This is a genomic window from Azoarcus sp. CIB (assembly GCF_001190925.1).
Taxonomy (GTDB): Bacteria; Pseudomonadota; Gammaproteobacteria; order Burkholderiales; family Rhodocyclaceae; genus Aromatoleum.
Window position 1 is genome coordinate 3,246,608 of the sequence record NZ_CP011072.1, and the last position, 56,538, is coordinate 3,303,145.

General features: G+C 66.2%; 54 protein-coding genes (2 of these 54 only partly in view). 32 read left to right on the forward strand and 22 right to left on the reverse strand.

From position 1 onward, the window contains the following. The 3 genes from AzCIB_RS14360 to AzCIB_RS14370 all read left to right on the forward strand — a co-directional run. A protein-coding gene (locus tag AzCIB_RS14360; protein WP_050416522.1) for a SpoVR family protein crosses the window boundary here: on the forward strand, positions 1-681 show its end. It extends 858 nt beyond the left edge of the window; 681 of the gene's 1,539 nt are visible here — the last part of the coding sequence; the start codon falls outside the window, past its left edge; the stop codon is at positions 679-681. Between the two features lie 221 nt (positions 682-902). Continuing rightward, a complete protein-coding gene (locus tag AzCIB_RS14365) occupies positions 903-2,408 on the forward strand; it encodes a bifunctional ADP-dependent NAD(P)H-hydrate dehydratase/NAD(P)H-hydrate epimerase (protein ID WP_050416523.1) in 1,506 nt (501 codons plus the stop codon). Positions 2,409-2,517: 109 nt separating this feature from the next. Further along, a complete protein-coding gene (locus AzCIB_RS14370) occupies positions 2,518-3,765 on the forward strand; it encodes a cyclic di-GMP phosphodiesterase (RefSeq protein ID WP_050416524.1) in 1,248 nt (415 codons plus the stop codon). Positions 3,766-3,797: 32 nt separating this feature from the next. On the opposite strand, the gene AzCIB_RS14375 is transcribed toward AzCIB_RS14370, so the two are convergent. After that, positions 3,798-4,694, reverse strand: a complete 897-nt coding sequence (locus AzCIB_RS14375) for a DMT family transporter (protein WP_050416525.1) — start codon at positions 4,692-4,694, stop codon at positions 3,798-3,800. Positions 4,695-4,795: 101 nt separating this feature from the next. Here AzCIB_RS14375 and nadC point away from each other — a divergent pair, with 101 nt between their 5' ends. After that, positions 4,796-5,644 (forward strand): carboxylating nicotinate-nucleotide diphosphorylase, encoded by an 849-nt coding sequence (gene nadC, locus AzCIB_RS14380; protein WP_050416526.1) that lies wholly within the window; start codon positions 4,796-4,798, stop codon positions 5,642-5,644. A gap of 39 nt (positions 5,645-5,683) precedes the next feature. Here nadC and thrC read toward each other — a convergent pair whose 3' ends face one another. From thrC to AzCIB_RS14395, 3 genes are all read right to left on the reverse strand, one after another. Then, positions 5,684-7,129, reverse strand: coding sequence for a threonine synthase (thrC, locus tag AzCIB_RS14385; protein ID WP_050416527.1), 1,446 nt, complete (start codon positions 7,127-7,129; stop codon positions 5,684-5,686). Between the two features lie 136 nt (positions 7,130-7,265). Beyond that, entirely contained in the window at positions 7,266-8,576 is a 1,311-nt protein-coding gene (locus AzCIB_RS14390) for a homoserine dehydrogenase (RefSeq protein ID WP_050416528.1), read from the reverse strand. Between the two features lie 45 nt (positions 8,577-8,621). Continuing rightward, positions 8,622-9,920 carry a pyridoxal phosphate-dependent aminotransferase gene (locus tag AzCIB_RS14395; protein ID WP_050416529.1) on the reverse strand — a complete coding sequence of 433 codons (1,299 nt, stop codon included), beginning with the start codon at positions 9,918-9,920 and terminating at the stop codon, positions 8,622-8,624. A gap of 165 nt (positions 9,921-10,085) precedes the next feature. Between AzCIB_RS14395 and AzCIB_RS14400 the strand changes: the two genes are divergently transcribed. From AzCIB_RS14400 to AzCIB_RS14425, 6 genes are all read left to right on the forward strand, one after another. Continuing rightward, positions 10,086-10,463, forward strand: a complete 378-nt coding sequence (locus AzCIB_RS14400) for an Mth938-like domain-containing protein (RefSeq protein WP_050416530.1) — start codon at positions 10,086-10,088, stop codon at positions 10,461-10,463. A gap of 113 nt (positions 10,464-10,576) precedes the next feature. Continuing rightward, on the forward strand, positions 10,577-11,041 hold the full coding sequence (locus AzCIB_RS14405; RefSeq protein ID WP_050416531.1) for a peroxiredoxin: 465 nt from the start codon (positions 10,577-10,579) through the stop codon (positions 11,039-11,041). Between the two features lie 40 nt (positions 11,042-11,081). Further along, a complete protein-coding gene (locus AzCIB_RS14410; RefSeq protein ID WP_050416532.1) occupies positions 11,082-12,488 on the forward strand; it encodes a PhoH family protein in 1,407 nt (468 codons plus the stop codon). Positions 12,489-12,619: 131 nt separating this feature from the next. After that, on the forward strand, positions 12,620-14,518 hold the full coding sequence (locus AzCIB_RS14415; RefSeq protein WP_050416533.1) for a DUF294 nucleotidyltransferase-like domain-containing protein: 1,899 nt from the start codon (positions 12,620-12,622) through the stop codon (positions 14,516-14,518). Then, positions 14,515-15,159 carry a 3'-5' exonuclease gene (locus AzCIB_RS14420; RefSeq protein WP_050416534.1) on the forward strand — a complete coding sequence of 215 codons (645 nt, stop codon included), beginning with the start codon at positions 14,515-14,517 and terminating at the stop codon, positions 15,157-15,159. The genes AzCIB_RS14415 and AzCIB_RS14420 overlap by 4 nt, the downstream gene beginning before the upstream one ends. Then, positions 15,156-15,731 carry a C40 family peptidase gene (locus AzCIB_RS14425; protein ID WP_232299229.1) on the forward strand — a complete coding sequence of 192 codons (576 nt, stop codon included), beginning with the start codon at positions 15,156-15,158 and terminating at the stop codon, positions 15,729-15,731. Before AzCIB_RS14420 ends, AzCIB_RS14425 begins: the two co-directional genes overlap by 4 nt. A gap of 171 nt (positions 15,732-15,902) precedes the next feature. Here AzCIB_RS14425 and AzCIB_RS14430 read toward each other — a convergent pair whose 3' ends face one another. The 5 genes from AzCIB_RS14430 to AzCIB_RS14450 all read right to left on the reverse strand — a co-directional run bounded on the left by AzCIB_RS14430 (position 15,903) and on the right by AzCIB_RS14450 (position 20,952). Next, positions 15,903-16,796 carry an electron transfer flavoprotein subunit alpha/FixB family protein gene (locus AzCIB_RS14430; RefSeq protein WP_050416536.1) on the reverse strand — a complete coding sequence of 298 codons (894 nt, stop codon included), beginning with the start codon at positions 16,794-16,796 and terminating at the stop codon, positions 15,903-15,905. A 2-nt stretch (positions 16,797-16,798) separates the two neighbouring features. Continuing rightward, positions 16,799-17,560 carry an electron transfer flavoprotein subunit beta/FixA family protein gene (locus AzCIB_RS14435; protein ID WP_050416002.1) on the reverse strand — a complete coding sequence of 254 codons (762 nt, stop codon included), beginning with the start codon at positions 17,558-17,560 and terminating at the stop codon, positions 16,799-16,801. Between the two features lie 72 nt (positions 17,561-17,632). Beyond that, positions 17,633-18,901 (reverse strand): MFS transporter, encoded by a 1,269-nt coding sequence (locus tag AzCIB_RS14440; protein WP_050416537.1) that lies wholly within the window; start codon positions 18,899-18,901, stop codon positions 17,633-17,635. 65 nt (positions 18,902-18,966) lie between these two features. Beyond that, the gene (locus AzCIB_RS14445; RefSeq protein WP_050416538.1) at positions 18,967-20,121 is read right to left on the reverse strand and encodes an acyl-CoA dehydrogenase family protein; all 1,155 of its coding nucleotides are present in this window, start codon (positions 20,119-20,121) and stop codon (positions 18,967-18,969) included. A gap of 15 nt (positions 20,122-20,136) precedes the next feature. Then, the gene (locus AzCIB_RS14450) at positions 20,137-20,952 is read right to left on the reverse strand and encodes an IclR family transcriptional regulator (protein WP_050416539.1); all 816 of its coding nucleotides are present in this window, start codon (positions 20,950-20,952) and stop codon (positions 20,137-20,139) included. Positions 20,953-21,222: 270 nt separating this feature from the next. On the opposite strand from AzCIB_RS14450, the gene AzCIB_RS14455 reads away from it, so the two are divergent. The 5 genes from AzCIB_RS14455 (at position 21,223) to AzCIB_RS14475 (ending at position 27,349) form a co-directional block, all read left to right on the forward strand. Next, positions 21,223-21,993, forward strand: a complete 771-nt coding sequence (locus tag AzCIB_RS14455) for an enoyl-CoA hydratase (protein WP_050416540.1) — start codon at positions 21,223-21,225, stop codon at positions 21,991-21,993. Beyond that, complete coding sequence (locus AzCIB_RS14460; protein WP_050416541.1) at positions 21,994-23,514, forward strand: 3-hydroxyacyl-CoA dehydrogenase; 1,521 nt, start codon at positions 21,994-21,996, stop codon at positions 23,512-23,514. It begins immediately after the preceding gene. Positions 23,515-23,543: 29 nt separating this feature from the next. Then, positions 23,544-24,746: a 3-oxoadipyl-CoA thiolase gene (locus AzCIB_RS14465; protein WP_050416542.1), complete on the forward strand. Its 1,203-nt coding sequence runs from the start codon at positions 23,544-23,546 to the stop codon at positions 24,744-24,746. A 14-nt stretch (positions 24,747-24,760) separates the two neighbouring features. Then, the gene (locus tag AzCIB_RS14470; protein WP_050416543.1) at positions 24,761-25,984 is read left to right on the forward strand and encodes a CaiB/BaiF CoA transferase family protein; all 1,224 of its coding nucleotides are present in this window, start codon (positions 24,761-24,763) and stop codon (positions 25,982-25,984) included. A gap of 111 nt (positions 25,985-26,095) precedes the next feature. Continuing rightward, on the forward strand, positions 26,096-27,349 hold the full coding sequence (locus AzCIB_RS14475; RefSeq protein ID WP_083447029.1) for an MFS transporter: 1,254 nt from the start codon (positions 26,096-26,098) through the stop codon (positions 27,347-27,349). Positions 27,350-27,456: 107 nt separating this feature from the next. On the opposite strand, the gene AzCIB_RS14480 is transcribed toward AzCIB_RS14475, so the two are convergent. Beyond that, on the reverse strand, positions 27,457-30,054 hold the full coding sequence (locus AzCIB_RS14480) for a bifunctional aconitate hydratase 2/2-methylisocitrate dehydratase (protein WP_050416545.1): 2,598 nt from the start codon (positions 30,052-30,054) through the stop codon (positions 27,457-27,459). A gap of 327 nt (positions 30,055-30,381) precedes the next feature. Between AzCIB_RS14480 and acnA the strand changes: the two genes are divergently transcribed. The 4 genes from acnA (at position 30,382) to AzCIB_RS14500 (ending at position 35,746) form a co-directional block, all read left to right on the forward strand. Then, a complete protein-coding gene (gene acnA / locus AzCIB_RS14485; protein WP_050416546.1) occupies positions 30,382-33,099 on the forward strand; it encodes an aconitate hydratase AcnA in 2,718 nt (905 codons plus the stop codon). A gap of 17 nt (positions 33,100-33,116) precedes the next feature. Then, the gene (locus tag AzCIB_RS14490; RefSeq protein ID WP_050416547.1) at positions 33,117-33,506 is read left to right on the forward strand and encodes a YchJ family protein; all 390 of its coding nucleotides are present in this window, start codon (positions 33,117-33,119) and stop codon (positions 33,504-33,506) included. A 108-nt stretch (positions 33,507-33,614) separates the two neighbouring features. Then, entirely contained in the window at positions 33,615-33,998 is a 384-nt protein-coding gene (locus AzCIB_RS14495) for a DUF6394 family protein (RefSeq protein ID WP_050416548.1), read from the forward strand. A 14-nt stretch (positions 33,999-34,012) separates the two neighbouring features. Continuing rightward, positions 34,013-35,746 (forward strand): NAD-binding protein, encoded by a 1,734-nt coding sequence (locus AzCIB_RS14500; RefSeq protein ID WP_050416549.1) that lies wholly within the window; start codon positions 34,013-34,015, stop codon positions 35,744-35,746. 30 nt (positions 35,747-35,776) lie between these two features. On the opposite strand, the gene AzCIB_RS14505 is transcribed toward AzCIB_RS14500, so the two are convergent. Then, positions 35,777-35,995, reverse strand: a complete 219-nt coding sequence (locus AzCIB_RS14505) for an RNA-binding S4 domain-containing protein (RefSeq protein WP_050416550.1) — start codon at positions 35,993-35,995, stop codon at positions 35,777-35,779. Positions 35,996-36,102: 107 nt separating this feature from the next. Here AzCIB_RS14505 and AzCIB_RS14510 point away from each other — a divergent pair, with 107 nt between their 5' ends. Further along, on the forward strand, positions 36,103-36,966 hold the full coding sequence (locus tag AzCIB_RS14510; protein ID WP_050416551.1) for an ATP adenylyltransferase family protein: 864 nt from the start codon (positions 36,103-36,105) through the stop codon (positions 36,964-36,966). Here AzCIB_RS14510 and AzCIB_RS14515 read toward each other — a convergent pair whose 3' ends face one another. The 5 genes from AzCIB_RS14515 to AzCIB_RS14535 are packed head-to-tail and all read right to left on the reverse strand — an operon-like array spanning position 36,967 to position 40,149. Then, a complete protein-coding gene (locus AzCIB_RS14515) occupies positions 36,967-37,329 on the reverse strand; it encodes a YkgJ family cysteine cluster protein (RefSeq protein WP_050416552.1) in 363 nt (120 codons plus the stop codon). 9 nt (positions 37,330-37,338) lie between these two features. Continuing rightward, the gene (locus AzCIB_RS14520; protein ID WP_050418381.1) at positions 37,339-37,668 is read right to left on the reverse strand and encodes a YkgJ family cysteine cluster protein; all 330 of its coding nucleotides are present in this window, start codon (positions 37,666-37,668) and stop codon (positions 37,339-37,341) included. 28 nt (positions 37,669-37,696) lie between these two features. Beyond that, positions 37,697-38,422, reverse strand: coding sequence for a UPF0149 family protein (locus AzCIB_RS14525; protein ID WP_050416553.1), 726 nt, complete (start codon positions 38,420-38,422; stop codon positions 37,697-37,699). Positions 38,423-38,443: 21 nt separating this feature from the next. Continuing rightward, entirely contained in the window at positions 38,444-39,148 is a 705-nt protein-coding gene (trmB, locus tag AzCIB_RS14530) for a tRNA (guanine(46)-N(7))-methyltransferase TrmB (protein WP_050416554.1), read from the reverse strand. A gap of 14 nt (positions 39,149-39,162) precedes the next feature. Continuing rightward, positions 39,163-40,149 (reverse strand): tRNA dihydrouridine synthase, encoded by a 987-nt coding sequence (locus tag AzCIB_RS14535; protein ID WP_050416555.1) that lies wholly within the window; start codon positions 40,147-40,149, stop codon positions 39,163-39,165. Positions 40,150-40,359: 210 nt separating this feature from the next. Here AzCIB_RS14535 and rpmE point away from each other — a divergent pair, with 210 nt between their 5' ends. Together rpmE and AzCIB_RS14545 are read left to right on the forward strand one after the other, a co-directional pair. Further along, the gene (rpmE, locus tag AzCIB_RS14540; RefSeq protein ID WP_050416556.1) at positions 40,360-40,578 is read left to right on the forward strand and encodes a 50S ribosomal protein L31; all 219 of its coding nucleotides are present in this window, start codon (positions 40,360-40,362) and stop codon (positions 40,576-40,578) included. A gap of 143 nt (positions 40,579-40,721) precedes the next feature. Further along, positions 40,722-42,359, forward strand: coding sequence for an ArnT family glycosyltransferase (locus AzCIB_RS14545; protein WP_050416557.1), 1,638 nt, complete (start codon positions 40,722-40,724; stop codon positions 42,357-42,359). A 60-nt stretch (positions 42,360-42,419) separates the two neighbouring features. Here the strand turns inward: AzCIB_RS14545 and orn are convergent, their stop codons facing one another. After that, positions 42,420-42,971, reverse strand: coding sequence for an oligoribonuclease (gene orn, locus AzCIB_RS14550; RefSeq protein WP_050416558.1), 552 nt, complete (start codon positions 42,969-42,971; stop codon positions 42,420-42,422). A 74-nt stretch (positions 42,972-43,045) separates the two neighbouring features. Here orn and AzCIB_RS14555 point away from each other — a divergent pair, with 74 nt between their 5' ends. Next, positions 43,046-44,302, forward strand: a complete 1,257-nt coding sequence (locus AzCIB_RS14555; RefSeq protein WP_050416559.1) for a M48 family metallopeptidase — start codon at positions 43,046-43,048, stop codon at positions 44,300-44,302. A 13-nt stretch (positions 44,303-44,315) separates the two neighbouring features. Further along, entirely contained in the window at positions 44,316-45,248 is a 933-nt protein-coding gene (gene rsgA / locus AzCIB_RS14560) for a ribosome small subunit-dependent GTPase A (protein WP_232299230.1), read from the forward strand. Between the two features lie 73 nt (positions 45,249-45,321). On the opposite strand, the gene AzCIB_RS14565 is transcribed toward rsgA, so the two are convergent. Further along, positions 45,322-46,503 (reverse strand): acetyl-CoA C-acyltransferase family protein, encoded by a 1,182-nt coding sequence (locus AzCIB_RS14565; protein WP_050416560.1) that lies wholly within the window; start codon positions 46,501-46,503, stop codon positions 45,322-45,324. Positions 46,504-46,522: 19 nt separating this feature from the next. Continuing rightward, positions 46,523-47,449, reverse strand: a complete 927-nt coding sequence (locus AzCIB_RS14570) for a CobD/CbiB family protein (protein WP_050416561.1) — start codon at positions 47,447-47,449, stop codon at positions 46,523-46,525. A gap of 257 nt (positions 47,450-47,706) precedes the next feature. Between AzCIB_RS14570 and AzCIB_RS14575 the strand changes: the two genes are divergently transcribed. The 8 genes from AzCIB_RS14575 (at position 47,707) to AzCIB_RS14610 (ending at position 52,667) form a co-directional block, all read left to right on the forward strand. After that, positions 47,707-48,492 carry a DODA-type extradiol aromatic ring-opening family dioxygenase gene (locus tag AzCIB_RS14575; RefSeq protein ID WP_050416562.1) on the forward strand — a complete coding sequence of 262 codons (786 nt, stop codon included), beginning with the start codon at positions 47,707-47,709 and terminating at the stop codon, positions 48,490-48,492. A gap of 122 nt (positions 48,493-48,614) precedes the next feature. Then, positions 48,615-48,815 (forward strand): hypothetical protein, encoded by a 201-nt coding sequence (locus AzCIB_RS14580; RefSeq protein WP_050416563.1) that lies wholly within the window; start codon positions 48,615-48,617, stop codon positions 48,813-48,815. Between the two features lie 105 nt (positions 48,816-48,920). After that, the gene (locus tag AzCIB_RS14585) at positions 48,921-49,496 is read left to right on the forward strand and encodes a Tll0287-like domain-containing protein (RefSeq protein WP_050416564.1); all 576 of its coding nucleotides are present in this window, start codon (positions 48,921-48,923) and stop codon (positions 49,494-49,496) included. Positions 49,497-49,552: 56 nt separating this feature from the next. Then, on the forward strand, positions 49,553-50,002 hold the full coding sequence (dtd, locus tag AzCIB_RS14590; protein WP_050416565.1) for a D-aminoacyl-tRNA deacylase: 450 nt from the start codon (positions 49,553-49,555) through the stop codon (positions 50,000-50,002). A gap of 94 nt (positions 50,003-50,096) precedes the next feature. Next, entirely contained in the window at positions 50,097-50,411 is a 315-nt protein-coding gene (locus AzCIB_RS14595) for an MliC family protein (RefSeq protein WP_050416566.1), read from the forward strand. A 54-nt stretch (positions 50,412-50,465) separates the two neighbouring features. Next, positions 50,466-51,119 carry a leucine efflux protein LeuE gene (gene leuE, locus AzCIB_RS14600; protein ID WP_050416567.1) on the forward strand — a complete coding sequence of 218 codons (654 nt, stop codon included), beginning with the start codon at positions 50,466-50,468 and terminating at the stop codon, positions 51,117-51,119. 146 nt (positions 51,120-51,265) lie between these two features. Beyond that, positions 51,266-52,339, forward strand: a complete 1,074-nt coding sequence (locus AzCIB_RS14605) for an HD domain-containing phosphohydrolase (RefSeq protein ID WP_050416568.1) — start codon at positions 51,266-51,268, stop codon at positions 52,337-52,339. Next, positions 52,329-52,667, forward strand: a complete 339-nt coding sequence (locus tag AzCIB_RS14610) for an Hpt domain-containing protein (protein WP_050416569.1) — start codon at positions 52,329-52,331, stop codon at positions 52,665-52,667. The genes AzCIB_RS14605 and AzCIB_RS14610 overlap by 11 nt, the downstream gene beginning before the upstream one ends. 7 nt (positions 52,668-52,674) lie before the next feature. Here AzCIB_RS14610 and AzCIB_RS14615 read toward each other — a convergent pair whose 3' ends face one another. The 3 genes from AzCIB_RS14615 to AzCIB_RS14625 form a co-directional block, all read right to left on the reverse strand. Beyond that, complete coding sequence (locus tag AzCIB_RS14615) at positions 52,675-54,894, reverse strand: response regulator (protein WP_050416570.1); 2,220 nt, start codon at positions 54,892-54,894, stop codon at positions 52,675-52,677. A gap of 139 nt (positions 54,895-55,033) precedes the next feature. Further along, entirely contained in the window at positions 55,034-56,449 is a 1,416-nt protein-coding gene (locus AzCIB_RS14620) for an NYN domain-containing protein (protein ID WP_050416571.1), read from the reverse strand. Between the two features lie 84 nt (positions 56,450-56,533). Then, positions 56,534-56,538 carry the final stretch of a hypothetical protein gene (locus AzCIB_RS14625; protein WP_050416572.1) on the reverse strand. The gene runs 235 nt beyond the window's last position, so the window shows 5 of its 240 coding nt (coding positions 236-240); the start codon falls outside the window, past its right edge; the stop codon is at positions 56,534-56,536.

The window sequence follows — 56,538 nt, forward strand, 5'->3', positions numbered from 1 at the left end:
TGGCACTACACCCTGATCAACAAGCTGTACGACGAGGGCCTGCTTGCGGACAGCTTCATGCTCGAATTCCTGCAGTCGCACACCAACGTGGTGTACCAGCCCTCCTATAACGATCGCTGGTACAGCGGGATCAACCCGTACGCGCTGGGTTTCGCGATGTGGCAGGACATCAAGCGCATCTGCGAGGATCCGACCGAGGAAGACCGGGCGTGGTTTCCCGATATCGCGGGCAGCGACTGGCGCGAGACCTTCGACTTCGCGATGAAGAACTTCAAGGACGAAAGTTTCGTCGCGCAATACCTGTCGCCGAAGATCATGCGCGACTTCCGCATGTTCGCGATCCTCGACGACGAACACGCGGCGAAGCTCAAGGTCTCGGCGATCCACGACGAGACGGGCTATCGGCGCGTGCGCGAGATCCTGTCCGACCAGTACAACCTCGGCAGTCGCGAGCCGAACATCCAGGTCTGGAACGTGGATCTGCGCGGCGACCGCTCGCTGACGCTGCGTCACCAGCAGTACCGCCAGCGGCCGCTGGGCGGCAGCATCGACGAGGTAATGAAGCACATGGCGCGGTTGTGGGGCTTCACGGTGCGGCTCGAGACCCAGCACGAGGACGGGAGCGTCGAGCTGGTGCAGGAGACGCGCCTCGAAAAGCGCCGCGGGCAGGCCGAGAACTAGGCGGCTGCCCCTAAGCCCCCGCGCGCGCAACCAACCGCTGAACGCCGGCACGTCGGATGGACACGCCGGCGTTCCTGTTTCGGGGCATCGGAAGACGCGCACCGCGCAGTCATGCGGGTGCCTCGCATGACACACTTTTGTCCGGCACCATCGATCGCACATTGACGTCATAAATCGGACAGGGGCTAGAATCGGGCATTTCCCTTCCCGCCGGAGGCTCCATGTTCCTGCCGCCCAAACCGATCTACCCGGTAGACGGCATCCGTACGATCGAAGCATTGGTCGCCCCACATGCGCAGCCCAGCCTGATGGAGCGTGCTGGCCGCGTCGCCGCGGAGGAAGCCGTGCGCCTCACGCAGGATCGCGCGGGACATGTCCTGATCGCCTGCGGCCCTGGAAACAACGGCGGGGACGGCTTCGTGATGGCGCGCCGCCTGCTACAGGCCGGACGCAACGTTACGGTCGCCTTTGCAGACGACGCGACGAAGCTGCCGCGTGACGCCGCGGCCGCCTTTGCGGCATGGCGAGCGGCAGGCGGCGAGACCGTCTCGGACTTTCCGGCGGCGCCGGCAAACGGGTGGGCGCTGGTGGTCGACGCCTTGTTCGGCATCGGATTGCGCCGCCCTGTAACCGGGCGACATGCGCAGTGGATCGAGGCGCTCAACGCACAACACGCGCCACGACTGGCGATCGACATCCCGAGCGGACTCGACGCCGATACCGGGCGGGTGCTGGGTACGGTCTTCCATGCGACCACGACGCTGACTTTCCTGGCACTCAAGCCCGGGCTTCTCACGCTCGACGGACCGGACATCGCCGGCGTCGTCAACGTGCACCGACTCGACATCGACCCGCCGAATTACCTGCTGCCCAAGGGCCTGCAGATCCAGCCGGGCATCCTCAAGCCCTTCCTCAAGCAGCGCCTGCAGAACACCCACAAGGGGTGCTACGGTGACGTCGGCATCATAGGCGGAGCGAGAGGCATGACCGGGGCGGCCCTGCTTGCGGGACGCGCGGCGTTGAAACTGGGCTGCGGGCGGGTACTCACCGGCCTGGTCGACGTCGCGGCGCCGGCGGTCGACTTCACGCAGCCCGAGTTGATGTTGCAGCGCCCGGACGACGTCATCGAACACGCGACCGTCCTCGCGCTGGGCCCGGGGCTGGGCGACGGCGAGGCCGCCACCGGGCTGCTCGAACGGGCGATCCGGCGGCCGCGCCCCATCGTGCTCGACGCCGACGCCCTGAACATCGTCGCCGCCTCGGAAAACCTGCGATCGCTCGTCGCCGCGCGCGAGGCGCCTACGGTGATGACGCCGCACCCCGGCGAAGCAGGACGCTTGCTGCGCTCGAACACGGCCGGCGTCCAGAGCGATCGCGTCGCAAGCGCCCTGGAACTTGCGCGCACCTTCAATGCGGTGGTGGTCCTCAAAGGCAGCGGGAGCGTGATCGCGACACCGGACGGCCGCTGGCTGATCAACAGCACGGGCCATCCCGGCATGGCAAGCGCGGGCATGGGCGACGTGCTCACCGGACTGATCGCGAGCCTGATCGGACAAGGGTGGCCGGCCGAATCCGGCCTCATCGCGGCGGTGCATCTGCACGGCGCGGCGGCCGACCGGCTCGCGCGCGAAGGCATCGGTCCGGTGGGTCTGACGGCGAGCGAAGTCGCAGAGGCTTCGCGCGGCATCTTCAACGCCTGGACGATCCAGGCAACCAAGGGGCACTGAATGCCGCAGACGGCGCGGGCGGTGATTTTCCACGAAAGACGCAGGTTCTTCGCCCATCATCGTCCGGCGGGACTGTTAGAATCGACGGGTCCGATTTTGTAACAGACCAATGCCGCAGATCAGCGTCGACCGCCTCAGGCCGGGCGTATTCATTTCACTGGCCTCGCTAGGCTGGATGGACCATCCTTTTCTGCTGAACCGCTTCTGCCTCTCGAACGAGAAGCAGATCCAGGCGCTGCGCGAAATGGGCATCACCGAGGTCGAATGGGACCCGGCGCGCAGCACGGCGGAACCTCTCCCGCTGCGCACAGCGGATGCTCAGGCGCCGGAGCCGGACTTCGGCACGGCAGCCCTCGCGGGCATGCAGGACGAGAAACGGGTGCGCATCGAACGGGTGCGCGAGCAGCGTGAAGGCCTCGCACGGCGCGAGCGTCTGTTCGAGCAGCAGGCAATTGCCGCGGGCGATGTGTTCCGGTCGCTGGTGAGCCGACCGCAAGACGCGCAGCGGCAGGCCAATGCGCTGGTCGGCAGCTTGGTGGAGAACCTGCTCGGCAACGACAGCATGGTGATCCATCTGGTGAATCAGAAGAGCCGCGAAGGTGGCCTGGCGTTCCACGCGCTCAACGTCATGGCGCTATCGCTGATGTTGGGCAAGGCGCTGGGACTCTCCGAGGAGGAGATGCGCCACCTCGGCCTGGGCGCCCTGCTCCACGACATTGGCAAGCAGGAGATTCCGCCGCGCATCCTGCGCAACACGAAACGCACGGGTCCGGAGGAGGATTTCTACCGCGCCCACGTGGGCTATGGGATCAAGGCGCTCAGCGGCATGCGCGACTTGCCCGTGCCGGTGCGCAACGTCATCGCCTGCCACCACGAATTTTTTGACGGCAACGGCTTTCCCAACCGGCTGGCGGGTGAAAAGATCCCCCGCCTCGCCCGCATCGCAGCCATCGCGAACCGCTACGACAACCTGTGCAACCCCTTCGACCTGCGCGAGGCCAAGGCGCCGGCCGAGGCGCTGCGCCAGATCTTCCGCACCGAGAGCAAGCACTACGACGAGCAGTTCGTGCAGCTGTTCATCAGGACGCTGGGGGTCTATCCGCCGGGCACCTTCGTAGCGCTGTCGAACGGCGGTGTCGGCATGGTCGTCGAGACCAATCCGGCGAACCTCCTCCATCCGCTCGTGATGCTGCACGACCCGGACATTCCGCGTTCCGAAGCCATGCTCGTGGACCTGCGCGACGCTGACCTGAAGGTGGAAGCGGCGCTGAGCCCGGCGACCCTGCCGATCGAGACCGTCGAATACCTCGCGCCGCGCGGGCGGCTCGACTACTTTGTGGACGGGAGCAAGAACTGAGCGTCGTCCGCGGCTGACGGCGCGAAGTGCGTTCAGCCCCTGCCCTGCACGACGCCCGGGCGGCCGGGCAGGCGGATCGCTCCGGTCGCGAGCCCCGTCCCCGCGAGGATCACCGCGCATCCCGCAAGCATGTTCAAGGTGATCGCCTCGTCGAGCAGCATTGCCCCCCACAGCATGCCGAAGACCGGAATCAGGAAGGTGACGGCGATCGCACGCGCAGGGCCGATACGTGCGATAAGGCGGAAGTACATGACATAGGCAACGCCGGTGCAAGCGAACGCGAGCAGAAGAACGGCGATCCAGGCCTCTTGCGCCGGCATCGCTTGCGGCCAAAACCAGACGGCGAAGGGAGCGAGCACCAGCGCGGCGTAGAGCTGGCTGCCGGTCGCAATCGCCATGGGATCCACGCCCGACAGGTAGCGTTTGGTGAAATTCGCCGCGATGCCGTAGTTCAGCGTCGCCGCAAGGCAGGCGGCCACCGCCCAGCCCGATCCCCCGGCACGGAACGAAGCCTTGCCCCACACCAGGATCAGGACGCCCAGCACGCCAACGAGCAGGCCGACGGTCGCAGGGCCGGACAACCGGTCCTTGAGCCAGACCCACGCGACCACAGCGGCAAACAGCGGCGACGTGGCATTCACGATGGATGCGAAACCCGCCGTGACGGACAGCGCGGCCCAGGCGTACAGTACGAAGGGCAAGGCGGAGTTGGTCACGCCGACGAAGAGCAGCGGTCCGGCCTTGCGCCACAGCGGGGCGAGTTCTCCGCGCCATGCGAGCACGGGCAGCAGCAACAGGGCTGCGAGACCGACCCGAAGCTCGATCAGCGCCGCGGGGCCGAACTGAGGCGCCGCAACCCGCATGAAGAGAAACGATCCGCCCCACAGGGCGGCAAGGATCAGCAGTTCGGATGCGTCACGCGGTTTCATTTCCGCTCCCGAAAACGTCGGCCCGCCGTCGAGGCACGATTGCCCCGGCCTGCGGCGGAACCGCTAGAATTTCTGTTTCATCATACCGAGCCGTGCCCGCCATGAACCTGTCACAACAACTGCGCATCGAAATTCAGCGCAATGTCGCCGCATCGCTCGCCGAAGACGTCGGCACCGGCGACCTGACGGCGCGCCTGATCGCCGCCGGAACCGACGCCCGCGGCCGGGTGATCACGCGCGAAGAGGCCGTCGTGTGCGGCACTGCCTGGTTCGATGCCGCCTTCGCGGCGCTGAGCTCCGCCGCCACGATCATCTGGCACGTGCGCGACGGCGACCGCGTCGAGGCAGGCCAGGTGCTGTGCGACGTCGTCGCCAACGCACGGGTGCTGCTCACGGCCGAACGCACCGCACTCAACTTCCTGCAACTGCTGTCCGGCACCGCCACTGTCACGCGCGGCTTCGTCGACGCGGTCGCGGGCACCGGCGCGAAGATCGTCGACACGCGCAAGACGCTGCCCGGATTGCGCCTGGCGCAGAAGTACGCGGTCGCCGTGGGCGGCGGGACCAACCACCGCGTCGGCCTCTACGACGGCATCCTGATCAAGGAAAACCACATCATCGCGGCGGGAAGCGTCGCCCGCGTGATGGAGGAAGCGAAGAAGATCGCTCCCTCCAACGTGTTCATCGAAATCGAGGTCGAAAACCTCGATCAGCTCGAGGAAGCGCTGGCCGCCGGCGCGAAGATGATCCTCCTCGACAACATGGACCTCGCGACGATGCGCGAGGCGGTGCGCATCACCGCCGGCCGCGCCGAACTCGAAGCCTCGGGCGGCGTGAACCTGGAGAAGGTGCGCGCCATCGCCGAAACCGGGGTCGACCGAATCTCCATCGGCAGCCTCACCAAGGACGTCCGCGCCCTCGACCTGTCGCTGCGCCACATCGAGGAGTAAGCGGCCCCGGCGCGGGGCCGGGAACCGGTTCCGCGCGCTTCAGGCCTCGAGGTGCTCGACGATGAAACGCTTGACCGCGTCGACGTCGGGCGCCATCACCTCGACCCGCTGCGGCAGCGCCTCGATGCCTTCGAGTTCCGCGGGGCGTTCGGGCTCGCGGCCGAGGGCCTCGCGGATCGTGTCGGCGAACTTGACCGGCAGCGCGGTCTCGAGCACCAGCAGGGGCACGCCGGCAGGCACGGAGTCGGCACAGTCCCAGGCCACCTTGACCCCGTCCGCGGTGTGCGTATCGACCACTGTTCCGTATGTCTCGAACACCTGCTTGATGGTCGCGAGCCGGTCGGCATGGGTGCTGCGGCCGGAGACGAAGGCGTAATTCCTGGAATCGGCAAACTCGCCGCTGGCAGCAAGATCGAACGTCCCGCCGGCGTCGACGGACTTCCACAGCTCGGCGACGCGCTGCGGGTTGCGGCCGACGAGGTCGAAGACGAAGCGCTCGAAGTTCGACGCCTTGGAGATGTCCATCGACGGACTCGACGTGACCTGGGTTTCCGCGGCCTTGCGCGGACGGTACACGCCGGTATGGAAGAACTCGTCGAGAACGTCGTTCTCGTTCGTCGCCAGGATCAGGCGCGAGACCGGCAGGCCCATCTGGCGTGCGATGTGGCCGGCGCAGATGTTGCCGAAATTGCCCGACGGCACGCAGAAGGCGACCTGCTCGTCGTTCGACTTCGTCGCGGCGAAATAGCCCTTGAAGTAATACACGATCTGGGCCGCGACACGCGCCCAGTTGATCGAATTGACCGCGCCGATCTTGTACTTCGCCTTGAATGCGGCGTCGTTCGAGACGGCCTTCACGATGTCCTGGGCGTCGTCGAACATGCCGGTGACGGCGATGTTGTAGATGTTGGCGTCCTGCAGCGAATACATCTGCGCGCGCTGGAAGGGGCTCATCTTGCCGTGCGGGGACAGCATGAACACGGTCACGCCGTGCTTGCCGCGCATCGCATATTCGGCGGCCGAGCCGGTGTCGCCGGAGGTCGCGCCGAGGATGTTGATCGTCTCGCCGCGCTTGTCGAGCACGTACTCGAACAGGTTGCCGAGGAGCTGCATCGCCATGTCCTTGAACGCCAGCGTCGGGCCGTTCGACAGCTCGAGCAGGCCGAAACGGCCCGCTTCCAGCCAGCGCACGGGCGTGATGTCGGCCGCGTTGTCGCCGGGGCGGACGAAACGATAGACGTCGGCGGTATAGGTCTTGTCGCAGATCGCCTTGAGGTCGGCCGCGGGGATGTCGGTGATGTACTTCGACAGGATCGCGAAGGCGAGATCCGCGTAGGACATCCCGCGCCATGCGTCGAGTTCGGCACGCGTCACCTGCGGGTAGGTCTCGGGCAGGTACAGGCCACCATCGGGCGCGAGACCGCCAAGCAGGATGTCGCAAAACTCGGGACGGGCGGCGTGGCCGCGGGTGGACAGGTACTTCACGGGCAGATCCTTAAATGGGTGTGTTCGTCAGAGGACGAAAGGCACGGCGACGCGGAAGTTTCCGCATGCGGCCGTGCCTGCCGTCGCGCCCGCGCCCGCGCCCCGGAAGATCGACGCGCGGGTCCGCACGGGGCGATTACTGCAGGTTTTCCATGCGCAGGCGCGTGATCCTGCCCTGCACGACGGGAAGCGCCTCGATCTTTGCGATTGCGGCGTTGGCGTTCTTCTCGACCGTTTCATGCGTCAGCATGATGATGTCGGTCTGGAACGAGCCCTCGGGGGCTTCCTTCTGGATCATCGCCTCGATCGAGATGCCGCTGTCGGCAAGGATGCGGGTGATGTCGGCGAGCACGCCCGGCTTGTCCTCGACGCGCATGCGCAGGTAGTAGGAAGTGATGACTTCCTCGATCGGCAGCACCTTCAGGTCGCGCACCTGGTCCGGCTGGAACGCGAGGTGCGGCACGCGGTGCTCTGGGTCGGCGGTGTGCAGGCGGGTGACGTCGACGAGGTCGGCGATCACGGCGCTGGCCGTCGGCTCGGCGCCGGCGCCCTTGCCGTAGTACAGGGTCGCACCCACCGCATCGCCGTGCACGACGACGGCGTTCATCGCACCCTCGACGTTGGCGATCAGGCGCTTGGCGGGGATCAGGGTCGGATGCACGCGCAGTTCGATGCCTTCCGGGCGCATGCGCGAGATGCCCAGCAGCTTGATGCGGTAGCCGAGTTGTTCAGCATAGGTGATATCGACGCTGTCGAGCGCGGTGATGCCCTCGACGTGGGCGGCGGAGAACTGCATGGGCACGCCGAACGCGATCGCGCTCATGATCGTGGCCTTGTGCGCCGCGTCGATGCCCTCGATGTCGAAGGTCGGGTCGGCTTCGGCGTAACCGAGCGCCTGCGCTTCCTTGAGGACGTCGGCGAACGGCAGGCCCTTGTCGCGCATCTCCGACAGGATGAAGTTGGTCGTGCCGTTGATGATGCCGGCGAGCCACTGGATGCGGTTGGCCGAGAGGCCTTCGCGCAGGGCCTTGATGATGGGGATGCCGCCGGCGACCGCCGCCTCGAAGGCGACCATCACGCCCTTCTTCTGCGCGGCGGCGAAAATCTCGTTGCCGTGCACGGCAAGCAGCGCCTTGTTCGCGGTGACGACGTGCTTGCCGTTCTCGATCGCCTTGAGCACCAGCTCCTTCGCGATGCCGTAGCCGCCGATCAGCTCGACGACGATGTCGATCTCGGGATCGGTAACGACGGAAAAGGCGTCGTCGGTGAGGCGCGGGCCGGGGCCGGCGACTTTGCGCGCGAGTTCGAGGTTTTTGTCGGCCACTGCAGTAATGCGGATCGGGCGACCGGCGCGACGGGTAATTTCCTCCTCGTTGCGTTTCAGAACGGTGAAGGTACCGCCACCGACGGTACCGATGCCCAGCAGGCCAACATTGATCGCTTTCATAAGAACTCGTTGAGTTTTGTCTTCAGATGGGTGAAACGGAGTGCTTCAGGTGCCGTGACGCTTGCGATAGCTTTCGAGGAAGCGTGCGACGCGTCCGATCGCGTCGCGCAGGTCGTCTTCGTGCGGCAGGAACACAAGACGGAAGTGATCCGGGTGCGGCCAGTTGAAACCGGTGCCCTGCACCAGCAGCACGCGCTCCTGCTCGAGCAGCTCGGCGATGAAGGCCTGGTCGTCCTCGATGGGATACATCCTGGGATCGAGCTTCGGGAACATGTACAACGTCGCCTTCGGCTTGACGCAGCTGACGCCTGGGATGGCAGAGATCAGCTCGTAGGCGAGGTCGCGCTGGCGGCGCATGCGCCCGCCCTCGGCGACGAGATCGTCGATGCTCTGGTAGCCGCCCAGCGCCGTCTGGATCGCGAACTGCCCCGGCACGTTCGCACACAGGCGCATCGAGGCGAGCATGTTGAGCCCCTCGATGTAGTCCTGGGCGTGGCGCTTGTCGCCGCACACGACCATCCACCCGGCGCGGTAGCCGCAGGATCGGTAGTTCTTCGACAGGCCGTTGAAGATGATGGTCAGCACGTCCTCGGACAGTGCGGCCATCGACGTGTGGGTGACGCCGTCGTACAGAACCTTGTCGTAGACCTCGTCGGCGTACAGGATCAGGCCGAATTCGCGCGCCAGATCGATGATGCCGCGCAGGATCTCGTCCGGATACAGCGCGCCGGTCGGATTGTTCGGGTTGATGACGACGATGGCGCGTGTGTTCGGCGTGATGCGGGCGCGCATGTCGTCGAGGTCGGGCAGCCAGCCGTTGGCCTCGTCGCACAGGTAATGAACCGGACGGCCGCCGGACAGGCTCACGGCCGCGGTCCACAGCGGGTAGTCCGGCGCGGGGACGAGCACCTCGTCGCCGACGTTGAGCAGCGCGTTCATCGCCATCACGATCAGCTCGGACACGCCGTTGCCGATGTAAATGTCCTCGATCGTCACACCCTTGATCTGCTTCTGTTGGGTGTAGTGCATCACCGCCTTGCGCGCCGCGAAGATGCCTTTGGAATCCGAGTAGCCCGCCGAGTTCGGCAGGTTGCGGATCATGTCCATCTGGATTTCTTCAGGGGCGTCGAAGCCGAACGCGGCGAGGTTGCCGATGTTCAGCTTGATGATCTTGTGCCCCTCGTCTTCCATTTGCTTGGCGCGCGTGAGGACCGGACCGCGGATGTCGTAGCAGACGTTGGCGAGCTTGGCAGACTTGCGGACCTGCGGGAGCCGCGGGGCTTCGGGCTGCCCCTTCGTTTGTTCGGGCGGGACAGCAACCCGCAGTTTCGGCTCGACGCTCATCGCACTCCGTCCTTTCTTTCGCATGTTCCACTCCGCGCCGGACTCCCGGCGCGCCGTCGGCCCCGTGCCGCACGGGCATGCAGCTGCCGGTGGGCCGGAAAACCAAAAGAATGTATCTTATCCAAGCCTGTATCCCCCGGCAATTTTGCCGACCGAGCGAATCCCATGAAACTGAACCTCCAACAGAAAGCCGACCTCAACGTCGTAACCGGCTACGGCACAGACCACCTGATGATCAACAAGGCGCGGCACGACGGCAGCACGCTGGTCACTGCCGACCGCATCGTCGCCAATTGGGCGCCGGGCGGCCTCGCGGGCCTGAGCGCCGACGATTTCGCCGTGGTATGCGAGCTGAGGCCCGAAGTGGTTCTCATCGGCACCGGGAGCCGCCAGCGCTTCCCTACGCCGCAGGTGCTGCGCCCGCTGATCGAGGCACGCATCGGCTTCGAGATCATGGACTTGCCGGCGGCCTGCCGCACCTACAACATTCTCGTCGCCGAGGGGCGCTCCGTCGTGGCCGCCCTGCTCTTCGACTCGGACTGAGGACAGGGGCGCTCCCGGAATACCACCGGCAGCGCCATCCGGATCACGCAGCCGTTGTCATTCCCCCGGCTCCTCCGCTACGCTGATTGCGACAACCGACAACGGAGAGCCCCATGAATACGACAAACACGGCGTCCGCGGCCGACTTCACGCTCCCCGCGACCGGCGGCGCGAGCGTCACCCTCTCGGCACTGCGCGGGCGCAAGCTCGTCCTGTACTTCTATCCGAAGGACAACACCCCCGGCTGCACGAACGAGACCGCCGACTTCCGCGACCACCACGCGGAATTTCAGGCCGCCGGCTGCGACGTCTTCGGCATTTCGCGCGACAGCCTGAAGTCGCACGAGAACTTCAAGGCCAAGCTCGACCTGCCCTTCGAGCTGATCTCCGACGCCCAAGAGGCGGCGTGCAACGCCTTCGGCGTCATCAAGATGAAAAACATGTATGGAAAGCAATCGCGCGGGATCGAGCGCAGCACTTTCGTCATCGACTCCGAAGGTGTCGTCCGGCGCGAGTGGCGCGGCGTGAAGGTGGCCGGCCACGCGCAGGAAGTGCTGGATTTAGTGAAGAGCCTGTAATACTCCCGTTCAACCCGACGACCCGAGCTTCAACCACGCCATGACCAAACGCGCGCCAAGCAGCCGGAACACCAAGCTCTTCGTCCTCGACACCAACGTGCTGATGCACGACCCGACCAGCCTGTTCCGCTTCGAGGAGCACGACGTGTTCGTGCCGATCATGACGCTGGAAGAGCTGGACAACAACAAGAAGGGCATGTCCGAAGTTGCCCGCAACGCGCGGCAGGCGAGCCGCATGATGGACGAGATCGTGAGCTCGTGCCCGGCCGACATCGCCGACGGCATCGAACTCAAGGCCCCGTCGCGGGAACTCGCGACGGGCAAGCTCTTCCTGCAGACCGAAGCGATCAACATGGCCCTGCCGGCGGCCCTGCCGACCGCGAAGGGCGACAACCAGATCCTCGCGGTGGTGATGCATTTGGCCGAACGCTTCCCCAAGCGGCCGGTAATCCTCGTCTCCAAGGACATCAACATGCGCATCAAGGCCCGCGCGCTGGGCCTCGACGCGCAGGACTACTTCAACGACAAGGTGCTGGAGGATACGGACCTCCTCTACACCGGCTGGCGCGAACTGCCAGTCGATTTCTGGGACACCCACGGCAAGGGAATGGAGTCCTGGAAGGAGGACGGAAGGGCCTATTACCGCATCAAGGGTCCGCTCGTGACCAGCATGCTGGTCAATGAGTTCGTGTTCCAGGACGGCGAATCACCGCTGCAGGCGTGGGTGAAGGAACGGGACGGGCGCAGCGCCCTGATCGAGACGCTGATCGACTACGCCCACAACAAGAACAACGTGTGGGGCATCACGGCGCGCAACCGCGAACAGAACTTCGCGCTCAACCTGCTGATGAATCCGGAGATCGACTTCGTCACCCTGCTGGGCCAGGCGGGTACCGGCAAGACGCTGCTGACGCTCGCCGCGGCCCTGACGCAGGTGCTCGAAGCCAAGCGCTACTCGGAGATCATCATGACCCGGGTGACCGTGCCGGTCGGCGAGGATATCGGCTTCCTTCCGGGCACCGAGGAGGAGAAAATGGCGCCGTGGATGGGCGCGCTCGAGGACAACCTCGACGTGCTCAACGGCACGGCGGGCGAAGGCGGCGACTGGGGCCGCGCGGCCACACGCGACCTGATCCGCTCGCGCATCAAGATCAAAAGCCTGAACTTTATGCGCGGGCGCACCTTCATCAACAAGTTCCTGATCATCGACGAGGCGCAGAACCTGACGCCGAAGCAGATGAAGACGCTGATCACGCGCGCCGGCCCCGGCACCAAGGTGGTATGTCTCGGCAACATCGCGCAGATCGACACGCCCTACCTCACCGAAGGCAGCTCGGGCCTGACCTTCGTCGTCGACCGCTTCAAGGACTGGCCGCACTCCGGTCACATCACGCTGCAACGCGGCGAGCGCTCGCGCCTGGCCGATCACGCAGCGGAAGTGCTCTGACGCCCGCCGGGCGGTGGCCCCCGCACCGCCCCGGCGATACCCCTGACCAGAGCCGGGAATTTGTCCTGGATCATCCCGGCTTGCCGGGATGCAGCCTATAATGCGCAGGTTTTTTGCCTGCGAAAGCCCCCATGCCCGCTGCCGCCCCGGAAATGCTGGTTGGAGCCAGTTCGGACTTCCTCACGCGCTTCTCGCCGTTCAACCGGATGGAGCCGGAGGCGCTCGAATTCCTCGCCGAACGCGCGACCCTGGCGTTCCACGCGCGCGGCAGCGAAATCCTGACGCCGGAGATGGGGCAGCCGACGCACTTCCACATCGTGCAGCGCGGCAAGGTACAAGCCCGCCAGCTCGGCCCGGCGAGCGTCACCGACTACGCCGCGATGACGCTCGGACCGGGCGAATGCTTCCCGATCGGCGCGATCTCGGCGCAACGTCCCTCCACCAACGCCTACGTCGCGGTGAAGGACAGCTTCGTATTCCAGCTGCCGGCGGAAGACTTCCTCAAGCTCATGCAGATGAGCCCCGTCTTCCACGTCTTCTGCACGCAGTACATCGCCAGCCTGCTCAACCAGTCGCGCCAGCAGCTGCAGAGCACCTTCGCGCAGCGAGCGGCCGAGCAGCAGACGATGACGACGCCGCTCGGCCAACTGGTGAAGAAGGCGCCGATCTTCGTCACGCCGGACAGCTCGATCCGCGCCGCGCTCGAGAAGATGTCCGAGATGCGCATCGGCTGCATGGTGATCACCGACGCCGAGCAGAAACCGCTCGGGATCCTCACGCAAAGCGACCTGCTGCCCCGCGTCGTGCTGCCGGGCCTCGACCTGCAGCGTCCGATCGGCGACGTGATGACCGCAACGCCACACGTCATGTCGGCTTCCGACTCGGCCTACGACGCCGCCCTCGAAATGGCGACGCACGGCGTGCGCCACCTGCTGGTGGTCGACTCCGATGGCCGGCTGAAGGGCGTGGTTTCCGAGCGCGACCTGTTCACGCTGCAGCGCATCGGTTTGCGCCAGATCCGCTCCAGCATCGAAGGTGCGGACGACCTCGAAGCCCTGCAGCGCGCCAGCCGCGACATCCGTCAGCTCGCGCTCAACCTCATCGCCCAAGGCATCGGCGCGGAGCAGCTGACGCAGTTCATCTCGGCGCTCAACGATGCCCTGACCTGCCGCATCATCGACCTCGCGCGCGCAAGGCACGACCTTTACGGCATCGATTACGCATGGCTGGCCTTTGGCTCGGAAGGCCGCCACGAGCAGACGCTGTCGTCCGACCAGGATAACGGCATCATCTATGCCTGCCCCGACGGCGCGGACCAGGCCGCGCTGAAGAACCGCCTGCTGGCCTGCGCCAAAGAGGTGAACGAGAACCTCGCCGCCTGCGGCTTCCCGCTGTGCAAGGGCAACATCATGGCGAGCAATCCCGAGCTGTGCCTCACGCTCGAGGAATGGAAGGGGCGCTTCGGCGACTGGATCCGCGAACCCGACCCGCAGGCCCTGCTCAACGCGACGATCTTCTTCGACTACCGCGTACTATGCGGCAACGAACGCCTGGGCGACCAGCTGCGCGCGTGGCTCAACCGCACGGCGAAGGCCTACTCCAACTTCCTGCGCCTGATGGCGTCGAACGCGCTGCAGGTCGCGCCGCCGCTCGGGCGCATCCGCGATTTCGTCGTCGAGGACGACGGCACGATAGACCTGAAGAAGTCGGGGGCACGCCTGTTCGTCGACGTCGCACGCATCCTCGCGCTGCGCGCCGACGTCGCATCGAGCAGCACCGTGCAGCGGCTGCGCCAGGCGGGCAACCGGATGGGCATGCCAGCCGAGGAGATCGCCGCGCTGATCGACGGCTTCCACTTCATCCAGCTGCTGCGCCTGCGCGCGCAGCACCTCGACACCGAACACGACGCGCCGGGCGACAACTGCATCGACCCGGACACGCTCAACGAACTCGACCGGCGCATCCTCAAGGAAGCGTTCCGGCAGGCCCGCAAGCTGCAGCTGCGGCTGAAGCTCGACTACCAGCTATGAACTGGCTCACCCGCCTGCTCGGCACCCGCACGGACACGGCCTCGCTCGACGCCGCGCTGCGCGACGCCATCGCAAGCTGGGAGGCGCTTCCGGCGCCCGAACTGGGCAGCGCGCATTTCGAGACGCGCTACGTCGTCATCAACACCGAGGCCACCGGACTCGACCTCGACAAGGACCGCCTGCTCGCGGTCGCGGCGATTGCGATCGACCGCGAGCACCTGTCGCCGCACGACAGCTATTACGCCCCACTGGAGCCCGATGCGGCGACGGCGCTGACGAATCTGCTCACGTTTGCCGGGAAAGGCCCGGTCGTGGTCTTCAACGCGTCGTTCAACCGCAGCCTGCTCGAACGCGCGCTCGACGAACACCTCGGTCTCACGCCCGACTGGACCTGGCTGGACCTGCACTGGCTCCTGCCTGCCCTCTACGACGAACACATCGACGGACCGGCCCGCCTTGCCGACTGGATGAAAGCCTTCGGCATCGAGACGTTCCAGCGCCACCACGCGCTGGGCGACGCCTGGGCGATCGCACAGCTGATGCTGGCCGCGCAGGCGCGCGCACGCGCGCTCGGTCTGAACACCCCACGCAGCCTGGCGGACCTGGAACACAGCCGCCGACAGTTGAGGCGCCACGGATGAATAGAATTTCCCCCGCACGACCCATGCATCACCGCCTGACGACCCGTATCGTTGCACTGCTCGCCACGACAACCCTGTTGATCGCCCCGCCGGCGGGCGCCGTGGACACGCCCACTCCAGCGGACCAGGCCGCCGAGGCGACGTCGTCCTTCGACCGCTACGGCACCGCGGCGCAGGATCTCATCAACCAGGGCATGGAGTATCTCGGGATCCGCTACCGCTTCGGCGGCAACTCGCCCGAGACCGGTCTCGACTGCAGCGGGCTCGTCCAGAACGTCTTCCGCAACGCCCTCGGTCTCAACCTGCCGCGCGCCGCGCGCGACATGGCCCGCGTCGGCGAAAAGGTCGGCGTGCAGGATCTCAAGCCGGGCGATCTCGTGTTCTTCAACACGATGCGCAAGGCCTTCTCGCATGTCGGCATCTACGTTGGCGACGGCCGCTTCCTGCACGCCCCGTCCAGTGGCGGCGAGGTGCGCATCGACGAGATGAGCCAGAGCTACTGGGCGAAGCGCTTCAATGGCGCGCGCCGCATGGTTCCGGAAGGCGACCTGGGCCTGCCGCAGGCAAACTGACGGCCACAAGGCGGTCCGTTGGAAGCTGCAGTCGCTTCGACCGCGGGGTCGCCGACCGACGTTGCCGGAGACCATGGATTGCAGCGGTGCTCGTCCTTGTGGGAGGAGGCCGCCGCATGACGATCACAATCCGATAATCGCGATCTTTAAGGGGAGTTCGCCCCCTTCTACTCAGATTTGCGCGGCCAGCTCCGGCACAACTTCGAACAGATCGCCCACCAGGCCGTAGTCCGCCACCTGGAAGATCGGCGCTTCCGGATCCTTGTTGATCGCGACGATCACCTTGGAATCCTTCATGCCCGCGAGGTGCTGGATCGCGCCCGAGATGCCGACCGCGATGTAGAGCTGCGGCGCGACGATCTTGCCGGTCTGCCCGACCTGGTAGTCGTTGGGCACGTAGCCCGCGTCGACCGCGGCGCGCGAAGCACCCAGCGCGGCGCCGAGGGCGTCGGCGAGCGGCTCGAGCAGCTTGTGGTAGTTCTCGCTGTTACCGAGGCCGCGACCACCCGAAACGATGATCTTCGCCGCACCGAGTTCGGGACGTGCGCTCTTGGTCAGTTCGCGGCCCTTGACGGTCGTCAGACCCAGATCGGCACCGGCAGCGACGGCTTCCACGGCAGCGGAGCCACCCTGGCCGGCGGCTTCGAAGGCGGTCGTACGCACGGTCATCACCTTCACGGCGTCGGCCGACTTCACGGTGGCCATCGCGTTGCCGGCATAGATCGGGCGCACGAAGGTGTCGGCCGACTCGATGCCGGTGACGTCGGAAATCTGCGCCACATCGAGCAACGCGGCGACGCGCGGGGCGACGTTCTTGCCGTTGGCGGTGCTGGGGGCGAGGATGTGGGTGTAGCCTGCAGCATTGGCGACAACCATAACGCGCACCTTGGCGACGCCCGCGACCTTTGCCGCCTGCTCGGCCGCCGCGCCGCAGTTGGCGCCGGCGATCAGCACGTGGACCTCAGTTGCCAACTGAGTACCGAGCTTGGCCGCGGCCGAAACGGTGTTGAGGGTCGCGGCCTTCAGGCTCGCGTTGTCGTGTTCTGCAATAACCAGGATCGCCATGTTCAGATCACCTTCGCTTCGTTCTTGAGCTTGTCGACGAGTTGCGCGACGTCCGCAACGCGCACGCCGGCGCTGCGCTTGGGCGGCTCGGCCACTTTCAGCGTCGCCAGGCGCGGCGCGACATCGACACCGAGATCGGCCGGCTTGACGATGTCCAGCGGCTTCTTCTTCGCCTTCATGATGTTCGGCAGCGTCGCGTAACGCGGCTCATTGAGGCGCAGGTCGGTGGTGATGACCGCCGGCAGCTTGATCTCGAGGGTTTCGAGACCGCCGTCGATCTCGCGCGTCACGGTGGCAGCACCGTCGCCGAGCGCGACCTTCGACGCGAAGGTGGCCTGCGGCCAGCCCATCAGCGCGGCCAGCATCTGGCCGGTCTGGTTCGAGTCGTCGTCGATCGCCTGCTTGCCGCAGATCACGACCGTCGGCTGTTCCTTGTCGCACAGTGCCTTCAGCAGCTTCGCCACGGCGAGCGGCTGCAGCTCGGTGTCGCTCAGTTCACCACACTCGACGAGGATGCCGCGGTCGGCGCCGATCGCCATCGCCGCGCGGATCGTTTCCTGGCAGGCCGCGACACCGCAGCTCACCGCCACGACCTCGGTCGCGATGCCGGCTTCCTTCAGCCGCACGGCTTCCTCGACGGCGATTTCGTCGAAGGGGTTCATGGACATCTTCACGTTCGCAATATCAACGCCCGTGCCGTCAGCCTTCACTCGCACCTTGACGTTGTAATCGACTACGCGTTTGACGGGTACCAGAATCTTCATTGCATCGTCCTTGTCATGAAAAGCCCCTTGGCGGCGCGGCGGCCGGCAAGGGGCTGAACACCGACCCTCAGATCACTTCTGCGGGTCGTAGAGTTTTTCCTTGATGAACAGCGCCGGCACGAGGCCACACAGGAAATACGCACCGCCCATCACCAGAAAGCCCAGACCGATGGAGCCCTCGGTCGCAAGGTAGCCGATGACCGCCGGGGCGAAGGCCGCGCCGATGCGGCCGACGTTGTAGGCGCCGCCAACCGCCGAACCGCGGATCCTGGTCTCGAAGCTCTCGGTCATGTACGTCGCATTGACGCCATAGGGAATGCCATAGATGAAACCGAACGCGATCATCAGATAGACGATGTTTTCGGGCGAATTGAAGAACACGATCACCGGCAGGAACACCGCGGCGCCGAAGCCGCCAAACGCATACACGACACGCCTGCCGAACTTGTCTGCCATCCAGCCGGCGACGATCTTGCCGAGAATCATCGCAACATACGTGCCGACCATATACGCGGTCATCGACTTAAAGTTCATGCCGAGCTCTTTTTCGAGATACGTCGGCATCCAGTTATTCACGCCGTAGTAGCCGAACTGCAGGAAGCCTGCCGTCAGCGACCACAGAATGAACATGCGCCGATGTGACGGATTGCCGAAGATGAGCTTCAGCGCGCTTTCCTTCGGTTCGGACGCGGCAGTAATTCCGGCAGCCTTGTCGGCGGCACGCTTGTCCCGCGCGGCCAGCCAAGCGGGCGGCTCGGGGACGATGCGCTGCATGATCACGGCCATGACGACCGGGACGATCGCGATATAGAACAGCCAGCGCCAGCCATACGTCGGCAGGATCCACCCGGCGAGCAAGGTCGCGACCACATAGCCGACGGACCAGCCTGCCTGCAGCGTGCCGAGCACGGTCGTGCGATGCTTGGTCGGCACGTATTCGGCCATCAGCGTGTTGCAGACGACGTATTCCGCGCCGAGGCCGAGCGCCGCGATGAAGCGGAAAATCGCGAATTCCTCGAAGCTGTTCGTCGTACCCAGCGCCGCGGTGCCGACCGAAAAGACGATGATCGTCCACACGACGGTGCGTACGCGACCGAAACGGTCGGCGGCCCAGCCACCGAAGATGCCGCCGATCGCCATGCCGGCGAGCGTGATGCTGCCCAGCATGCCGGCTTCGACGTTCGTCAGGCCGAATTCCTTCTTGAGGCTGGACAGGCTGTACGACAGGAACATCAGGTCGGCCCCGTCGACCATCAGTCCGAGGAACGCGAAGATGAATACCGCGATCCAGGTCTTTTCTTTTGCCGGGGCAGCAATCTGCCCGTTGGCCGTCATTTCCATGACTCCTCCTCTAATATTGCTGAGCGCGTAACGGGGCGCTCCGGACCGAAAATCAATCCTGGGACTCAGTTCGCGGCGTCGCGGATCATGTTGCGGGCGATCACGAGCTGCTGGATCTGCGTCGTGCCTTCGTAGATGCGGAACAGGCGCACGTCGCGGTAGAAGCGCTCGATGGCGTATTCGGAGACGTATCCGGCACCCCCATGGATCTGGACAGCGCGATCGGCGACGCGGCCGCACATCTCGGAAGCGAACAACTTGCAGCACGAGGCTTCGGTGGAGATTTTTTCCCCCTTGTCGCGGCGGCGGGCGGCGTCGAGGATCATCGAGCGCGCGGCGTAGATTTCGGCCTTGCTGTCGGCGAGCATCGCCTGGATCAGCTGGAATTCGGCGATGGGCTTGCCGAACTGGCGGCGTTCCATCGCATAGCACAGCGCGTCGTCGAGCATGCGCTCGGCTGCCCCGACACAGATCGCGGAGATATGCAGCCGCCCCTTGTCGAGCACCTTCATCGCAGTCTTGAAGCCGACGCCTTCCTTACCGCCAATGATGTTTGCGACCGGCACGCGGCAGTCCTCGAAGATCACGTCGCTGGTGTGCGCGCCCTTCTGGCCCATCTTCTTGTCGGTCTTGCCCAGCGACAGCCCGGGGGTTCCCTTGTCGACGAGGAACGCGGTCACGCCACCCGCGCCCTTGTCTTCCGGGTTGGTTCGGGCCATGACGGTGTAGACGCCGGCTTCGGGCGCATTGGTGATGAAACGCTTCGTGCCGTTGAGGACGTAGTGGTCGCCCTCGCGTCGGGCAGTCGTGAGGAGCGATGCCGCGTCCGAGCCGGAGCCGGGTTCGGTCAGCGCGAACGAGGCGATCAGCTCGCCCGACGCCAGCTTCGGCAGGTAATACGCCTTCTGCTCCGGGGTGCCGTCGACGATCAGCCCTTGGGAGCCGATGCCGTTGTTCGTGCCGATCAGAGAGCGGAACGCGGGCGAGGTCCTTGCGATCTCGAACGCGACCAGCACTTCCTCTTCCATCGTCAGGCCGAGCCCGCCGTATTCCTCGGGGATGCACAGGCCGAACAGGCCGAGCTCGCGCATTTCGGCGACGATTTCGGCGGGGATCTCGTCGGTTTCCGCGACGAGCGACTCGGCGGGGACGAGCCGCTCGCGCACGAAACGCGAGAGGGTGTCGAGAAGGGCGTTAAGGGTTTCCTGGTCGCGAATCATCCTGTTTCCTAGTACTTATAGTCGGCCCATCGAACCGCCGACGCGTTTCACAAGGCTCACCAGCCGCGGTCCGATGTCTTCCACGAGCTTTTCAGGGGTGAGCATGAAGGCGGGGCCGCCGCAGTTGAACGCCATGAGGCCGCTGTTCGGACTCATGAACGGGACACCGACGGCGTAGATGTCCTTGTCCCAATCGCCCAAGGAAATGCAGAAGCCCCGTTCCGCGTAGTCGCGGAATCCCTGCTCGATGCCGGCCTTGATGCGTGGCCATTGCGCCTCATCGCGCAGGCGAATCTGATCCATCAGGAAATTGCGCTCCGCCTCGGGGGCGCCGGCGAGATACGCGCGCCCCATCGACGTCGTAGCGAGCGACAGGCGTGCGCCGATTCCACGTTGCAGGCTGATGGGGGCGCTGCTGCGCACGGTCTCCACATAGACCATGCTCAGGCGGTCGCGAATGCCCACCGAGACGGAGACGCGCGAGTACTCCGCGAGTTCTTCCATCAAGGGTCGGGCGATCTGGCGGATGTCGAGGTTCGACAGCTTGGCGTAGCCGAGCGACAGCACGCCGGCGCCGAGGCTGTACTTGCCGAGCGTGTCGATGAAATCGAGGTAGCCGAGCTTCACGAGGGTGCCGGCGAGGCGCGAAACGGTGGGTTTCGGGATGCCCGTGCGCCGCGCCAGTTCGGTGATGCCGAGATAACGCTCGCCGGGGCCGAAACAACGCAGCACTTCGAGACCGCGCGCCAGGGCCGTGACGAACTGCCGGTCCTTGCCTTGCTCCTCGTCGTCGAAACGTTCGATGTCGTTGCTCTCGTGACTGTGCGCCACCCCGGTCTCCTTTTTCTCGGGCCTTTGCGGGCCCGATTGCGCGAACTTTTTCAATGTTGTCATTGCGGTTTTCCCCCAGTCAACTTTTTCGATCCGCTGATTCGCTGTGCGGACCATTCACGGCATATTTCGGCCTGGGCGCCTTTTGTGGGAATTATTCCCCATATTCCCAAGCAGTTAGAGTACGGTTTACAACGCCATTTCGATTCAGTACTGTTACGTCGATGTTCCATTTTACACACCATTGATTCGCTGTGCGGACCAAAAGCCATGAACGAAGTCCTTCTCGCGGGACCGTCGGACGGCGTCGCCGTTCTGACCATTAATCGCCCCGAAGCCCGAAACGCGCTGAACCAGAGGGTGCGACAGCAACTCGCCGAGCACTTCGCGGCCCTCGGACGCGACCCGGAAACGCGTTGCATCGTGCTGACCGGCGGCAGTAGTTTCTTCGCAGCGGGCGCCGACCTGAAAGAGATCGCGGGCGCCTTCCCGATAGAGTTGCATCTGCGGAATGTTCACCGCCTGTGGCAGGCGATCGCGGAATGCCCGAAACCCGTCATCGCGGCCGTGAACGGCTATGCCCTGGGCGGCGGCTGCGAACTCGCGATGCACGCCGACATCATCGTCGCGGGCGACGGCGCGAAGTTCGGCCAGCCCGAGATCAAGGTCGGCATCATGCCCGGCGCGGGCGGCACGCAGCGCCTCACGCGCGCGATCGGCAAATTCCAGGCGATGAAGCTCTTGCTCACCGGCCAGCCGATCAGTGGCAAGGAAGCGTTCGCGATGGGGCTGGCGAGCGAAGTGGTGCCGGACGATGAGGTCCAGGCGCGTGCGCTCGAACTCGCGCGGATGATTGCCCAGCAGCCGCCGCTCGCCGCGACACAGATCAAGGAAGTCCTGCTCGCGGGCCAGAACGCGCCGCTCGATGCCGCCCTGATGCTCGAACGGAAGGCCTTCCAGCTGCTGTTCGCGAGCGAGGACCAGAAGGAAGGCATGGCCGCCTTCTTCGAAAAGCGCAAACCCTTCTATCGAGGCCGATAAATGAACTCATCCTCCAATTCGCCGACGCTGCTCGGCATCGTCGGTGCCGGCCTGATGGGCCGCGGCATCGCGCAGATCGCGATCCAGGGCGGCATTTCCGTCCTGCTTTACGACAATCGCCCGCGCGGCGCGGAAGAGGCCCGCGGGGCGATCGCGGCGACGCTGACGATGCTCGCGGACAAGGGAAAGATCACCGCAGCCGACGCCGACGCGGCCGGCGCGCGCCTGACGGTTGCGTCAAGTATCGAAGAACTGGCCCCCTGCACGACGGTGATCGAGGCGATCATCGAAAGACTCGACGCAAAGAAGGCCCTCTTCGAACAACTCGAAGGCGTCGTCGGCGACACCTGCATCCTCGCGACGAACACGTCGTCGCTATCCGTCACCGAGATCGCCGCCGCCTGCCGGCTGCCCGGTCGGGTTGCGGGTTTCCATTTCTTCAGCCCCGTTCCGCTGATGAAGATCGTCGAGGTCATCAGCGGTCCGCTTACCGATGACGGCATCGCCGACACGCTCACCGCGATGGCCCGCCAGATGGGCCACACTCCGGTGCGCGCCGCCGATACGCCCGGCTTCATCGTCAACCACGCAGGCCGCGGCTACCTCACCGAATCGCTGCGCGTGCTCGGCGAGAACATCGCCGACTTTCCGGAGATCGACCGCATCCTGCGCGAGGCGGCGGGCTTCCGCATGGGGCCGTTCGAACTGCTCGACCTCACCGGCCTGGACGTCTCCCAGCCCGTCATGGAATCGATCTACGACCAGTTCTACCAGGAGCCGCGCTTCCGCCCCTCCCCCATCGCACGCCAGCGTCTCGCCGCGCGCCTGCTCGGGCGCAAGACCGGTCGCGGTTTCTACCGCTATGACGGCAACCGCAAGCAGGAGGCGGAAAGTGCCCCCGTCCCGACACGCACGAACACGCCGGTATGGCTTGCCACGCGCGACGCCGTGGCCCACTCCGGGGTCATTGCGCTGCTGCAGTCCCTCGGCGCCGAGTTCGAGCATGGGGAACGCCCGTCGGCACACTCGCTGTGCCTCGTGCTGCCGGTCGGCCGGGACGCGACCAGCGCCGCCGTCGCCGCGCAGCTCGATCCGAGGCGCACAGTCGGCCTCGACCCGCTGTTTCTCACCGGCCACCGCACGCTGATGACGACGCCGATCACCGCGCCCGAGGTCCGTGACGCGGCGCATGGCCTTTTCGCGAGTGACGGCATTCCGGTCTCGGTCATCCGCGACAGCGCAGGCTTCGTCGCGCAGCGCGTGATCGCGACGATCGTCAACATCGGGTGCGACATCGCGCAACAGGCGATCGCCACGCCGCAGGACATCGACAAGGCCGTCACGCTGGGCCTCGGCTACCCCAAGGGCCCGCTCGCGATGGGCGACGCGCTCGGCGCCGCGACCGTGCTGCGCATCCTCGACAACCTGTTCGATTTCTACCGCGATCCCCGCTACCGCCCGAGCCCCTGGCTGAAACGCCGCGCGCTGCTCGGTCTGTCCCTGCTCACCCCGGAAAACTGATTCCCCGAACATCGAAACGAGGACCCTTCATGCTCGACGCCTACCTCTACGCTGGTCTGCGGACCCCCTTCGGACGCCACGCCGGCGCGCTCGCTCCCGTGCGTCCTGACGACCTGGTTGCGACCGTGATGCGGAAACTGCTGGCCGATTCGCCCTTCTCCCCCGAACAGGTCGAGGACGTGATCCTGGGCTGCGCATGCCAGGCCGGCGAAGACAGCCGCAACATCGCACGCCACGCCGCGCTGCTTGCCGGACTGCCGGCGACCACCCCCGGTCAGACCGTCAACCGCCTGTGCTCGAGCGGCCTCGCGGCCGTCCTCGACGCGGCGCGCGCGATCACCTGCGGCGATGGCGATCTCTACATTGCCGGCGGCGTCGAGAGCATGAGCCGCGCACCGTTCGTCGTCGCCAAGAGCGAATCGGCCTTCGGGCGCGACTTCAAGGTGTTCGACTCGTCGATCGGCGCCCGCTTCCCGAATCCGCGCATCACTGCGCAATACGGCGGCGACACGATGCCGGAGACCGCCGACAACGTCGCGCGCGAGCTCGGTCTGACGCGCGAGGAGAGCGACCGCTTCGCCGCGGACTCGCAGGCGAAGTTCGCTGCCGCGCAGGAAAGCGGTTTCTTCGACGGCGAGATCCTGCCGATCGAGGTGCCCACCGGGAAGAAGTCGCCCCCGCTGCGCGTCAGCCACGACGAGCACCCGCGCCCCGAAAGCACGCACGACGCGCTGTCGCGGCTGCGCGCGCTGCATGACGGCGGCGTCGTGACCGCGGGCAACGCGTCCGGCGTCAATGACGGCGCCGTCGCGCTGTTCCTCGGCAACCGCGCGATCGGCGAAAGGGTCGGCGCGAAGCCGATGGCGCGCATCCTCGCCGGCGCGGCGGTGGGTGTCGAACCGCGCGTGATGGGGATCGGCCCCGCCCATGCGATTCCCAAGGCGCTCGCGCGCGCCGGTCTGACGCTGGCCGACATGGACGTCATCGAGATCAACGAGGCCTTCGCTTCCCAGGTGCTCGGCTGCCTGAAGCTGATGAACGTCGCCTTCGACGATCCGCGCGTGAATCCCAACGGCGGCGCGATCGCGGTCGGACACCCGCTCGGGGCCTCCGGAGCGCGCCTCGCGCTGACCGCCGCCCGCGAACTCGAACGCCGCAACGGTCGCTACGCGGTGCTGAGCCTGTGCATCGGCGTGGGCCAGGGGCTGGCCGTCGTCATCGAACGCATCTAACGAGGAATTCCGCAATGTCAGGAGCACTTTCACATATTCGCGTCCTCGACCTGTCACGGGTCCTCGCGGGTCCGTGGGCCAGCCAGACGCTGGCCGACCTCGGCGCCGAGGTCATCAAGATCGAGCGTCCGGACGTCGGCGACGACACGCGCGGCTGGGGCCCTCCCTACCTGAAGGACGAGGCCGGCAACGAGACCAGGGAAGCGGCGTACTTTCTCGCCGCCAACCGCGGCAAGAAGTCCGTCACCATCAACCTGTCGAAGCCCGCGGGGCAAGCGCTGATCCGCCGGCTCGCGGCAGAGAGCGACGTCTTCATCGAGAACTACAAGGTCGGCGACATGGCGCGCTACGGCCTGTCGTACGACGACCTGAAGAAGATCAACCCGCGGCTGGTCTACTGCTCGATCACCGGCTTCGGCCAGACCGGCCCCCTGTCGCATCTTGCCGGTTACGACTTCATCATCCAGGGCATGGGCGGCCTGATGAGCATCACCGGCGAGCGCGACGACCTGCCCGGCGGCGGCCCGCAGAAGCTCGGCGTCGCCTTTGCCGACCTGATGACCGGCGTGTATTCGACCGTCGCGATCCTCGCGGCACTCGCACACCGCGACAAATCCGGCGAGGGTCAGTACATCGACATGGCGCTGCTCGACGTGCAGGTCGCGACGATGGCCAACATGAACATGAACTATCTCGTGTCGGGCAAGATCCCGAAACGCCAGGGCAACGCCCACGCCAACATCGTGCCCTACCAGGTGTTCAAGTCGCGGGACGGCCACCTCGTGCTCGCGGTCGGCAACGATGGACAGTTCATCAAATTCTGCGAAATCGCTGGCTGCCCGGAATTCGCCAAGGACGAACGCTTCGCAACGAACGCCGGACGCGTGCGCAACCGCGAGACGCTCGTGCCGATGCTGCAGGAAGTCCTGCAGACGCGCACGACCGACGAATGGATCGCGCCGCTGGAATCCGCCGGCGTGCCCTGCGGACCGATCAACAACATCGCCCAGGCGTTCGAGAACCCGCAGGTCAAGCACCGGCAGATGAAGGTCGATCTGCCGCATCCCCTGTCGGGCACCGTGCCGTCGGTCGCCAACCCGATCCGCTTCTCCGCGACGCCGATCAGCTACCGCAGCGCGCCGCCGCTGCTCGGCCAGCACACGCACGACGTGCTCACGACGCTCGCCGGCCTGTCCGAGGCTGCGATCGAGGATCTGAAGGCGAATGCCGTGATCTGAGACAATGCCCGCCGCGCGCCACGAGCGGCGGCGGGCGTTCGGTTTGCCGGATAGCCGAACGGACGGCCGCAAAGGCGCGTCCCGCAACGAGACGTCGTCAGGACCCCCGAATTGATTTCCCCCGTGGTACACAAGCTGTGGCTGCAGGTCTTCCTGCCATACGCCATCGGTTACTTCCTTTCCTATCTGCTGCGGACCGTCAACGCGGTCATGGCGCCCGAGCTGTCCCACGGCCTCGGCATCTCTGCAGCGGACCTCGGACTGCTGACGAGCGCTTACCTCGCCGCCTTCGCCGTGATGCAGCTGCCGCTGGGGATCTGTCTCGACCGTTTCGGCCCGCGGCGCGTGCAGGCTGCATTGCTGCTTATCGCCGCGCTCGGCTGTGCTGGCTTCGCACTGGGGCAGAACCTCACTCAGTTGTTCATTGCACGGGCCCTGATCGGCGCGGGCGTATCGGCGAGCCTGATGGCCGCCTACAAATCGTTCTCGCTGTGGTTCCCGCCGAGCCGGCAGGCATCGCTCAACGCCGCAATCATGGTCGCAGGCGGCCTCGGCGCGCTCACGTCCAGCAGTCCGTTCAGCCTCCTTCTGCCGATCGTCGGCTGGCGCTGGATCTTCGCCAGCCTCGCGCTCCTTGCGGTCGCCGTCGCGATCCTCATTCTGCGCTCGCCCGAAAAGCCGATCGCCAGTCATGCCCAGGGGATGCGCGAACAGCTCGCGGTACTCCGCGACATCATGGGCAGCCGCAACTTCTGGCGTTTCGCGCCGCTGATCGCGACGATGAACGGCGGCTTCACCGCCCTGCAAAGCCTGTGGGCCATACCGTGGCTCACCGAGGTCGTCGGCCTCGACCGCAACGGCGCCGCGTGGTATCTGCTGCTGCTCAACCTCGCGCTGATGGCGGGCTACGCGACCGTCGCGACCCAGCTGCATCGAGTGACGCGCCGTGGTTGGAGCCTCGGGCACATCATCGTCGGGGGCGGCGTGCTGCTGCAGCTCACCTCGCTCGCCGTGATCGTCGGCGCGCCCGGCGGCTCGACGCTGTGGGTGCTGCTCGGGCTCGTGTACGCGACGACGAACCTCACGTACGCGCACCACGCGAGCCGCTACCCGTCGGCCGTCTCAGGACGCGCGAACACCTGCCTCAATCTCGCGATGTTCGCGGGCAGCTTCGCCTTCCAGTGGGGCTTCGGCCTCGTCGCCGATATTACCGAAGCACAGGGACGCACGCACGCGGAAGGTCTGACACTCGCGTGGGGACTGCTCCTCACGCTGCAGGTCGCAGCACTGCTCTGGTTCGTCGCCAGCCGCGAACCCAAGGGCGCGACCGGGACCGGAACGACGTCCGAGGTACGCGTAAAGTAATACCTGAACATCGGCATCCATCGATTTCCGTCGTCCAGAAAGCAAAAACCCGCACCAGTAATGGTGCGGGTTTTTTGGAATGCTGACTGAAGCTTACGGTTTAGGCATTACACCGTAACCTGATCGGCAACTTCCGAGAACTCCTTGATCTGGTCGAAGTTCATGTAGCGGTACACTTCAGCAGCCTTGGCGTTGACCGCCTTGACCTGCTCCATATACTCGGCGACCGTCGGAATCTTGCCCATCAGCGCGCAGACCGAAGCCAGTTCGGCCGAACCGAGGAAGACCTGAGTGTCGATGCCGAGGCGGTTCGGGAAGTTGCGCGTCGAGGTCGACATCGCCGTGCTGCCCTTGCGGATCTGCGCCTGGTTACCCATGCACAGCGAGCAACCCGGCATTTCCATGCGAGCGCCGGACTTGCCGAGGATCGCGTAGTAGCCTTCCTCGTTGAGGATCATGGCGTCCATCTTGGTCGGCGGGGCCACCCACAGGCGGGTCGGGATGTCCGACTTGCCTTCCAGGACCTTGCCCGCAGCACGGAAGTGGCCGATGTTGGTCATGCACGAGCCGATAAACACTTCGTCGATCTTGGTGCCGGAAACTTCGGACAGCAGCTTCACGTCGTCGGGGTCGTTCGGGCAGGCGACGATCGGCTCCTTGACGTCGGCCAGATCGATCTCGATCACGGCGGCGTACTGGGCATCCTTGTCGGCCTGGAGCAGTTCGGGCTTGGCGATCCACGCTTCCATGGCCTTGATGCGGCGGCCGAGCGTACGCGCGTCGGAGTAGCCGTTGGCGATCATCCACTTCATCAGCGTGATGTTCGAGCGCATGTACTCGATGATCGGTGCCTTGTCGAGCTGGACGGCGCAGGCGGCGGCGGAACGCTCGGCGGCAGCGTCGGAGAGCTCGAACGCCTGCTCGACCTTCAGATCGGGCAGGCCTTCGATTTCGAGGATGCGACCGGAGAAGATGTTCTTCTTGCCCTGCTTGGCAACGGTCAGCAGACCCTGCTTGATGGCGTAGTAGGGAATCGCATTGACCAGATCACGCAGCGTGACGCCGTCCTGCAGCTTGCCCTTGAAGCGTACCAGCACGGATTCCGGCATATCCAGCGGCATGACGCCGGTGGCGGCGGCAAAGGCCACCAGACCGGAACCGGCCGGGAAGGAGATGCCGATCGGGAAGCGGGTGTGCGAGTCGCCGCCGGTACCGACGGTATCGGGCAGCAGCAGGCGGTTGAGCCAGGAGTGGATGACGCCGTCACCCGGACGCAGCGCAACGCCGCCACGGGTGCTGATGAAGGACGGCAGTTCGCGGTGCATCTTGACGTCGACCAGCTTCGGATAGGCGGCGGTGTGGCAGAAGGACTGCATCACCATGTCGGCGGAGAAGCCGAGGCAGGCCAGATCCTTCAGCTCGTCGCGGGTCATCGGGCCGGTGGTGTCCTGCGAGCCGACGGTGGTCATCTTCGGTTCGCAGTAGGTGCCCGGCAGGATGCCCTTGCCTTCCGGCAGGCCGCAGGCGCGACCGACCATCTTCTGCGCGAGTGAGTAGCCCTTGCCCGGGTCCTGCGGCTGCGCCGGCAGACGGAACAGCGTCGACACCGGCAGACCCAGCGCTTCGCGCGCCTTGGTCGTCAGGCCACGGCCGACGATCAGCGGGATGCGGCCACCGGCGCGTACTTCATCGAGGATGACCGGGGTCTTGAGCTGCGATTCGGCGATCACGGCACCGTTCTTCAGCGCGGTGACCTTGGCCGTGGCGGCGTCGATCTTCAGTTCGATCTCGTCGCCCATGTCCATCTGGCCGACGTCGAGTTCGATCGGCAGCGCGCCGGCGTCTTCCATCGTGTTGAAGAAGATCGGGGCGATCTTGGAGCCGATGCACACGCCGCCGAAGCGCTTGTTCGGGACGAAGGGGATGTCTTCGCCGGTGAACCACAGCACCGAGTTGGTCGCGGACTTGCGCGAGGAGCCCGTGCCGACCACGTCGCCGACGTAGGCGATCAGGTTGCCCTTCTTGGCCAAGCCTTCGAGCTGCTTGACGGGGCCGCGCGAGCCCGGCTCGTCGGCCTCGATGCCCGGACGCGGGTTCTTGAGCATGGCCAGCGCGTGCAGCGGGATGTCGGGACGCGACCAGGCGTCCGGAGCGGGCGACAGGTCGTCGGTGTTGGTTTCGCCGGTGACCTTGAAGACGGTCAACTTCTGCGAGGCGGGGACTTCCGGACGCGAGGTGAACCACTCGGCGTTCGCCCAGCTCTGCATGACGGCCTTGGCGTTGGCATTGCCGGCCTTCGCGAGCTCGGCGACGTCGTGGAAATAATCGAAGACCAGCAGGGTCTTCTTCAGGCCTTCGGCGGCCACGGTGCCGACTTCAGCATCGGCCAGCACGTCGATCAGCGGCTTGACGTTGTAGCCGCCCAGCATCGTGCCCAGCAGCTCGGTCGCCTTGGCGCGCGACACCAGCGCACAGCTTTCTTCGCCCTTGGCCAGCTTGGCCAGGAAGGCGGCCTTGACCTTGGCAGCGTCGTCCACGCCGGCGGGAACGCGATAGGTCAGCAGCTCGACGAGGAAGGCTTCCTCGCCCTTCGGCGGGTTCTTCAGCAGGGCAACCAGATCCTCTGTCTGCTGCTTGGAGAGCGGCAGCGGCGGGATGCCGAGGGCGGCACGCTCGGCGACGTGGGCACGGTAGGCTTCAAGCACGGCGGATTCCTTCCTTATTCGTGACGTTGGCTGGGCGTCGGGGCAGCGGACCCGGGCGACGCTGCGAGATTATATGTCTTTTATAAGACTTGAGGTGCAATGCAACAACGATGGCTCGTCAGCGCGCGAATTCTACTCCTACCCAAGGACTTGCGTACGCTCACCGGCGGCCCCATGGCGACCGCATTCGCCCCGTCCGTCGTCTGAACCGGGCCAGGCGGCGCGGGGAACGCATCGAAGGCGTGCCGTTCCAACAGAAATCGGATAACGAATTCCCGGATCGCCGCCGGGCACCTCGCTCACGAAACGCAAGGAAGGAGATCGACCATGCCCCAACCCGCTTTCGACACCCTCAGGACCTTCTCCACTGCCTCAGGGGCTCGCGGCCTCTTCCATTCACTGCCGGCGCTCGAAGCCTCGGGGGCCGGCAAGGTGTCGCGCCTGCCGGTGTCGCTGCGCATCGTGCTGGAAGCCGTGCTGCGCCACTGCGACGGACGCAAGGTCACCGCGGAGCACGTGCGGCAGCTCGCGAACTGGGGCGCGAACGCGGAGCGCACGGACGAGATTCCCTTCGTCGTCGCGCGCGTGGTCCTGCAGGACTTCACCGGCGTGCCGCTGCTGTGCGACCTCGCGGCGATGCGCAACGTGGCGGCCGAGACGGGGCGGGATCCCCAGCTGATCGAGCCGCTGGTGCCGGTGGACCTCGTCGTCGACCACTCGGTGCAGGTCGACCACTACGGCACGCCGCAGGCGCTGCGCCAGAACATGGAGCTGGAGTTCAGGCGCAACCGCGAGCGCTACCAGTTCATGAAATGGGGCATGCAGGCCTTCGACACCTTCAAGGTGGTGCCGCCGGGCATCGGCATCGTGCATCAGGTGAACCTGGAATACCTGTTCCGCGGCGTGCGCGGGCATGACACCGTCGACGGGCGGCTGTATTACCCGGACACGCTGGTCGGCACCGATTCGCACACGACGATGATCAACGGCGTCGGTGTCGTCGGCTGGGGCGTCGGCGGCATCGAGGCGGAAGCCGGAATGCTCGGCCAGCCGGTGTATTTCCTGACGCCGGACGTCGTCGGCGTGGAGCTGACGGGACAGCTGCGGGAAGGGGTGACTGCGACCGACCTGGTGCTCACCGTAACGGAAATGCTGCGCAGGCAGAAGGTCGTCGGCAAGTTCGTCGAGTTCTTCGGCGACGGCACCGCGAGCCTGTCCGTCACCGATCGAGCGACGATCGCCAACATGGCGCCCGAGTATGGCGCGACGATGGGCTTCTTCCCGGTCGATGAGAAGACCGTCGCCTACATGCGCGGCACCGGTCGCACCGAGGGGGAATGCGAGCTGTTCGAAGCCTATTTCCGCGCGCAGGGCCTCTTCGGCATCCCGCGCGCGGGCGACATCGACTATTCGACGACGCTGCGCCTCGATCTCGCGGCGATCGTTCCGTCGCTGGCAGGGCCTAAGCGCCCGCAGGACCGCATCGCGCTGAAGGACATGGAGGACGTATTCGACCGCCTGTTCTCGCTGCCCGCGAGCGACAACGGCTTCGGCCAGCCGGAAGCCGCGCTCGGCACGCGCTTTCCGACCGCGCTGCCCGGCGTGACGCTGGGCAACGGCGACGTGCTGATCGCGGCGATCACCTCCTGCACCAACACCAGCAACCCGGCGGTGCTGATCGCCGCGGGCCTGCTGGCGAAGAAGGCCGTCGAGAAAGGACTCTCCGTGCAGCCGCACGTCAAGACCTCCCTCGCCCCGGGCTCGCGCGTGGTGACCGATTACCTCGGCCGCGCCGGGCTGCTCGAACCCCTCGCACAACTGGGCTTCGCGCTCGCCGGTTACGGGTGCACGACCTGCATCGGCAATGCGGGCGACCTGGCGCCCGAACTCAACGACGCGATCGCCGAACACAACGTCATCGCGGCCGCCGTGCTGTCGGGCAACCGCAACTTCGAGGCGCGCATCCATCCCAACCTGCGCGCCAACTTCCTCGCCTCGCCGCCGCTGGTGGTGGCATTCGCGATCGCCGGGCGCGTCAATGTCGATCTCACCGAGAACCCGCTCGGCACCGGGCGCGACGGCCGACCGGTCTATCTGCGCGACATCTGGCCGAGTTCCGAGGAGATCGCCGCAGTGCTGCCGCTCGCGATGAACCCGGCGACCTTCACGCGGCTGTATGCCGACTTCACCAAGGACCACGACCTGTGGAACGAGATCCCGGCGACCACCGGACAGGTGTATGAATGGCCGGAATCGACCTACATCGCCCGACCGCCGTTCTTCGACGGTTTCTCCGCGCAACCGGGGGCAGTCGGCGACATCGTCGGCGCGCGCATGCTCTTGCTGCTGGGCGACTCGGTGACGACCGACCACATCTCGCCCGCCGGTTCCTTCAAGGACAGCACGCCTGCCGGCCAGTGGCTGCTGGCGCGCGGCGTCGCGAAGCAGGACTTCAACTCCTACGGTTCGCGGCGCGGACACCACGACGTGATGGTGCGCGGCACCTTCGCCAACGTGCGCATCAAGAACATGATGCTGCCGCCGCGCGACGACGGCTCGCGCGTCGAGGGCGGCTACACGCTGCTCGACGGCCGGCAGGCCACGGTATTCGAGGCCGCGACCGGCCACATGGCTCGGGGCGTCCCGACCGTCGTGTTCGCCGGCGAGGAGTACGGCACCGGCTCGAGCCGCGACTGGGCCGCCAAGGGCACGCAGCTGCTCGGTGTGAAGGCGGTGATCGCGCGCAGCTTCGAGCGCATCCACCGCTCCAATCTCGTCGGCATGGGGATCATGCCATTGCAATTCAAGGGCGAGGATTCGTGGGAGAATCTGGGCCTGAAGGGCGACGAGACCTTCGACATCCGGGGTATCGATGCGACGCTGCAGCCGCGCCAGGACCTGATATTGACGATTCGCCACAGCGACGGAAGCACGCGGGACGTAGCAGTGACGTGCCGCATCGACACGCCGATCGAAGTCGATTACTACCGCCACGGCGGCATCCTGCCCTACGTGCTGCGGGAGATTCTCGGTCGCCCGGACTGACTCCGGATATTTTTGCCATGCTCGCCATCCCCTGCCCCTGCCAATCCGGAAAAACTTTCACCGAGTGCTGCGCGCCAGTGATCGCCGGCGAAGTCCCGGCCGAGTCGGCCGAGGCGCTGATGCGCAGCCGCTACACCGCGTTCACGCAGTCCAACGAGGCTTACCTGCTCGAGAGCTGGCACCAATCGACGCGCCCCACGACGCTGGACCTCGCCGGCGGGGAGCCGGCACCGAAGTGGATCGGCCTGCAGGTGCGGCAGCATCTGCAGACCGGGGAGAACACCGCCATCGTCGAGTTCGTCGCCCGCTACCGCGTGGGCGGGCGAGCCCATCGCCTGCACGAAACCAGCCGCTTCGTGCGCGAGGAGCACCGCTGGTATTACGTAGACGGCGAAATCCATGAATAAAACCACACCCGCCGAGAATCGCCGCCGCCTATAATCGGTCCGCAATATGACCTTCACGTGAGCGGGCGCCCATCCGGGGTGCTTCCGCCGCCTTGTCGCGAGACCGGCATGAACCTCGAAAAAGTCATCTTCGGCTTCTTCATCGTCCTCGCGGCGACCCTCAACTTCGGCTTCTTCGTCGGCGACCTCGACGATCCCGTGCATCACGAGATCAACGAGCTGTTCGTCGCGATCGTCGTGAACCTGATCGCGACCATCCTCAAGCTCGGCGACCGCACGCAGATCGGCGCCATCCACCTCGCGACCAGCCTGGTCGCGGACCTGCAGCTGATCGCCGCGGCGATGGTGTGGGGCTATGCCGAACACATCGCAGGCACGGGTATGACGCCGGTGATGGTCGCGCGCGTCGTCTCCCTGGCGGGCGGAGCCCTGTTCGCCAACGTCGTGTCGGTGATCATCCTGATCGCCGAGACGATCATGCAGCGCCGTTAGCCGGGTCTGCCGCGATGATGCCGCTGCTGCGCCATCAGAGCGTCTTCTTCCTGATCATGCGGCGCCTGCGCGCGCCGCTCATCCTGCTGATCGTCATCATCGCGATCTCGGTGTTCGGCCTCACGCTGGCGCCCGGAGTTGATGCGGACGGCAAACCCGCGAACATCAGCTTCTTCCACGCGCTGTACTTCATCAGCTACACCGCGACGACGATCGGCTTCGGCGAGATCCCCTACGCCTTCTCCGACCAGCAGCGCCTGTGGGTTCTTATCTGCATCTACATGTCGGTCGTGGGCTGGGCCTACACGGTAGGCACCGTGTTCGCGCTGCTCGCCGACCGCAACCTGCAGCAGGCGATCCGCACGCAGAGCTTTATGCGCGCAGTGCGCAACCTGCGCGAGCCCTTCTACCTCGTGTGCGGATTCGGCGAGACCGGTCGGCTGATCTGCGACGCGCTAGACCGCCTCGGATTCCGCGCAGTAGTCATCGAACTGGACGACACCAAGGTCGGCGAGATCGAACTGCACGGCTACCGTGCCGACATCCCTGCCCTGTGCGCCGACGCGCACAACCCGGAAAACCTCACGTTCGCAGGCCTCACCCACCGCAGCTGCATCGGCGTGATCGCGCTGACCAACGACGATAGCGCCAACTTGGCGATCGCGATCGCCGCGCGCCTGCTCGCCCCCAAGATCCCCGCACTGTGCCGCGCCGAATCCGCCGAAACGGCCGCCAACATGGCCTCCTTCGGCACACGCCACATCATCAACCCGTTCGAGAAATTCTCCGAATACCTTGCGCTCGCGCTGCACGCACCGGCCGCGTGGCACCTGCTGACCTGGCTCACGGGCGTGCCCGGCACGACGATGGAGCGCCAGCGCGATCCCCCGCACGGCGAATGGATCCTGTGCGGACATGGCCGCTTCGGGCGCATGCTCGCGCACGTTCTGGAGCGGGAAGGCGTCCCGCTCACGATCATCGACCGCAATGCGGCCCCGCCGGCGCCGTCGGTGCGCTGGGTGCAGGGCGAAGGGACCGGCGCCCCCGCGCTCGAAGCGGCCGGCGTGCGCCGCGCGGCGGGCATCGTCGCCGCGACTGCCAACGACGTGGACAACCTGTCGACGGTGGTTACGGCGCGCGAACTCAATCCGGCGCTGTTCGTGATCCTGCGCCAGAACCACTTCGCGAACAATTCACTGTTCGAGGCCTTCGACTACGACGTCAACGTGGTCCCCAGCCGCATCATCGCCCACGAATGCCTAGCGATCCTCACAACGCCGCTGCTGGTCCCCTTCCTCGAGGACATGAAGCGGCACGACGAGGAATGGTGCGGCCGGCTGCTCAAGCGCCTGACGGGAAAATTCGGCTGGGATATCCCGGCCGTATGGAGCGAGCGCATCAACCTCAGCCGGGCCCCGGCGCTGTACCGCAAGCTGATGAAGGGCGCGACGGTCGAACTGCAGTCGCTGCTGAAATCCCCGTCAAACCGCGACGACGCCCTCGCATGCGAAATCCTCCTGCTGCGGCGCGACGACGACGACCACCTGCTGATCCCCGAGGGCGACACCGAACTGCGGCCAGGCGACGAGCTGCTGCTGGTGGGCACGGCGGAAGCGCAGAGGGAGTTCGGCCTGCTGATCTCGAACGAACATGCGCTCGTCTATGTCCTCACGGGCACGGACCTTCCCGGCGGCTGGATTTGGGAGCGCCTGTCGCGCAACCGGGCCGCGCAAAGCGAGACCACATAGCGCCGCCAGGCCGAGCCGCCAAAGCCGGAATCACTCGGAAGCGACCAGCACCACCGTTTCGCCGCCAAGGCACACGGTCGCGCCCGGCCTCAATTTCGCGCGCTTGCGCGACTCCACCTTGCCATCGACGGTGACCCGCCCCGCCTCGACGGCCGCGTGGGCCTCGCCGCCGGTGCCGGTCAACCCGGTCGCCTTCAGCAGTTGATCGAGCTGGATGTATTCGCCGCGCACGGCAAACGAAACTGTCATGCATTTCTCCCGCGCAGCCGATACGCTGCGCAATTCAAATTGATCGACCGGAAGCCGTCAGCCTACACTGCCGGCTAACCGTTTGCCGTCCTATTGCCGCCACGACCATGTCCGACAACCTGCTGCAGCGGATCGACCGCACCCTAAGTCGCGCAGCCGACTCCGGCGCGCTCCTGCCCATCCGCACCGAACGGACCCCGATCCAGGACAATGGCATCGGCTTCACGGTGCGCTGGGTGTCCACGCTCGCGCACAAGGACGCCGCGCGCGTCGAGGCCGCGGTGAAACGCGACCCGGACTTCAATCCCTTTCTCCCACCCGACCCGGAACTGACCGTCGGCCCACTCGGCGAACAGCACCTGGGCGTACTGAACAAATTTCCCGTCATCGCGCGCCACCTGCTGATCGTCACGCGCGCGTTCGAGGCACAGACGGCGCCATTGACGCGGACCGACTTCATCGCGCTAGCCACCGTGATGGCGTCGCTCGGCGGGCTCGGCTTCTACAACGGTGGCAGCGAAGCGGGTGCCAGCCAGCGCCACAAGCACCTGCAATGGATTCCCGACGCCGAGGAAACGGCACGCCTGGGCCTGTTCACCGATCAGCTGCCCGCCGACCTGCCCCCCTTCGCCCACGCCACGCACGAGGCGCTCCCCTGGCGCCACACTTTCGTGCGCCTGCCGCGCTGCGCCGACGCCGTGTCGCTTGGCGAAGCCATGCACCATGCATTCCGGAACGGCTGCGAAACGCTCGGTATCGACCCCGCGGCAGAACCGATGCCGCCCTACAATTTCCTTGTGTCGCGCGACTGGATGACCGTGATCCCGCGCATCCGCGAGCGTCACGAGAACATCTCGGTCAATGCGCTGGGCTTTGCCGGCTCGCTGTTCGTGCGGCGCCCGGAGGAAATCGAGACCGTGCGGGCGATCGGCCCGCTCAGGCTGCTCGCGGCCGTCGCGCGTCCGCGCTGATCACCCGGACTGCTCCGCCGCCGCAAGCGGCCGCAAGGCCGGCAGCCCGATCTGCGCGCGCAGCTCGTTGCATTTCCGATTCGGCGAGCCGTCCGCCTCATGCGACGGAAACTCGCGGCACGGCGTCGGACGCCGCTCGTAGATCGTGCACGACACCTGCTCGCCGGGCTGCCCCGCGAGCGCCACACAGCGGCGCGGCTCCTCGTTCGTCCCGTTCATGCAGCGCAGATGCAGGTTGAGCTTTTCCGTCAACTCGGCGGGCACGAACCCGCCGGGTGCGTCGTCCGCCTCGCCCCAGTAGAACGACACACGGAATTTGACGCAGCACATGCCGCAATCGAGGCAAGGGTTGCCATCACTCATGACCTCGCCTCAGAGCGGCTGCAATCCGTGGCGCCGACGCGCGCGGTCGCAGGCATCCTCGCCGATGCCGAGCGCCGCGTAGGGCGCGAAGTCGCGACAGGGTGACGGCCGCCCGACATAGATCGTGCAGCCGACCCGGCTGCCGACCTCGCCCGCGAGCGCGACGCAGCGCGGCGGCGCCTCGTCGGTGCCGCGCATGCGCACGAGCTCGCCGGTCACTGGAACGGTCATCGCGTCGGGTACGCCCCCCGAGGTCGCGCTGGCCAGCTCGGAACGATGGAAATCGACGCGAAACGCGGCGCAACAGGCACCGCAGCGGGTGCAGTGATCGTCGCTCACGCCGCGCCCCGCATCCGTGCGCAACGCCTCACTCGACTGCGCCGCAGCACTTCTTGTACTTCTTGCCGCTGCCGCAGGGACAGGGGTCGTTGCGGCCGACCGCAGCCGGCGTGTGCATGGCGGGTTGATCCACGGTCAGCAGCGCCGGCGCTGCCATTCCGAGCGCACGCCATTGCCCGAGTACCGTCTCGATGCAGTTCACCGCCTGCTCGAGCCACTCCAGCCGGGTGTCCTCGTCCGCCAGTTCGGCGTCGTCCGCGGCCCAGGGCGCCATCAGCTCATCGAGCGCATTGCGCACAGTCTCCGCGGCATCCGCGGGCAGCCCGGCGTCCCAGTCCTCGGGCCACAGCTCGAGGCCCTGCGCGAAGCCCTCGACCCATTCCTCGCCGATCGCGACCGTGTCGCCCTCGCTCGCCGCGTAGCAGAACGGCTCCCATCCTTCCGGCTCGCCCAGGGTGGTCGCGAGCTCGTTGTAATAGCGCCGCACCAGCCGGATCGCACGCTGCATCTGGCTGCCCGAACCGAAGGAGATCTCGTCCCCGTGCGCCGACCACACCGGCGGCAGCCACTCATCGGGGGCGATCGGCACGGGCGAAGCGAGGACGGCGGCGAGGTACCCGTCGAGCATCTCGAGGTCCATGCAGTCCTCGGGCACGACGTCCGAGGTCAGCAGCTCCTCGAGCGCCTCGAATTCCTCGTCGTCGAGCAGGTTGGGGTTGTCGCTATCGTCATTTGCAGCGGTGTCGTTCGTCATCATTTATCTCCGGAATGCCTTTCAGCGTGCGCCATCCTCTTGCCGCGCGCAAGCCTGCGCATCGAGATCGCAAACCAGGCGGAATAGCGTCTGGCCGGAATCGCGGTACTTGCGCTCGAACGGCGTCAGGGGCGCGGGCGCCTCGAAGGTTTCCCAGGCGACTTCGCGGCCGGTCGCCAGCGCTAGCGCACACGCGAATTCCTCGATGTACACGCGCCAGTTCGTGCGGCATTCGAGCACGCCACCCAGTCGCGGAATGAAAGGAAACACGGGATGAGCGTGCCAGCGGCGCGCAAGGTGACCGATCTTGGGCCACGGGTTCGGATAGAGGATGTAGTGACGGGCGAGCCGCAGGCCCGCATCGCTCATCAGGCGCCAGTAATCGACGAGATCCGCCCGCACGAAGACCATGTTCTTCGGCAGCAGCGCGTCGGGATAGGGCTTGCGGCGGTTGAGGCGATCCGCGGACTGATCGACGCCGATCACCCAGTGATCGGGAAAGGCGCGCGCGAGCTGGATCGTGCTGTGGCCGACCCCGCAGCCGGCATCGAGGATCAGCGGCGCGTTGCGATCCCAGCCGGCGAGGCTGGCCTCGAACGCGGCATGGTTGTAATCCAGGCAGGGCTTGCGGAAGGGCTCGGCGAGATGGCGCTGCACGCGCCGCACCAGCTGCTCATGCACGCCCGACTGGGCGCTCTCGGGGATGCGCGAATTTGCGTAACTCATCGAATTCGTCCGGTTCAGGCCGCCAGCGGCAGCGCTGCGGCGGCAATGCCGTGGCGCACGAGGGCGGCGTCGATCTCGGGGGGCCGGCGCGCCGCACGGACCTCGCGGAACAGGCGCTCGGCCTGCGGATAATTGCGGCGCAGCAGATTCAGCCACTGCTTGAGGCGCCCCGGCGAATGCTGCGGCAGCAGCCTTTCCCGAACCCGGCGCCAAAAGAGTGCGAGCAGCGGCTGCAGTTCCGCCCACTCCGCGTCGCGGTCGACCGAGCAATCGCCTGCGCTGCCATGCGCACGCAAGCGGCGCGCGAGGAAGGGATCGGCGACCGCCCCGCGCCCCAGCATCACGTCGGCAACCCCGCTCTCGGCGCGGCAGCGCCGCCAGTCCACCTCGGACCATACTTCGCCGTTGGCGGTCACGGGAATGTCCACCGCCTCCGCGATGCGCGCAATCCACACCCAATGCGCGGGCGGACGGTAACCGTCGAGCTTGGTGCGCGCATGCACGACCAGGCCTTCCACGCCCCCAGCGGCGAGCGCCTGGGCACATTCGACAGCCTTCGACGCATCGGTGACACCCAGACGCATTTTCGCGGTGAACGGCACCCCGACCGGCACGGCACCCCGCACGGCCGCGGCGATGCGATGGAGGAGCTCCGGCTCGTCGAGCAGTACGGCTCCGCCGCGATGGCGGTTCACCGTCGGCGCAGGGCAGCCGAAATTGAGGTCGATGCCAGGAGGGGCGAGCTCGGCGAGATGTGCCGCATTGTCGGCAAGGCAGGAGGGATCCGAACCCAGCAGCTGCACGCGTACCGGCACCGACGCCCGGGTCCGCCCGCCGGACTGCAGTTCGGGGCTGATGCGTCGGTAGACGCGATGCGGAAGGAGCGTACCGGACACGCGCGCGAATTCGCTCACGGCCCAGTCGTAGGGACAGGCGCGGGTGAGCACGTCGCGCAAATCGGCGTCGAGCAGACCTTCCATCGGCGCGAGCAGCAGACGCACACCAACTCCCTGAAAAAAGGGCGATATTGTAAGCCCATCCGCGATCCGGGCGAACATGGTGGTGACGCCTGCCCACCACCAGCACTAGCGGCATCCCCGCCCGGGCGCCCCCGCCTCACTTGCCTTGTCGCGGCCGATCAAGGATAATTCCCGGTTTCCACCCGTTATCAGGGCGGCCACATTCACCGCCCGCTTGTCCAAGGAATCGCCATGAAAGCGGATATCCACCCGAATTACAAAGCCGTCCAGGTCACCTGCTCCTGCGGCAATGCCTTCGAAACCCGTTCGACGCTGGGCAAGCCCGTGCTGCACGTCGAAGTGTGCTCTGCCTGCCACCCCTTCTACACCGGCAAGCAGAAGATCGTCGACACCGCCGGTCGCGTCGAGCGTTTCCGCCAGAAATACGGCAGCGTTCAGCGCCTTGGCTGAACCCCGGCTTCCGGTCACGGCAAAAAAGGCAGCTTCGGCTGCCTTTTTTGTTCCTCGAAACACGGCGCGGCTGCCCGCTCCGGCTAGAATTCCGCACCCGACGTTCGGACGCCTCCGCACAATGACGGATGGCGCAACATGACATGACTGGAGAATCCTTCCGGACCTCAACGATCCGGCGGCATCTGTACGGTGCGACCGGCCTTGCGCTGCTCATCGCCCTGTACCTGCTCACCGGACTGACCGGCCACGACCCTTGGCGCGGCGACGACGCGCGCCATTTTGGCCCGATCCTGGAAATGCTGCAGGGGAACCACCTGCTGTTCCCTGCGATCGCCGGTCAGCCCGAAACGGATTTTCCGCCGCTCTACTACTGGACCGGCGCGGCGTTCGCGCGCCTGCTCGCCCCGCTCCTGCCCCTGCACGACGGGGCCCGGCTCGCGACGACGCTGTTCACGGCCCTGGCGATCTTCTGGATCGCGCGCGCGGCGACCCGTCTCTACGGCCGCGAGACACGCACCCCCGCGGCCCTGCTGACCCTCGGCACGCTGGGCCTGGTGCTGCACGCGCATGAAACGCAGCCGATGATCGCGCTGATGGCGATGCAGGCGCTCGCGCTGGCGGGCCTCTCGCACATACCGACGCGCCCGGTGCTCGGCGGCGTCCAGGCCGGTCTGGGTGCCGCCCTCGCCTTCCTCGCGGGCGGCCTGCCGGGCATCCTGCTCACGCTGCCGCTCTTCCTCGTCGTCATCGCCTGCAGCCCCGAATGCCGCAACCCGCGCGCCAGCAGCGGGCTGATCATCGGCCTGAGCCTCGCGATCGGCGCGTCCGCACTGTGGCCGCTGGTGCTGCATTACCAGTCCCCCGACCTGCTCGCGCAGTGGTGGCGCACCGAGTGGCGCAACCTATGGGCAGAAGCGATGAGCGGCAACGAGCTCACGCGTCTCGTCGAACTCCTCGGCTGGTTCGCCTGGCCGCTGTGGCCCATCACGCTGTGGTCGCTGTGGCGCACGCGCCGCCATCTGTTGCGCGTGTCCTCGCTGCTGCCGATCGCCGCTCTCGTGCTCGCCCTGACCTGGATCATCCTGAACGGCAGCCTCAGTCCGGCGTCGATGCTGCCGCTCGTGCCGCCGCTCGCGCTGCTCGCGGCGTCCGGCGTGCCGACCCTGCGCCGCGGCGCGGCGAACGCGTTCGACTGGTTCGGCATCATGACCTTCGGCGTCTTCGCACTGCTCGTGTGGATCGCATGGAGCGCGCAGGTCTTCCTGTGGCCGCCCGGGCTCGCGCGTCACCTCGTACGTGTCGCACCCGATTTCGCCGTGCGTGCGCCCGAGATATCGGCGATCACCGGCATCGTCATCATCTCGGCGTGGGTGCTGCTGGTGTGGCGGCTGCCGCGCTCGCCGAACCGCGCGCCGACCAACTGGGCGCTTGGGATGACGATGCTGTGGTGCCTCGCGATCGCGCTGCTCAAGCCCTGGTTCGACCATGACCGCAGCTACCGTCCGGCCGCCACGTCGCTGAAAATCGCGCTGGCTGGCGAGCGCGAGGACTGCGTCGCGATGATGGGCCTGTCGGCCAGCCAGCGCGCGTCCTTCCATTACTTCGCCGGCGTCCGGCCCGAGCGGGTGATCAACAACGGGACGCCGTGCGGCTTCCTGCTGGTTTTCGACGATCGCGGCAACACCCAGAAACCTGAACAGGAATGGCAGCAGATCTGGGAATTCCGCCGCGGCGGGGGACGACAGCGGGAAATTTTCCGCCTGTACCGGCGCGACTGAGCCGGGCCGCACCCGGCGATACCGCGCGCCGGCAAGGGGCGCGCGGATGCTGCAAGCCGCTCAGCCTTCGAGGCGCAGGAAGTTGTCGCGATAGTGGCGCAATTCGCCGATCGATTCGTAGATATCCGACAGCGCCTCGTGCTTGCCCTTCTTGACGACGCCCTTGTAGACCTCCGGACGCCACCGGCGCGCGAGTTCCTTCAGCGTCGACACGTCCAGGTTGCGGTAGTGGAACCAGGCCTCGAGCTGCGGCATGTAGCGGGCAAGGAAGCGGCGATCCTGGCACACCGAGTTGCCGCACATCGGCGAGGTACGCGCCGGCACGTACTGCTGCAGGAAGGCGAGCATCTGCGCTTCGGCATCCGCCTCGCCGATCGTCGACGCCTTCACGCGGTCGGTCAGGCCGGATTTGCCGTGCGTGTCGCGATTCCACTGATCCATCCCGTCGAGCACGCTGTCGGGCTGATGCACCGCGATCACGGGCGCTTCGGCAACGGTGTTGAGCTGCGAATCGGTGATCACGATCGCGATCTCGATGATGCGATCGGTATCGGGCTCCAGGCCGGTCATTTCCATGTCCAGCCAGATGAGGTGATTCTGATCCTGTGCCATAATCGTCCGCCCCCCTTGAGCAAAGGCGCGATTGTGGCATAGATGCCTCGCCGCCCGCCCACTCCACTCGCCGAATGTCCCCGGAAGCCTTCTCGTCTCTGTTCCTCGCCGCCGCCGCACTGACCCTGTTCGCCAGGCTCGTGCTCATGATGCGCCAGATCCGGCACGTGCACGCGCACCGGGAAGCCGTGCCGCCTCCGTTCGCGGAGTCGATAACGCTCGAATCACATCGCAAGGCGGCGGACTACACCGCCGCGCGGATGAAACTCGGCACCGTTGATGCCGCTATCGGCACGGCCTACGTGCTCGCCCTCACGCTCGGCGGCGGCCTGCAGGCCATCCAGGACCTGCTCGCCGGAATTTTCGCAGCCGGAACGCTTGCGCACGGCGTCGCCCTGCTCGCGGCGCTCGGCATCGCAGGCTGGGCCATCGAACTTCCATTCTCGCTCTATCGCACCTTCGGCATCGAGAAGCGCTTCGGCTTCAACCGCATGACGCCCGGCCTGTATCTGGCGGACCTCGCCCGCGAGGCGATGCTCGCCGTGCTCATCGGACTGCCCGTCCTCGCCGCCGTGCTGTGGCTGATGGGCGCCATGGGCGAGCGCTGGTGGCTGTGGGTGTGGCTCTTCTGGCTCGCGTTCAACCTGCTTGCGCTCTTCATCTGGCCGACCTTCATCGCGCCGCTGTTCAACAAGTTCATGCCGCTCGCGGACGAGGCCCTGAAGGCACGCGTCGAGGCCCTGCTGGCGCGCTGCGGCTTCCGCTCCCGCGGGCTGTTCGTGATGGACGGCTCCCGCCGCTCGGCGCACGGCAATGCCTACTTCACCGGCTTCGGCGCGGCCAAGCGCATCGTCTTCTTCGATACCCTGCTGGAAAAACTCCGCCCCGAGGAAGTCGAGGCCGTGCTGGCGCACGAACTCGGCCATTTCCACCACCGCCACATCTGGAAGCGCCTCGCGGTCATCTCGGCGACGAGCCTCGGCCTGCTGTGGCTGCTCGGCTGGCTGATGGGACAGGCGTGGTTCTTCGCCGGGCTGGGCGTCGCCCCCGCATCGGCCGGCACCGCCGTCGCGCTAGCCCTGTTCGCGCTGGCCCTGCCCTGTTTCACATTCCCGGCCGCCCCACTGATGAGCTACTGGTCACGGGTGCATGAATTCGAAGCCGACGCGTACGCGGCACGGCAGACACGCGCCGCCGATCTTGCGCAGGCACTCGTCAAGCTCTACCGGGACAACGCCTCGACGCTCACCCCCGATCCGCTGTACTCGAGCTTCTTCGACTCCCACCCGCCGGCCGCGCTGCGTGTAGCGCGACTGCGCTCCTCCAGCTGAGACCCGGCATTTCGTGAGCAAACCCCGACAGAACCGCGGCACGACAATCGAAGGCGTGATCGTCGCCGCCTTTGGCCGCCACTACGAGATCGTCGTCGCGGGACAGGCCGGGCAGGCAGAAACCCGCCTGAAGTGCTACCCGCGCGGCAAGAAAAGCACCTTCGCGTGCGGCGACGAAGTCGAGATCGAAGCCACGGGCAGCGACCAGGGCGTCATCACGGCGCTCAAGCCGCGGCGGAACCTGCTGTGGCGCTCGGACGCATTCCGCGAAAAGCTCATCGCCGCGAACCTCAGCCAAGTCGTGCTGGTGACGGCGACCGAGCCCGGATTCTCGGACCTGCTGATCTCGCGCTGCATAGCGGCTGCCGAAAGCCAGCACCTCAGGACCCTGATCGTCCTCAACAAGGCCGACCTCGCCGAATCCCTGCCCGCCGCCCGCCGCATGCTCGCCCCCTTTGAAAAGCTCGGCTACGAGGTGGTCGAACTGAGCGCCCGCGCCGGCGCCGACAGCCTGCGCCCGTATCTCGCCGGGCAGCGCAGCATCTTCGTCGGCCAGTCGGGCATGGGAAAATCGACGCTCACCAACGCCCTGATCCCGGAAGCCCGCGCAGCGACGCGCGAGATCTCGGAAGCGCTCAACAGCGGCAAACACACGACCACCTTCGCCCGCCTGTATCCGCTCGACGGCGGCTGGCTGATCGACAGCCCGGGGCTGCAGGCCTTCGGCCTCGCCCACCTTACGCCCGACGAACTCGCCGCGAGTTTCATCGAATTCCAGGACCACCTCGGCAAATGCCGCTTCCGCGACTGCCAGCACGAGTCCGAACCGGGCTGCGCCCTGCAGGGCGCGCTCGCGGCGGGCACGATCAATGCACGCCGGTTCGAGCATTACCGCCAGATCCGCGACGAGATCCGCCTGGCAAAACGGCAGTCGCAGGGCTGGTAGGCACCACCGGCGCTTCGCCGACGCGAAAAAAAACCCGCCGAGGCGGGTTTTCTGCTTTCCGGAAGCGTATCGCTCAGATGCGTTCCCAGATCGTCGTGATGCCCTGACCGCCGCCGATACACATCGTCGCCATGCCGTAGCGACCATTGGTACGGATCAGCTCGTGCAGCAGCTTGGTGATGATGACGCCGCCGGTCGCGCCGACCGGGTGGCCCAGCGCGATCGCGCCGCCGTTCGGGTTGGTCTTCTTCGGATCGAGCTCGAGCCCCTTGTTCACCGCGATCGACTGCGCAGCGAAGGCTTCGTTGGATTCGATCACGTCGATCTTGTCCAGCGACAAACCGGCACGCTGCAGAGCGAGCTTGGAGGCCGGGATCGGGCCTTCACCCATCACGTCGTTGGGCACGCCGGCGATCGCGTAGGCGACCAGGCGCGCGATCGGCTTGTGACCGCCAGCGGCAGCCTTGGCAGCGTCGGCCAGCACGAGGAAGGCAGCTGCATCGTTGATGCCGGAGGCGTTACCGGCAGTGACCGAACCGTCCTTCTTGAACGCGGGCTTCATCTTGCCCAGCGCTTCCATGGTGGTCATGCGCGGATGCTCGTCGGTGTCGAACACGACCGGGCCCTTGCGGGTCTCGAAGGTGATCGGAACGATCTGGCTCTTGAAACGGCCTTCGGCGATCGCCGCTGCGGCACGGTTCTGCGACTCGAGCGCGAAGGCGTCCTGATCCTCGCGGCTGATGCTCCACTTGGCGGTCAGGTTCTCGGCGGTTATGCCCATGTGGCCGACGCCGAACGGGTCGGTCAGCACCGAGACCATCGCGTCGATGGCCTTGGCGTCGCCCATGCGGGCACCGTTACGCAGAGCGGGCATCAGATAGGCACCGCGCGACATGACTTCGACACCGCCGCCGATCGCAAAGTCGGCATCGCCGAGCATGATCGCCTGGGCGGAGTTGACGATGGCCTGCTGCGCCGAGCCGCACAGACGGTTAACGGCGAAAGCCACCGAATCCATCGACATACCGCCCTGGATCGTCGCGACGCGCGCGACATAGGCGTAGCGCGATTCGGTCGGGATGCAGTTGCCGACGGTGGCGAAGGTCACCTGCTTCGGATCGACGCCGGCGCGGGCGATCGCTTCCTTGACGACCACACCACCCAGCTCAGCCGGCTCCATGTCCTTCAGCGATCCGCCGAAACCGCCCACGGCCGAACGGACTGCGCTCAAAACCACTACTTCACGATTCGCCATCTGTGCTCCCTCCTGGATGTTAGGCACCAACCCAGCCGGCAATCACCAGCAGGGCCAGCATCAGCAAGCAAAGCACGAGCGCGCGCCAGATCAGGCCCACGGTGCTCTGCATGTAGTCGGCATCGGCTTCTTCGCCGACACCCATTTCCGGTCGTTCGACGATCTCGCCGGATTCATGGACTGGCATGCCGAGGCGCACACCGAGCGCGCCCGCACCTGCCGCGATGAGTATACCGGACGCCCTGTCGGCCCAGAGCATCGCCTGGGTGCGCCAGCAGAACACGGCGTCCTCGAAGTCGCCCACCACCGAGAACGATGCGGCGGTCAGGCGAGCGGGCAGCCAGTCAATCACTTCGAACGCCTTGCGTGCGAAGCGCCCGAACTGGCCGAATTCGGCATCATTGCGCTCGCCCCACTCCTCGCAGAGGAAGCGCGCAAGACGATACAGCAAGGCGCCACTCGGTCCCGGCAGGACGATGAACCAGAAGATCACGCCGAACACGTTGCGGTGGGCGGCGACGAGCCCTTCCTCGATGGCCAGCCGCGCGACCTCGCTGGAACTCGCGCCGACGTACTGGCCACCGCGCCATTCCCCCAGCAGCGAACGCGCGCGATCGAGTTCGCCCATGCGCAGAGCGAGATGGATGTCCGTGAAGAAATGGCTTTCCTGACGGAAGCCCATCGTCAGATAGAGCACCGCTATGTTGAAGACCACCGCCAGCAAAGGATGGACGACCCACAACAGGAAGAAGGCGAGCGCACCGCCCGCGACCACCGAAACGACGAGGAGCAGCCACGCAACCAGGCCGTTGCGGGCCTGCCCGTCGTTGAAGCGTTCGACGAGGACGCCCGACAGGCGATGAAGCGGATCCAGAACGATTTGCCGTACCGGCAACGGCCGTACCTGCTCTAGCAGCAGCGCAACGATCAGCGAAAGAAGCGTCATTCGTATTGCGATTGAGATAAGGGTCCGGGCCCGTAATATCTGGCCACGATACCATAAAAGCACGACGCGATTGTGCAACGCGGAAAGCGTGTTGGCGAAAGCGAAACGACTGCCCTGACAACACTAGACTGACGATTGTTGCAAATGAACGAACAGTGCGTGCCGCCGGTGCCGGTTTATCGGCTAGCGGGAGCTCCATAGACTGCTGCGTGCCGGGCCATGCAGGAATGGCCCACTCGACACGCAATGGAGCCCACATGAGCACGATGCCCACTCTCTTCGTTTCCCACGGAGCGCCCACTTTCGCCCTGGAACCGGGAGAGGCCGGACGCGAACTTGCGGCCCTTGCGCGGGGGATTCCGGCGCCCCGCGCAATCCTCATCGCCTCGCCCCACTGGATGAGTCCGGTCGTGAGCGTGACGGCGAGCGACCGGCCGGAGACGATCCACGATTTCGGCGGATTCCCGGCGCCCTTGTACGACCTGCGCTATCCGGCGCCCGGCGAACCGGCGCTCGCCGCCCGCGCGATCGAGCTGCTCGCCGCCGCGGGCGTGGATGCGCATGCGGACCCGCGTCGCGGGCTGGATCACGGCGCGTGGGTGCCCCTGCTGCACATGTACCCGGATGCCGCCGTGCCGGTCGTGCAGATTTCGATGGCCGGACGCCGCCCGGCGAGCTGGTTCCACACCCTCGGGCGAGCGCTTGCCCCACTGCGCGACGAAGGCGTCCTGATCGTCGGCTCGGGCAGCCTCACGCACAACCTGTACGAATTCACGGGCGCAGCAGCCGGGACGACGCCCTATGTCGGCGCCTTCGCGCAGTGGATCGCCGACACGCTGGCTGCCGGCGACGTCGACGCCCTGCTCGACTACCGGCAGCTCGCGCCCCACGCCGAACGCGCCCACCCGACGGACGAACACCTGATGCCGCTGATGTTCGCCCACGGCGCCGCCGGGGCGCACGCGGGCGCACGACGCCTCGCCGCCGCCGACGTGCGCTACGGCATGCTGGCGATGGACGCCTACGTCTTCGGCGCAAGCTGATCGGAAGCGGGAAGTTCATGCAGCCGGCGGGTTTGCCGGACGATGCTTGCCTGGCCGACGATCCGGGAGTTTAATCGCCTGACATCGACGGCATGATGCCGCACACGACGGGAGGAATCGCCATGGATCGTTTGCTGTTGCTCGCCGGCAGGCTTTCGGGACTTGGCGGGCTCGCCCTCTGCGTGATCGCAGGCGCCGCAAGGGTATCGGGTAATTTCTGGATTTTGGGGTTTCAGGTCGGCACGCTGCTCCAAGCGGGGATTGGCGCACTCGTCGTCGGGTGCTTTCTGCTGCTTTGGGTGCTGACCGGGCGCAACAGCTAGTCGCACCGATCGTCCGGGCGTAGCACTGCCCGCGCCGAGGCCCGCTTCACCATCCCCATTCGCAATAATATAAGATATTGCTTCTATTTGAATGAGGAGATGGCGATGACGATCGGACGCCTGGCCCTGATGGCCGCAATTGCGAGCGCGGCGCTGCCCGCCTTCGCACAGGAACTCGCCCTGATGACCGAGGCACGCGCTGCCGCGACTAGCCTGCCACCGCGGCTCGTGACGGCGCTCAACGACGAAATTGCCAAGAGCGGCCCGGAGGGCGCGATTCCCGTGTGCCGCGACATGGCGCCGAAGATGGCCAAGGAGATTGGCGCGAGCACCGGCTGGCAGTTGAAGCGCGTGACCCTGAAGGCGCGCAATCCCCAGCGCGCGACACCGGACGCATGGGAGCGGGCGACACTGGAGGAGTTCGATCGCCGCGCGGCGGCGGGCGAGAACCCCGCGAAACTGGAGAAGGGCGAGCTGGTCGAACAGGCGGACGGCACGCGCGCGTTCCGCTACGCCAAAGCCCTGCCGACACAGTCCCTGTGCCTGAACTGCCACGGCCCCGAGAACAAGCTCACGCCGGCGGTGAAAGCGCGCCTGACCGAACATTACCCGCAGGATCGTGCGACGGGCTACAGTGAAGGGCAGATCCGCGGAGCCATTGTCGCGACAAAACCGCTGTAAACACGCGAGAAGCACCGGCGGGCGCCGAGGCCCGCCGAAAACCAGGAGCGAAGCAGATGTTGGCAGTGGTGCAGCGCGTGTCGGAAGCGCGCGTGGTGGTGGACGACAGGATTACCGGCGCGATCGGTCATGGCCTGCTGGTACTGGTATGCGCGGAACGCGGCGATCGTCGCGCGGAAGCTGACAAGCTGTTGGGCAAGATCCTGAAGTTGCGGATCTTTTCCGACGAGGCCGGCAAGATGAACCGCTCGGTGCAGGACGTGCAGGGCGGGCTGCTGATCGTCAGCCAGTTCACCCTTGCGGCCGACACCACGGGCGGAAACCGGCCGAGCTTCACCAACGCGGCGGCGCCGGACGAAGGGCGCGCGCTGTACGAGCATTTCGTCGCCGAGGCGCGCAAGGCCCACGAGCAGATCGGGACCGGCGAATTCGCGGCGGAGATGCAGGTCCACCTCGTCAATGACGGTCCGGTCACCATCCCGATGCGCGTCGCGCCGGCAACCTGAACCCTGCGGCCGTGCCCGGCCGCACAGCCGCGACACGAAGCCCCCCCTCTTGCCATCCTCCACGCCACTCGCGTGTTACCCGCAGGAAGCGCTCATGAACGCCCTCACGATTACCCTCCCCGCCTTCCTTATCGCCGCATTGCTTGCGGGTTGCGCGCAGACGCCGCCCGCAGCGCGCCCCGTCGCATACGCCTGCGATGCGGGCAAGGGTTTTTCGGTGACCTACCATCCGTGGGGCGACGCGACGATCGACATCGAGAGGATGCGCTTCTCACTGATGCGAGAGGCCGCCGACGGCAGCGGCGAACGTTACGCATGCGGAGCCCTGACGCTGTGGCGCAGCGGCGATACGGCGCGCGTGGACATGCAGGGGGCCGGCGTGTACGAAAACTGTCGCCCAGGCGAATGAACTTCGCAGCGCCAACGCGTTAAGATTGACGATCAACCGGCGGAGACTTGGATCATGTTCTACGGCGTAACCGACCTGGCGACCTTTATCCTCGGCACGATCTTCATCGTTCTGCTGCCGGGGCCAAACTCGCTGTACGTGATGTCGGTCGCCTCGCGCCTGGGCGTTGCGGCAGGCTATCGCGGCGCGTGCGGCATCTTCCTCGGCGACACCGTGCTGATGGTTCTCTCCGCGACCGGCGTCGCATCCCTGCTGCAGACGACTCCCGCGCTGTTCATGGTGCTGAAGTACGCCGGGGCCGCCTACCTCGCGTGGATGGGGATCGCGCTGCTGCGTTCGGCAATTTCCGGCTGGCGCGACAAGGCGGCCGGCACGGCGGCAGCCGAGCAGGCGCCGACCGATGCTACGCGCCCCTTCCGCACCGCGCTGGTGATCAGCCTGATGAACCCGAAGGCGATCCTGTTCTTCGTGTCATTCTTCATCCAGTTCGTCGATCCGGGCTACGCCTACCCCGCGCTGTCGTTCGCGATCCTCGGTACGATCGTGCAGGTGTGCAGTGCGATCTACCTGTCGGCGCTGATTTTCGGCGGTGCGCACCTCGCGGCGCAGTTCCGCCGCCGCAGGCGCCTGTCCGCGGCGGCGACCGGCGGGGTCGGCGGGCTGTTCATCGGCTTCGGCGCGAAACTGGCGAACGCGACGCTCGGCTGAGGCCCGCCGGGAGTGGCACGGCTCGCCCGTGCTATTCATCCGGAATCTGCCATTCCGCCAACGAGCGTGAGGCGTTGCACGGCGGCCATAACCGGTTCACGGTAGTTTCGGGCTCATCGCAACGCCACTCCACCCAGGATCCCGCCATGAACGTCGTCATTGTCGACGACACCCCGACCAACCTCGAGTTGATGCGCATGCTCATCGAGCGACTGGACGGCTGCCAGCCCATCCCTTTCGCGGATTCGGGCTCAGGGCTCGACTGGTGTCTCGAGAACGACCCCGACCTGGTCATCGTCGATTACCTGATGCCGAAACTCGACGGCCTGGAGTTCATCCGCCACGTACGGCGCGAACCGCGGCACGACAGTTTGCCGATCCTGATGGTGACCGCGGACCATGAGAAGAGCGTCCGGTACGCGGCACTCGACGAAGGCGGCGTGGATTTCCTCAACAAACCCGTCGACCGCATGGAGTTCCTTGCGCGCGTCAGGAACATGCTCGCGCTGCGGCGCAGCCAGCGGGCCCTGGCCGACCGCGCAACGTGGCTGGCCGAGGAAGTACGGCGCGCCGTCGCGGAGATTCACGACCGGGAGCGCGAGACCATCGTGCGGCTGGCACGCGCGGCGGAGTGCCGCGATCCGGAGACGGGCACCCACATCCTGCGCATGGCCCATTATGCGCAGCTCATTGCGGCGCAGATGGGCCTTCCGCCGGATTTCGCCGACATGCTGCTGCATGCGGCACCGATGCATGACGTGGGCAAGCTCGGAACCCCCGACCACATCCTGCTCAAACCCGGCCGGCACAGCCCGGAAGAGTTCGAGATCATGAAGCAGCACACGCAGATCGGGTACGAGATCCTGCGCGAAAGCAGCTCGCATGCGATCCAGATGGCCGCCTCGATCGCGCTGCATCACCACGAGAAGTTCGACGGCTCGGGCTACCCCCGGGGCCTCGCCAGGGATGCAATCCCTGTCGAAGGCAGGATCGTCGCGGTGGCCGACGTGTTCGACGCGCTGACCTCGGCGCGCCCGTACAAGCGCGCGTGGTCGCTCGACGAGGCGCGCGACTATCTGTGCGAGAACCGGGGTGCGCATTTCGACCCCGTGTGCGTGGATGCCTTCCTCGCCGTCTGGAACGAGGTGCTCGAGATCCGCGAGCGCTTCGAGGACGAGGAAGAAACTTCCGCGGCCCCGGAACCGGACAATGAAAAGTGAACCGCTGTTCGACCTTCGTTCGACGCTAGACAACCTCGGCAACGATGTCGAGATCCTGCGGGTCGTTGCCGCGACCTTCGTCGAGGATGCGCCGCGCCTGCTTGCCGACCTTCGCACCGCCCTCGCCGACCGCGACGTTCCGATGGTGATCCGGGCCGGCCACAGTCTCAAGGGGTCGGCGGAAAACTTTGGTGCCGCAGCGCTGATTCGTGCCGTGGGAGCCTTGGAGGAAGCGGCGAGGACGAACGACTACACGTCGGCAATCGGGCGGCTGGACGAGGTCGATCGACTCCTCGCCCGATTGCGCGCAGAGCTGCAGGCCTTGTAGGGGCGCCTCAGCCTGTCCAGTTCTGCAGCAGGACGCTCAGGTCACCCTTGGGTGCTCTGCGATGCTCGATCGCGCGCTTGAGCAATTCACTCAACGCCTGGCGGCGGATGGGTTTGGAGATGTAGTCGTCCATTCCGGCGGCAAGGCAGCGTTCGCGGTCTCCGTGCATCGCGTGGGCAGTCATTGCAGCGATGTAGCACTGCCGCTGGCCCTCGCCGACGGCCCAGCTCCGGCTTGCTTCGCGTGCGCGGATCTTCCCGGTGGCTTCCATGCCGTCGATGAGTGGCATCTGCAGGTCCATCAGGATGAGGTCGAACGGCTGCTGCTCGAACCAGTCGAGCGCCTCGGCTCCGTTGTTCGCAACGGTGACTCGGTGCCCTGCCCTGGTCAGCAACTGCACGGCAAGTGTCTGGTTGACGGGCGTGTCCTCGACCAGCAGTACATTGAGCGCGTCGGACGCATCGAGCGCCATCGCCGCGGCTTCATCGACGGCGAACCGCTCCAGTTCCAGCCGCTGCAGGTCCGCGACGTCGAATGCCGCGCGCAGGGCGTCGAACAGGTTGTCCTCGAACACCGGCTTGACGAGATGGGTTCGCGACGGCACCGCGCCGCTGCGTGCGAGTTCCTGTCGCTGTGCGTGGTTTGCCAGCAACAACAGGACGTTGTCGAACGCCTGTGCGAGCGCGAGCCCGCCCGGCGGCGGCATGCCGCCATCGGCAAGGAGGATGTCGTACGGACGACCCGCACTGGCGCGCTCGGCAACGAGGGACGGGACGCGGGCCACATCGTCGGTCGTGTCGACCTCCAGCCCGAGCCGCTGCAGCATGCGTGCGATGAGCGCGAGGGCGTGGGGACAATCGTCGATGACCAGTGCCGTGCGGCCTTTCAGCCATGCGGGCAGCTCGAACGACGGTGCGGCAGCATTGGGATCGGCGGCCACACGGGACGTGAAGTAGAAGGTGCTGCCCCCGCCCGGCTCGCTTTCGAGCCAAATCTGGCCGTCCATCAGCTTGACGAGCCGGTTCGTGATCGCGAGGCCGAGGCCCGTGCCACCGAAGCGCCGCGCCGTAGACGGGTCGCCCTGCATGAAGGCGTCGAAGATCTGTTCGTGGAGTTCCGGCGCGATACCGACGCCGGTGTCGCGGACGACGAACTGCAGGTAAAGGGACATGCCGCTGTGCCGCAGCTTGCTGACTTCCACGGCGACTTCACCCCGTTCGGTAAACTTGATCGCATTGCCGACGAGATTGGAGAGAATCTGGCGCAAGCGCGTCGGGTCGCCGTACAGCCGATCGGGAACGTCGGGCGCGACGTCGAGCAGCATCTCCAGCCCCTTGCGATGGGCCGAAACCGCGAGCCCGCGGATGGTGTCGCCCAGGACATTGCGCAGCGGAAACACGACGGATTCGAGTTCGAGACGGCCGGCTTCGATCTTGGAGAGGTCCAGGACGTCGTCGATGATCGTGAGCAGGGCGTCGGCGGACGATTTGACGGTCTCCAGATAGCCGCGCTGCACGTCGTCGAGTGCCGTATCGAGCACGAGCTCGGTCATGCCGACGACCGCATTCATCGGCGTGCGGATCTCGTGACTCATGTTCGCGAGAAAGGCTCCACGCGCGCGGTTGGCCGTTTCAGCCTCCTCCTTCGCGCGCAGGAGGGCTGCCTCCGACCGCTTCTGCTCGGTGATGTCGCGGTGCAGGACGAGAAGCCGCGTGGGCTTGCCTTCGCCATCCCGCGCTGTGACGCGGCAGCGCAGAAGCCACCAGCGCCACCCGTCGTCCTGATCCAGCATGCGGTGCTCGATCTCCATCAGCGGTGCTCGCCGCTGCAGCACGGTGTTGAGCCGCTCGCCCACCATGGTGCGATCGTCCGGGAGGATCCAGGCGTGCCAGTCCTCGATGCAGCGCACCGGTGCTCCGTCGATGATGCCGAAACGCCTCTGCCAGGCCGACGATTGCTTGATCTTGCGCGAGACGAGATCCCACTCGCACAGCACGTCGCCGGTCAGGTCGAGGCAATCCACGAGACGCCGCGCCTTCTCGGCCCGCCGTTCGACCTCGGCGTGCCGATTGTAGGTATCCTCGATCTCGACCAACAGGTTGACGAAGTTCGCCGCAAGGTCGGAAAGACCGGCCGACTGCAGCGCATCCAGCACGCCCTTGAGGGGGGCCTCCTCGCTGGCGCCAAATGCGGCGGCAATCTGGCGGTTCAGAAGAGCAGATGTCATCGGTATGGTCAGCCTCTGCGCAACGAACAGGTGACCCCGCCGGTCGCCAGCGGGGTGATGCCGATTGTATTAGCGCCGGCCCCGCTATCGTGTGCAGAAATACCGCGCCCGGGCCGCGGCGCGGATACGACTCAGACCACTAGTTCTGCTGCGGCTCGGTCTTGCGCGGTCGGCGGCCGCGAGGCGCGGTCTTGCGGGCTGGCTTGGCCGCGCCCTCGTCCCCGGTGGCGATCTCTTTCGCGGGCGCCGGCTCGGCCGCAGCCGTAGCAGGTTGCGCCGCGTCCGGACTTGCTGCTTCCGGCTTCGCAGGCTCGGTCTTCGCGGCCGAGGTCTTGCCGCGACGCGAACGACGCGCGCCCACCTTGGCAACCTCTGCTGGCGACACTTCGGTCTGCTCCGCTTCCGGTGCAGCGCTTACAGGCGCGGGACTGATCACAATCTGCGACTCGGGCTGTGCCGGCACGCTTGCCGAGGATTCCGCCTCGACTGCCTTCGGCGCCTCCGCCCTGGCTCCTTCGGCCGCGCTTTCGGCCTTCTTGCCGGCGGTCTTGCGTCCGCCACGCTTGCGGCGGGATTCGTGCCGGCCCGAAGGCTCTTCGCCCGCCGGGCGTTCCTCCGCCGTCGCGGACGCGGATTCGGCATGCGCCGGTTCTCCGCCTGCGGGCACGGCCTCGAATGCGGCCCCCTGCTCCATGGCCGCGGACGCCTCGGCGCCCCCTTCCGCCGCTGCCGCGCGGTTGCCGCGATAGACATAGGCGCCCGATTTCTCGTCGCGGCCGAACTCGAGCAGGCCGCGCGCCTGGGCTTCCTCGAGCAGGTTGCCGAAGGCGCGGAAGCCGTAGTACGACTCGTTGAAGTCGGGCTTGCGGCGCTTGATGGCCTCCTTCAGCATCGACGCCCAGATGCGGACGCCGCTGTCGCCGCGTTCGGCCACCAGCGCGTCGAAGGTCTCGACGGCGATGTTGATGGCCTTGCGCTTGCGCGCCTCGACCTCATCCTTGCGGTGCTTTTCCTCTTCGGGCGAACGCTTCGTCGTAGGCTGGGTTTCGCGCGTTTCGCGCTTGGCCGCGCGCTGGCTCTCGCGCACGAGGTCGTCGTAGAAGATGAATTCGTCGCAGTTGGCGATCAGCAGGTCGGAGGTCGATTGCTTCACGCCGACGCCGATGACCTGCTTGGCGTTCTCGCGCAGCTTGGACACCAGCGGGGAGAAATCGGAGTCGCCGCTGATGATGACGAAGGTGTCGACGTGCGATTTCGTGTAGCACAGGTCGAGCGCATCGACGACGAGGCGGATATCGGCGGAGTTCTTGCCCGACTGGCGTACGTGCGGGATCTCGATCAGCTCGAAGTTGGCCTCGTGCATCACGGCCTTGAAGCCCTTGTAGCGCTCCCAGTCGCAGTAGGCTTTCTTGACGACGATGCTGCCCTTGAGCAGCAGGCGTTCGAGCACCGGCTTGATGTCGAATTTTTCGTATTTCGCGTCGCGCACGCCGAGCGCGACGTTTTCGAAATCGCAGAACACCGCCATGCTGACGTTGTCATGGGCTGAAGCCATAAGGTTCTCCGGTGGTGTATCGGGCGCGGGCGCGGGGACCGCATAAGGCGCACATGATAGCGATTCCTGCAGCGGCGATGCACGTCACA

What these genes read in the sequence shown, in the direction of transcription:
- AzCIB_RS14465 (WP_050416542.1), top strand. Translation starts at nt 23,544, where the DNA reads ATGCTCGACGCCTACCTCTACGCTGGTCTGCGGACCCCCTTCGGACGC.
- AzCIB_RS14580 (WP_050416563.1), top strand. Translation starts at nt 48,615, where the DNA reads ATGGATCGTTTGCTGTTGCTCGCCGGCAGGCTTTCGGGACTTGGCGGG.
- AzCIB_RS14595 (WP_050416566.1), top strand. Translation starts at nt 50,097, where the DNA reads ATGAACGCCCTCACGATTACCCTCCCCGCCTTCCTTATCGCCGCATTG.
- AzCIB_RS14510 (WP_050416551.1), top strand. Translation starts at nt 36,103, where the DNA reads ATGTCCGACAACCTGCTGCAGCGGATCGACCGCACCCTAAGTCGCGCA.
- AzCIB_RS14500 (WP_050416549.1), top strand. Translation starts at nt 34,013, where the DNA reads ATGATGCCGCTGCTGCGCCATCAGAGCGTCTTCTTCCTGATCATGCGG.
- AzCIB_RS14505 (WP_050416550.1), bottom strand. Translation starts at nt 35,995, where the DNA reads ATGACAGTTTCGTTTGCCGTGCGCGGCGAATACATCCAGCTCGATCAA.
- AzCIB_RS14445 (WP_050416538.1), bottom strand. Translation starts at nt 20,121, where the DNA reads ATGATTCGCGACCAGGAAACCCTTAACGCCCTTCTCGACACCCTCTCG.
- AzCIB_RS14515 (WP_050416552.1), bottom strand. Translation starts at nt 37,329, where the DNA reads ATGAGTGATGGCAACCCTTGCCTCGATTGCGGCATGTGCTGCGTCAAA.
- AzCIB_RS14405 (WP_050416531.1), top strand. Translation starts at nt 10,577, where the DNA reads ATGAATACGACAAACACGGCGTCCGCGGCCGACTTCACGCTCCCCGCG.
- AzCIB_RS14370 (WP_050416524.1), top strand. Translation starts at nt 2,518, where the DNA reads ATGCCGCAGATCAGCGTCGACCGCCTCAGGCCGGGCGTATTCATTTCA.
- AzCIB_RS14525 (WP_050416553.1), bottom strand. Translation starts at nt 38,422, where the DNA reads ATGACGAACGACACCGCTGCAAATGACGATAGCGACAACCCCAACCTG.
- AzCIB_RS14440 (WP_050416537.1), bottom strand. Translation starts at nt 18,901, where the DNA reads ATGGAAATGACGGCCAACGGGCAGATTGCTGCCCCGGCAAAAGAAAAG.
- AzCIB_RS14365 (WP_050416523.1), top strand. Translation starts at nt 903, where the DNA reads ATGTTCCTGCCGCCCAAACCGATCTACCCGGTAGACGGCATCCGTACG.
- AzCIB_RS14415 (WP_050416533.1), top strand. Translation starts at nt 12,620, where the DNA reads ATGCCCGCTGCCGCCCCGGAAATGCTGGTTGGAGCCAGTTCGGACTTC.
- AzCIB_RS14565 (WP_050416560.1), bottom strand. Translation starts at nt 46,503, where the DNA reads ATGGCGAATCGTGAAGTAGTGGTTTTGAGCGCAGTCCGTTCGGCCGTG.
- dtd (WP_050416565.1), top strand. Translation starts at nt 49,553, where the DNA reads ATGTTGGCAGTGGTGCAGCGCGTGTCGGAAGCGCGCGTGGTGGTGGAC.
- AzCIB_RS14615 (WP_050416570.1), bottom strand. Translation starts at nt 54,894, where the DNA reads ATGACATCTGCTCTTCTGAACCGCCAGATTGCCGCCGCATTTGGCGCC.
- AzCIB_RS14430 (WP_050416536.1), bottom strand. Translation starts at nt 16,796, where the DNA reads ATGGCGATCCTGGTTATTGCAGAACACGACAACGCGAGCCTGAAGGCC.
- AzCIB_RS14425 (WP_232299229.1), top strand. Translation starts at nt 15,156, where the DNA reads ATGAATAGAATTTCCCCCGCACGACCCATGCATCACCGCCTGACGACC.
- AzCIB_RS14410 (WP_050416532.1), top strand. Translation starts at nt 11,082, where the DNA reads ATGACCAAACGCGCGCCAAGCAGCCGGAACACCAAGCTCTTCGTCCTC.
- AzCIB_RS14610 (WP_050416569.1), top strand. Translation starts at nt 52,329, where the DNA reads ATGAAAAGTGAACCGCTGTTCGACCTTCGTTCGACGCTAGACAACCTC.
- AzCIB_RS14575 (WP_050416562.1), top strand. Translation starts at nt 47,707, where the DNA reads ATGAGCACGATGCCCACTCTCTTCGTTTCCCACGGAGCGCCCACTTTC.
- AzCIB_RS14460 (WP_050416541.1), top strand. Translation starts at nt 21,994, where the DNA reads ATGAACTCATCCTCCAATTCGCCGACGCTGCTCGGCATCGTCGGTGCC.
- leuE (WP_050416567.1), top strand. Translation starts at nt 50,466, where the DNA reads ATGTTCTACGGCGTAACCGACCTGGCGACCTTTATCCTCGGCACGATC.
- AzCIB_RS14605 (WP_050416568.1), top strand. Translation starts at nt 51,266, where the DNA reads ATGAACGTCGTCATTGTCGACGACACCCCGACCAACCTCGAGTTGATG.
- AzCIB_RS14555 (WP_050416559.1), top strand. Translation starts at nt 43,046, where the DNA reads ATGTCCCCGGAAGCCTTCTCGTCTCTGTTCCTCGCCGCCGCCGCACTG.
- AzCIB_RS14455 (WP_050416540.1), top strand. Translation starts at nt 21,223, where the DNA reads ATGAACGAAGTCCTTCTCGCGGGACCGTCGGACGGCGTCGCCGTTCTG.
- rpmE (WP_050416556.1), top strand. Translation starts at nt 40,360, where the DNA reads ATGAAAGCGGATATCCACCCGAATTACAAAGCCGTCCAGGTCACCTGC.
- orn (WP_050416558.1), bottom strand. Translation starts at nt 42,971, where the DNA reads ATGGCACAGGATCAGAATCACCTCATCTGGCTGGACATGGAAATGACC.
- AzCIB_RS14470 (WP_050416543.1), top strand. Translation starts at nt 24,761, where the DNA reads ATGTCAGGAGCACTTTCACATATTCGCGTCCTCGACCTGTCACGGGTC.
- AzCIB_RS14420 (WP_050416534.1), top strand. Translation starts at nt 14,515, where the DNA reads ATGAACTGGCTCACCCGCCTGCTCGGCACCCGCACGGACACGGCCTCG.
- AzCIB_RS14490 (WP_050416547.1), top strand. Translation starts at nt 33,117, where the DNA reads ATGCTCGCCATCCCCTGCCCCTGCCAATCCGGAAAAACTTTCACCGAG.
- acnA (WP_050416546.1), top strand. Translation starts at nt 30,382, where the DNA reads ATGCCCCAACCCGCTTTCGACACCCTCAGGACCTTCTCCACTGCCTCA.
- trmB (WP_050416554.1), bottom strand. Translation starts at nt 39,148, where the DNA reads ATGAGTTACGCAAATTCGCGCATCCCCGAGAGCGCCCAGTCGGGCGTG.
- AzCIB_RS14435 (WP_050416002.1), bottom strand. Translation starts at nt 17,560, where the DNA reads ATGAAGATTCTGGTACCCGTCAAACGCGTAGTCGATTACAACGTCAAG.
- nadC (WP_050416526.1), top strand. Translation starts at nt 4,796, where the DNA reads ATGAACCTGTCACAACAACTGCGCATCGAAATTCAGCGCAATGTCGCC.
- AzCIB_RS14585 (WP_050416564.1), top strand. Translation starts at nt 48,921, where the DNA reads ATGACGATCGGACGCCTGGCCCTGATGGCCGCAATTGCGAGCGCGGCG.
- AzCIB_RS14395 (WP_050416529.1), bottom strand. Translation starts at nt 9,920, where the DNA reads ATGAGCGTCGAGCCGAAACTGCGGGTTGCTGTCCCGCCCGAACAAACG.
- AzCIB_RS14375 (WP_050416525.1), bottom strand. Translation starts at nt 4,694, where the DNA reads ATGAAACCGCGTGACGCATCCGAACTGCTGATCCTTGCCGCCCTGTGG.
- AzCIB_RS14545 (WP_050416557.1), top strand. Translation starts at nt 40,722, where the DNA reads ATGACTGGAGAATCCTTCCGGACCTCAACGATCCGGCGGCATCTGTAC.
- AzCIB_RS14495 (WP_050416548.1), top strand. Translation starts at nt 33,615, where the DNA reads ATGAACCTCGAAAAAGTCATCTTCGGCTTCTTCATCGTCCTCGCGGCG.
- AzCIB_RS14400 (WP_050416530.1), top strand. Translation starts at nt 10,086, where the DNA reads ATGAAACTGAACCTCCAACAGAAAGCCGACCTCAACGTCGTAACCGGC.
- AzCIB_RS14570 (WP_050416561.1), bottom strand. Translation starts at nt 47,449, where the DNA reads ATGACGCTTCTTTCGCTGATCGTTGCGCTGCTGCTAGAGCAGGTACGG.
- AzCIB_RS14620 (WP_050416571.1), bottom strand. Translation starts at nt 56,449, where the DNA reads ATGGCTTCAGCCCATGACAACGTCAGCATGGCGGTGTTCTGCGATTTC.
- AzCIB_RS14390 (WP_050416528.1), bottom strand. Translation starts at nt 8,576, where the DNA reads ATGAAAGCGATCAATGTTGGCCTGCTGGGCATCGGTACCGTCGGTGGC.